At 51.7% G+C, this 57,671-nt stretch carries 44 protein-coding genes (2 of these 44 only partly in view); 20 read left to right on the forward strand and 24 right to left on the reverse strand.

The genetic code is table 11. The features are described from left to right. From FH871_RS01860 to FH871_RS01880, 5 genes are all read left to right on the forward strand, one after another. Positions 1–35: the final stretch of an ABC transporter permease gene (locus FH871_RS01860; RefSeq protein WP_138989631.1), read on the forward strand. Its footprint begins 2,374 nt before the window's first position; 35 of the gene's 2,409 nt are visible here — the last part of the coding sequence; its start codon lies beyond the left edge, outside the window; it ends in the stop codon at positions 33–35. 216 nt (positions 36–251) lie between these two features. Continuing rightward, entirely contained in the window at positions 252–1,409 is a 1,158-nt protein-coding gene (lepB, locus tag FH871_RS01865; RefSeq protein ID WP_138989632.1) for a signal peptidase I, read from the forward strand. Between the two features lie 3 nt (positions 1,410–1,412). Further along, positions 1,413–1,718: a DUF1330 domain-containing protein gene (locus FH871_RS01870; protein ID WP_138989633.1), complete on the forward strand. Its 306-nt coding sequence runs from the start codon at positions 1,413–1,415 to the stop codon at positions 1,716–1,718. A 106-nt stretch (positions 1,719–1,824) separates the two neighbouring features. Then, the gene (locus FH871_RS01875; RefSeq protein WP_138989634.1) at positions 1,825–2,085 is read left to right on the forward strand and encodes a YtxH domain-containing protein; all 261 of its coding nucleotides are present in this window, start codon (positions 1,825–1,827) and stop codon (positions 2,083–2,085) included. A 111-nt stretch (positions 2,086–2,196) separates the two neighbouring features. Further along, positions 2,197–3,024, forward strand: a complete 828-nt coding sequence (locus tag FH871_RS01880; RefSeq protein WP_138989635.1) for an NYN domain-containing protein — start codon at positions 2,197–2,199, stop codon at positions 3,022–3,024. 50 nt (positions 3,025–3,074) lie between these two features. On the opposite strand, the gene FH871_RS01885 is transcribed toward FH871_RS01880, so the two are convergent. The 3 genes from FH871_RS01885 to FH871_RS01895 form a co-directional block, all read right to left on the reverse strand. After that, positions 3,075–3,341, reverse strand: a complete 267-nt coding sequence (locus FH871_RS01885) for a hypothetical protein (protein ID WP_138989636.1) — start codon at positions 3,339–3,341, stop codon at positions 3,075–3,077. A 130-nt stretch (positions 3,342–3,471) separates the two neighbouring features. Then, positions 3,472–4,053 (reverse strand): porin family protein, encoded by a 582-nt coding sequence (locus tag FH871_RS01890; protein ID WP_171062729.1) that lies wholly within the window; start codon positions 4,051–4,053, stop codon positions 3,472–3,474. A gap of 230 nt (positions 4,054–4,283) precedes the next feature. Continuing rightward, positions 4,284–4,841, reverse strand: a complete 558-nt coding sequence (locus FH871_RS01895; protein WP_138989637.1) for a YqgE/AlgH family protein — start codon at positions 4,839–4,841, stop codon at positions 4,284–4,286. A gap of 209 nt (positions 4,842–5,050) precedes the next feature. On the opposite strand from FH871_RS01895, the gene FH871_RS01900 reads away from it, so the two are divergent. Further along, positions 5,051–6,340 (forward strand): DUF5690 family protein, encoded by a 1,290-nt coding sequence (locus tag FH871_RS01900; protein ID WP_138989638.1) that lies wholly within the window; start codon positions 5,051–5,053, stop codon positions 6,338–6,340. 120 nt (positions 6,341–6,460) lie between these two features. Here the strand turns inward: FH871_RS01900 and pyk are convergent, their stop codons facing one another. Together pyk and treF are read right to left on the reverse strand one after the other, a co-directional pair. Further along, the gene (gene pyk, locus FH871_RS01905; protein ID WP_138989639.1) at positions 6,461–7,900 is read right to left on the reverse strand and encodes a pyruvate kinase; all 1,440 of its coding nucleotides are present in this window, start codon (positions 7,898–7,900) and stop codon (positions 6,461–6,463) included. Positions 7,901–8,009: 109 nt separating this feature from the next. Beyond that, positions 8,010–9,587, reverse strand: a complete 1,578-nt coding sequence (gene treF, locus FH871_RS01910) for an alpha,alpha-trehalase TreF (RefSeq protein WP_138989640.1) — start codon at positions 9,585–9,587, stop codon at positions 8,010–8,012. Positions 9,588–9,896: 309 nt separating this feature from the next. Here treF and treS point away from each other — a divergent pair, with 309 nt between their 5' ends. The 3 genes from treS to FH871_RS01925 all read left to right on the forward strand — a co-directional run bounded on the left by treS (position 9,897) and on the right by FH871_RS01925 (position 17,090). Further along, on the forward strand, positions 9,897–13,208 hold the full coding sequence (treS, locus tag FH871_RS01915) for a maltose alpha-D-glucosyltransferase (RefSeq protein WP_138989641.1): 3,312 nt from the start codon (positions 9,897–9,899) through the stop codon (positions 13,206–13,208). A 199-nt stretch (positions 13,209–13,407) separates the two neighbouring features. Beyond that, complete coding sequence (locus FH871_RS01920; RefSeq protein WP_138989642.1) at positions 13,408–15,609, forward strand: bifunctional alpha,alpha-trehalose-phosphate synthase (UDP-forming)/trehalose-phosphatase; 2,202 nt, start codon at positions 13,408–13,410, stop codon at positions 15,607–15,609. Between the two features lie 86 nt (positions 15,610–15,695). Then, a complete protein-coding gene (locus FH871_RS01925) occupies positions 15,696–17,090 on the forward strand; it encodes a GntP family permease (protein ID WP_138989643.1) in 1,395 nt (464 codons plus the stop codon). A gap of 437 nt (positions 17,091–17,527) precedes the next feature. Here the strand turns inward: FH871_RS01925 and aqpZ are convergent, their stop codons facing one another. Then, a complete protein-coding gene (gene aqpZ / locus FH871_RS01930; RefSeq protein WP_138989644.1) occupies positions 17,528–18,229 on the reverse strand; it encodes an aquaporin Z in 702 nt (233 codons plus the stop codon). A 90-nt stretch (positions 18,230–18,319) separates the two neighbouring features. Then, positions 18,320–19,246: a LysR substrate-binding domain-containing protein gene (locus FH871_RS01935; RefSeq protein ID WP_138989645.1), complete on the reverse strand. Its 927-nt coding sequence runs from the start codon at positions 19,244–19,246 to the stop codon at positions 18,320–18,322. Between the two features lie 90 nt (positions 19,247–19,336). Here FH871_RS01935 and FH871_RS01940 point away from each other — a divergent pair, with 90 nt between their 5' ends. The 3 genes from FH871_RS01940 to FH871_RS01950 are packed head-to-tail and all read left to right on the forward strand — an operon-like array spanning position 19,337 to position 21,252. Next, entirely contained in the window at positions 19,337–20,773 is a 1,437-nt protein-coding gene (locus FH871_RS01940; protein ID WP_138989646.1) for an NADP-dependent isocitrate dehydrogenase, read from the forward strand. 24 nt (positions 20,774–20,797) lie between these two features. After that, positions 20,798–21,046, forward strand: a complete 249-nt coding sequence (locus tag FH871_RS01945) for a hypothetical protein (protein WP_138989647.1) — start codon at positions 20,798–20,800, stop codon at positions 21,044–21,046. Beyond that, positions 21,043–21,252 carry a hypothetical protein gene (locus tag FH871_RS01950; protein WP_138989648.1) on the forward strand — a complete coding sequence of 70 codons (210 nt, stop codon included), beginning with the start codon at positions 21,043–21,045 and terminating at the stop codon, positions 21,250–21,252. The genes FH871_RS01945 and FH871_RS01950 overlap by 4 nt, the downstream gene beginning before the upstream one ends. 63 nt (positions 21,253–21,315) lie before the next feature. Here the strand turns inward: FH871_RS01950 and FH871_RS01955 are convergent, their stop codons facing one another. Together FH871_RS01955 and FH871_RS01960 are read right to left on the reverse strand one after the other, a co-directional pair. Continuing rightward, on the reverse strand, positions 21,316–21,999 hold the full coding sequence (locus FH871_RS01955; RefSeq protein WP_138989649.1) for a DUF1080 domain-containing protein: 684 nt from the start codon (positions 21,997–21,999) through the stop codon (positions 21,316–21,318). Between the two features lie 157 nt (positions 22,000–22,156). Next, a complete protein-coding gene (locus tag FH871_RS01960) occupies positions 22,157–23,944 on the reverse strand; it encodes a family 43 glycosylhydrolase (protein ID WP_138989650.1) in 1,788 nt (595 codons plus the stop codon). 355 nt (positions 23,945–24,299) lie between these two features. Here FH871_RS01960 and FH871_RS01965 point away from each other — a divergent pair, with 355 nt between their 5' ends. Next, positions 24,300–25,994, forward strand: a complete 1,695-nt coding sequence (locus FH871_RS01965) for an ATP-binding protein (protein ID WP_171062730.1) — start codon at positions 24,300–24,302, stop codon at positions 25,992–25,994. Between the two features lie 5 nt (positions 25,995–25,999). Here FH871_RS01965 and FH871_RS01970 read toward each other — a convergent pair whose 3' ends face one another. The 9 genes from FH871_RS01970 to FH871_RS02010 all read right to left on the reverse strand — a co-directional run bounded on the left by FH871_RS01970 (position 26,000) and on the right by FH871_RS02010 (position 43,425). After that, positions 26,000–27,532, reverse strand: a complete 1,533-nt coding sequence (locus tag FH871_RS01970) for an arylsulfatase (protein WP_138989652.1) — start codon at positions 27,530–27,532, stop codon at positions 26,000–26,002. 114 nt (positions 27,533–27,646) lie between these two features. Next, on the reverse strand, positions 27,647–29,662 hold the full coding sequence (locus FH871_RS01975) for an NPCBM/NEW2 domain-containing protein (protein WP_138989653.1): 2,016 nt from the start codon (positions 29,660–29,662) through the stop codon (positions 27,647–27,649). Positions 29,663–29,674: 12 nt separating this feature from the next. Then, positions 29,675–31,687 carry an NPCBM/NEW2 domain-containing protein gene (locus FH871_RS01980; RefSeq protein ID WP_138989654.1) on the reverse strand — a complete coding sequence of 671 codons (2,013 nt, stop codon included), beginning with the start codon at positions 31,685–31,687 and terminating at the stop codon, positions 29,675–29,677. A 55-nt stretch (positions 31,688–31,742) separates the two neighbouring features. Continuing rightward, complete coding sequence (locus tag FH871_RS01985; RefSeq protein WP_138989655.1) at positions 31,743–34,133, reverse strand: GH92 family glycosyl hydrolase; 2,391 nt, start codon at positions 34,131–34,133, stop codon at positions 31,743–31,745. 120 nt (positions 34,134–34,253) lie between these two features. Next, a complete protein-coding gene (locus FH871_RS01990) occupies positions 34,254–36,131 on the reverse strand; it encodes a RagB/SusD family nutrient uptake outer membrane protein (RefSeq protein ID WP_138989656.1) in 1,878 nt (625 codons plus the stop codon). Positions 36,132–36,155: 24 nt separating this feature from the next. Continuing rightward, complete coding sequence (locus tag FH871_RS01995) at positions 36,156–39,497, reverse strand: TonB-dependent receptor (protein ID WP_138989657.1); 3,342 nt, start codon at positions 39,495–39,497, stop codon at positions 36,156–36,158. A gap of 75 nt (positions 39,498–39,572) precedes the next feature. Then, positions 39,573–40,655, reverse strand: a complete 1,083-nt coding sequence (locus FH871_RS02000) for a FecR family protein (RefSeq protein ID WP_138989658.1) — start codon at positions 40,653–40,655, stop codon at positions 39,573–39,575. 33 nt (positions 40,656–40,688) lie between these two features. Continuing rightward, positions 40,689–41,357 (reverse strand): RNA polymerase sigma-70 factor, encoded by a 669-nt coding sequence (locus FH871_RS02005; protein WP_138989659.1) that lies wholly within the window; start codon positions 41,355–41,357, stop codon positions 40,689–40,691. A gap of 316 nt (positions 41,358–41,673) precedes the next feature. Then, a complete protein-coding gene (locus FH871_RS02010; RefSeq protein ID WP_138989660.1) occupies positions 41,674–43,425 on the reverse strand; it encodes a PQQ-dependent sugar dehydrogenase in 1,752 nt (583 codons plus the stop codon). A 503-nt stretch (positions 43,426–43,928) separates the two neighbouring features. On the opposite strand from FH871_RS02010, the gene FH871_RS33730 reads away from it, so the two are divergent. From FH871_RS33730 to FH871_RS02030, 4 genes are all read left to right on the forward strand, one after another. Beyond that, positions 43,929–44,093: a DUF1569 domain-containing protein gene (locus tag FH871_RS33730; protein WP_229316942.1), complete on the forward strand. Its 165-nt coding sequence runs from the start codon at positions 43,929–43,931 to the stop codon at positions 44,091–44,093. Positions 44,094–44,321: 228 nt separating this feature from the next. Next, positions 44,322–45,311, forward strand: a complete 990-nt coding sequence (locus tag FH871_RS02020; protein WP_138989662.1) for an AAA family ATPase — start codon at positions 44,322–44,324, stop codon at positions 45,309–45,311. A gap of 9 nt (positions 45,312–45,320) precedes the next feature. Next, positions 45,321–47,822, forward strand: a complete 2,502-nt coding sequence (locus tag FH871_RS02025; protein WP_138989663.1) for a S8 family peptidase — start codon at positions 45,321–45,323, stop codon at positions 47,820–47,822. 4 nt (positions 47,823–47,826) lie between these two features. Continuing rightward, positions 47,827–48,684, forward strand: coding sequence for a DUF3037 domain-containing protein (locus tag FH871_RS02030; protein ID WP_138989664.1), 858 nt, complete (start codon positions 47,827–47,829; stop codon positions 48,682–48,684). A 15-nt stretch (positions 48,685–48,699) separates the two neighbouring features. Here the strand turns inward: FH871_RS02030 and FH871_RS02035 are convergent, their stop codons facing one another. Both FH871_RS02035 and FH871_RS02040 read right to left on the reverse strand, forming a co-directional pair. Beyond that, the gene (locus FH871_RS02035; protein ID WP_212768192.1) at positions 48,700–49,680 is read right to left on the reverse strand and encodes a carbohydrate-binding family 9-like protein; all 981 of its coding nucleotides are present in this window, start codon (positions 49,678–49,680) and stop codon (positions 48,700–48,702) included. A 44-nt stretch (positions 49,681–49,724) separates the two neighbouring features. Continuing rightward, on the reverse strand, positions 49,725–50,747 hold the full coding sequence (locus FH871_RS02040) for a YafY family protein (RefSeq protein WP_138989665.1): 1,023 nt from the start codon (positions 50,745–50,747) through the stop codon (positions 49,725–49,727). A 132-nt stretch (positions 50,748–50,879) separates the two neighbouring features. Between FH871_RS02040 and FH871_RS02045 the strand changes: the two genes are divergently transcribed. After that, positions 50,880–51,296, forward strand: coding sequence for a hypothetical protein (locus tag FH871_RS02045; protein ID WP_138989666.1), 417 nt, complete (start codon positions 50,880–50,882; stop codon positions 51,294–51,296). Positions 51,297–51,385: 89 nt separating this feature from the next. Beyond that, positions 51,386–51,847, forward strand: coding sequence for a hypothetical protein (locus tag FH871_RS02050; protein WP_138989667.1), 462 nt, complete (start codon positions 51,386–51,388; stop codon positions 51,845–51,847). A 184-nt stretch (positions 51,848–52,031) separates the two neighbouring features. Here FH871_RS02050 and FH871_RS02055 read toward each other — a convergent pair whose 3' ends face one another. Genes FH871_RS02055 through priA form a run of 3 tightly spaced genes read right to left on the reverse strand, consistent with a single transcriptional unit; the run spans position 52,032 to position 55,146 of the window. After that, complete coding sequence (locus FH871_RS02055) at positions 52,032–52,385, reverse strand: DUF5615 family PIN-like protein (RefSeq protein WP_138989668.1); 354 nt, start codon at positions 52,383–52,385, stop codon at positions 52,032–52,034. Then, positions 52,385–52,621 carry a DUF433 domain-containing protein gene (locus tag FH871_RS02060; RefSeq protein ID WP_138989669.1) on the reverse strand — a complete coding sequence of 79 codons (237 nt, stop codon included), beginning with the start codon at positions 52,619–52,621 and terminating at the stop codon, positions 52,385–52,387. Before FH871_RS02060 ends, FH871_RS02055 begins: the two co-directional genes overlap by 1 nt. Positions 52,622–52,641: 20 nt before the next feature. Continuing rightward, on the reverse strand, positions 52,642–55,146 hold the full coding sequence (priA, locus tag FH871_RS02065) for a primosomal protein N' (RefSeq protein WP_255516850.1): 2,505 nt from the start codon (positions 55,144–55,146) through the stop codon (positions 52,642–52,644). A 241-nt stretch (positions 55,147–55,387) separates the two neighbouring features. On the opposite strand from priA, the gene FH871_RS02070 reads away from it, so the two are divergent. After that, a complete protein-coding gene (locus FH871_RS02070) occupies positions 55,388–55,762 on the forward strand; it encodes a DoxX family protein (RefSeq protein WP_138989670.1) in 375 nt (124 codons plus the stop codon). 83 nt (positions 55,763–55,845) lie between these two features. On the opposite strand, the gene FH871_RS02075 is transcribed toward FH871_RS02070, so the two are convergent. Further along, on the reverse strand, positions 55,846–57,671 hold the 3' portion of the coding sequence (locus FH871_RS02075; RefSeq protein WP_138989671.1) for a monovalent cation:proton antiporter-2 (CPA2) family protein. The gene runs 61 nt beyond the window's last position; 1,826 of the gene's 1,887 nt are visible here — the last part of the coding sequence; its start codon lies beyond the right edge, outside the window; it ends in the stop codon at positions 55,846–55,848.

Here is a 57,671-nt window from a genome sequence, read left to right on the forward strand (position 1 = left end):
TGATGAATCCGGTGAAGAGTTTGAAATCGGAGTAGTTTTGATGTGCTGGTCAAGATTGCAACGGCGCCGACCGTCCGATCTTGACCAGCCCCACCATTCAGCAAAGCAAACAACCTCCCCTGTAAAAAATAAACCGTCCTAAACGGTTGCTTCTTACTTTGCCCGAATGATGATGGCGGTTATTCGGGTCACCCGATTGCGCCCTGATCGTATGCCCGGTAACGATACGTAACCTCAGATTCTGCCAACTCATGCGCAACGCCCAAACCATGCCAACCAAACCTAAAAAATCGTTCCTGCGGGAATGGCTCGATTCGATTTTGTTTGCCGTGATTGCCGCAACACTGATCCGGTTTCTGACCTTTGAAGCCTACGCCATTCCGACGCCGTCGATGGAGAACAGCCTGCTGGTGGGCGATTTCCTGTTTGTCAGCAAACTGCACTACGGTTCCCGAACGCCCCAGACGCCTTTGCAGGTGCCGCTGACCCACCAGAAGATTTGGGGAACAGAAATCCCTTCATACAGCGACCTGATTCAATTGCCAACGTATCGCCTGCCCGGTTTTACGACCGTAAAAAACGGCGATGTCGTGGTCTTCAATTTTCCCCCGCCCAAAGCCGGCGAACCCGATTACCCGATGGATCTGCGGACGAACCTCATCAAGCGCTGCATCGGCATTCCGGGCGACCAACTGGAAATCCGGCAGGAGCAGGTGTACGTCAATGGGAAGGCGTTTCCGACGCCGGTTCGGGCCGAAACCAGTTATTTCATGAGAACGACGGAGGTGCTGAACGAGCGGTTTTTCCGGAAATACAACATCATCAACGATTACAAATCGGCGGAAGGGCCGTTTATCAACTGGCAGCCCATCGAAGAATACAACGAAGCCACGAAGGCATCCGTTCTGGTGGGATACAGCGTTACAACCACGCCGGAGGTCATTGCCAAACTGAAAGAACTGGCGTGGGTGAAGGGAATCGAGCGAATGACGGAACCCGCCGGGCAACGCGCACCGGGCATTTACGGCGGCTCGGCGTTTGCCTGGAACCGCGACAATTTTGGTCCGTTAACTGTTCCGAAAAAGGGACAAACCGTCCCGATCAACCCGCAAACCCTCGCCGTTTACGGTACGCTGATTAGCCGCCAAGAAGGCAACGAGAAGGTGGAAATGACTGCGAACAGCCTCACAATCAACGGCCAGCCGATTACGTCCTATACGTTCAAACAGGATTATTATTTCATGATGGGCGACAACCGCCACAACTCCGACGATTCGCGCTACTGGGGTTTTGTGCCGGAGAATCACATCGTTGGCAAGGCGGTTTTCGTCTGGATGTCGATCGATCCCGATCCGGCGACGGTTTGGGCCAAAATCCGCTGGAACCGGCTGTTCCGGTTAATCGAATAAACCATGCTGTATTATACCCAAATTCTGTTTGTGAAACCGGGGCAGGAAACGGTTTTTCACGCCTTCGAAGAGCACGTTTTACCCTTGCTTCAACACTACCGGGGCGAATTGCTTTACCGGGTTCGGCCACCCCAATCGGCGGTGATTGCGACCACGCTGGGTTATCCGTACGAACTTCACCTCGTCACCTTTCCAACGAAGGCTGACTTTGAAGCGTACCGGGATGATCCGCAACGCCAGCAGTATCTGGCGTTGAAAGACCAGTCGATTGAACGGGTTCTGCTGATTGAAGGGGCAACATTGTCGTGATATTTTTCAGTTTCACGCCCGATATTGGTCAGTTTCCGCTACTTTGTATCCGTTTAGTTTTGTAAATCGAATTCAGTAATCACGACAAACCGTACCATTGTACACCATGAAAACCGAAAAAGTAATCTTGAGCGTTTTGCTGGCAGCCACCGCTGGTGTGGCCCTGGGCATCTTATTTGCACCGGAAAAAGGGGAAAAGGTCCGCAGAAAGATCCGGGAAAAGGGAGAGGATTACCTGGAAGACCTGAAAGACGAATACAACCATTCCGTCAAAAGCCTCAAGCGGAAAGTCGATGCCGCCTATGACGATATTGCCACGAAATTCAAAAGCCATTCGGAAGAGCCGAAGGAAAGCAAAACCGCCTAATTCCCACTTCACCGGGCAAGAAGCTTGTCCGGTGAGGTTGACTTCTGCGTAATTTTCGGTAAAGTTGCCGGATTATCGATTCACCATAGCCCGCTACCAACCGAAAAATCCATGGAAACCGCCATTGACCTCCGACTTGCGGTATTGATCGACGCCGACAATGTGCCTTATTCCAACGTCCGGGGTATGCTGGAAGAAATTGCCAAATACGGAACGCCGACGTTTAAACGCATCTATGCCGACTGGACCAAACCGACCGTGGCCGGTTGGAAAACCGTGCTGCTCGAAAATGCGATCACGCCCATTCAGCAATACAGCTATACCACCGGCAAAAACGCGACGGATTCCGCCATGATCATCGATGCGATGGACATTCTGTATACCGGGCGGGTCGATGGGTTTTGCATTGTTTCGAGCGACAGTGATTTTACGCGCCTGGCCACGCGCCTGCGCGAAGCCGGGATGAAAGTGTTCGGCATCGGCGAAAAGAAAACGCCAACGCCGTTTATCTCCGCCTGTAACAAATTCATTTACCTTGAAATCCTGAAAAAAAACGAGGATGTTCCTGTTCTCGTACCAGCCGCTGCCAAAACCCGTTCCCGAAAAAAAGCCACGCCGAGACCCGTTGAGGTCCCGGTAAAGCCAGCGAAAGAACCGGAACCGATTGCTGTTGTGGAACCCGAAGCGATTGGCAAGGTTAATAAAGACGTCATCAAGATGATTGCCGATAGCATCAACGACCTGGCGGACGAATCCGGTTGGGCGTTTCTGGGCGAACTCGGGAATCTCCTACCCAAGAAACAGGCCGACTTCGACCCCCGCAATTACGGGTTTAAAAAGCTGGTTCCGCTGTTAAAAAGCATCGACCAGTTCGAAATTGACGAGCGAGAAACCGGAAAGGGCAATTTTAAACTCGTGTATGTGCGGGTAAAATCCTAGCGGCTTATGAAAAAACCGGGCGTTTTCAGTGCCCGGTTTTTTTGTTTCCTCTAGTGTCCCCCTCCGTAGGAAGGCTTGTCGATTTGGGGTTTACCGTCCCGGTTGCGATTCGGGTGCGTTTCCCGGACATTAGCGGCTGTACGATCTTCATCGCCGTCCAGATACCTATCTTCGATGTCGGTCGGGGCAATGTCCTGAATTTCTTCATCCGGAAACTGGCTTCCGGGTCCACTGGTTCCGTTTGCCGACTGGTTGGCCAGTCCGGCCGGACCAATTGCCTTTTTGGCTTCGATCTCCTCTTTGCTCTTCTCTGCCATGCTACTGCTCTTTTCAGGTGAAAAAAGAAATTGATTGTCTTCAGGATAACCAATCAGAGCAGCTACTGTTTGCTTCGTTTTTGTAATTCGTGCTTGTATGCGGTCGAAATCGAACGAAGCCCGTCCTTTCTCACTTCTTTTTCTTGTAAAAATTATAGATGATTGAAACCTGAAACGTCCGGTTGCGGTATTCGACAATGGAACTGTTGGAGACGTTGTTTAGTCCGTGAATATACCGGAGGTTCAAACTGAACTTTTCGGCCATGTCCAGAAAATCGTAGTGGGCACCAATCGCAATACCGGTATCCTGCTTCTTTCCGGGGCCGTAGGGCGTGTCGATGGCGTAGCTGAACTCCGGCCCGGCCTGGAGCACAACGCCTTCGGTGGGAATCCAACCCAGCATCAGCGGAACACTCAGGTAGTTGTAATTATTCCGGATCGTTTGCGGATTGACACCCAGGCGTTTGAAGGTTCCTCCTTTGATGGAATACAATACTTCCGGCTGTGCCACGAAGCGTTTGTAGCGAAGGCGGTACACCCCGCCCAGATGAAAGGCGGTTTTGTAGCGGGAAATATACGGGGTAATGCCTTCCTGCGCGGTGATGGACGAACTGGCACCGGCTTTTATACCAAATACACCCTGAAGCTGAGCAAATGAAGCAAACGAAGCGAACAAAAACGCCACCAATATAAGTAGTCTGACTTTCAACATACGGTTTTGGAGAAATAAACAAATCCGTTCACCCCTGAGAGCGTGAACCGGCAGACAAATAACGGGAGAAATTCAGTTATCTTACGGGTAAAGCCCGAAGTTTCGGGCCATTTTCACAAAAATTAAGAGAATAGACAGGAGACAATAGACAAGAGAGTAAAGAGTAGAATCGTCGGTTTTCAGGAATTTCGTCTTTACTCTCTTGTCTCATCTCTCTTGTCTACCCCGCATCAATTCAGCCGCGGATCGACGGGGTAATGCGAGAGTACCCGGTATTGCCCGCCCATCTGGCGCAGGATGCCCCGCCAGAACTGGTCGGAGGGCGTATCGAAGATGTAGCTTGAGTCGGCCTGGGTCACAATCCAGGCATTCTGGGCCATTTCGTCGGCCAGTTGCCCCCCCGACCAGCCGGAGTATCCGACAAAAAACCGGATGTCGGATTCTTTCACGGCACCGGCGTTGATGAGTTGCCGCAACCGGTCGAAATTACCACTCCAGTAGAGGCCGTTGGGCAATTCGATGGATTCGTCCACCGTGTGGCCCAACCGATGGATGTAGTGCAGGGTGTTTTGCTGTACCGGCCCGCCGACATACAGTGAATAATCGTGGTACATTTCGTCAGTCAGCACGTCGTTCAGTTTCACCTGCGCAATCTGGTTCAGAACCAGCCCGAACGTGCCCTCCTCGTTATGGTCGCACACCAGCACGACACTTCGTTCAAAATTCGGATCGCCCAGAAACGGTTCAGCGATCAGCAGACATCCATTGGTGATCGGTTGTGCGCTCATATCGGTTGTATTCAGGTGGAGACTAACGTGAATTTAAGAATATATACGAAAGAGTACCCTACTTCGGTATACAGTTTTCTTTCTTTCCGTAACACAATCTTAATACCAGAAAAACGGATTTGCCGGAAAGCGTCCCGAATTTTGATTTTTAGGTTCCGTCGCGTCTTCTATTCATAAATCCTGTGTAATTTGTGATCAAACCTACCCGAATGCCCAACAAATCCATTTTACGCAACCCGATCCTCTTCATTGCTTTCGGCGCGGTCGCTGCGTTTTGCACCTACGCCTGCATGTATGCGTTCCGGAAAGGCATTACGGCCGTCATTTTCGAAGGCATGAGTTACGCCGGCATCAGCTATAAAATCTGGCTCATCACGGCGCAGGTGCTGGGCTATGCGGTTTCCAAACGGATTGGAGTGAAAGTGGTTTCGGAGATGAGACCGGCCCAACGCGCCTTATACATCCTCATTTTCATTGGTTTAGCCGAACTGGCGTTGCTCGGTTTTGCGTTGACCCCACCCCCCTACAACATCGTTTTTCTGTTTCTGAACGGCTTGCCACTGGGCATGGTCTACGGCATCATGCTGGGTTTTCTGGAAGGCCGGCGGCAAACCGATGCGCTCGTTGCCGGCCTCACGGCCTCGTTCATCTTTGCGTCGGGATTCGTTAAAACCGTCGCCCTGACCATCCGGAGTGTCTGGGGTGTTTCGGAGTTCTGGCTCCCGTTCGTCACGGGTCTGCTGTTTGTGGTGCCGTTGCTGATTTCGGTCTGGATGATGACGCTCCTGCCTCCGCCTTCGCCCGAAGACCGCGACCTCCGCACCGAACGGCGACCGATGAATCAGACCGAACGGCGGCATTTTCTCCAGACTTTTTCGGTGGGACTCACCACGCTGATCGTCTCCTACGTGCTGCTGTCGGCCTTCCGGGATTTTCGCGATAATTTTGCCCCCGAAATACTTTCGGCCGTCGGCATTACCAATCCGGGCGTGTTTACCAAAACGGAGACCACGGTCGCGTTCGGAATTCTGGTCGTCATGGGGGCTTTACAGCTCATCAAAAACAACTTTCTGGCATTCCGGCTCATCAACATCGTGATGCTGCTGTCGGCGGTGCTGATTGGCGTCAGTACCTGGTTTTTTCAGCAGGGCATCCTGTCGCCGGGAACCTGGTTTACGCTGGTAGGGCTGGGACTTTACGGGGCTTACGTGCCGTGTAACGGGCTGTATTTCGAGCGGTTGGTGGCGTCGTTTCGCTACGTGAGCACGGTGGGCTTCATCGTGACCCTGGCGGATTATTACGGGTACATGGGGAGTGTCGCCGTCGTGTTGTATAAAAACTTCGGCCAGCCGAACATCAGTTTTCTCGATTTTTTCATCTACTCGGCCTATGTGATTTCCGTGGTCTACGGCGTTCTGATCGTCGTTTCTTTCGGGTATTTTCAGCGGAAATACAAGGCGGTGGTTTCGCAGAGAGTAGCGGAGGGTGTCAGAGTTTAGCGGAGGGTTATTACCCAGGGTTTATCAGAGAAAAAGGAGTTAAACAGAGAAAATTTCTCCGCTTAACTCCTTTTTTTTCTGCTAATCTCCGCGAAATAACCGTATGGGCGGCCCCGTCTTTTATTCCACGACGCTCAGCTTCACGGTGTTCGTTTTCAGGTTTTCCATCAATGGCATACTGAGCGTATTGATGAAAATATCACCTGACTTCAGCACGCCCTGCTTCACCAGCAGATCTTTGATTTCGGAAACCGTCTGATCCACCGTGTTTTCCGGGTTGGGTTCATACGGCATCACCTGCACCCCCCAATAGAGCGCCAGCGCGTTCATCATGGTTTTGTTGGACGTAAAAACGTATAGACCGGCTTTCGGGCGGTGGTGCGACAACCGGAAGGCCGTATAGCCCGAGGTCGTAATACCGATAATCGCCTTGGCTTTGGTATCACGCGCCAAACGACACGCACTCATCACGACATTGTCGTTCAGGACGTTTTTACCCGGCTGTTCGTTGACGAAAGCGTGGTAGCGGTAGTAGATTTTATCGCTCAGTTCTTCAACCTTCAGAATGGTGTTGGCCATGTTTTCGACCGCCAGAATCGGGTATTTGCCCGATGCGGTTTCGGCACTGAGCATCACGGCATCGGCTCCGTCTAACACGGAGTTGGCAACGTCGTTAATCTCCGCCCGGGTTGGACGGGGCGCGTCGATCATGCTTTCGAGCATCTGCGTCGCCACGATCACCGGTTTTGCCGCCTTGTTGGATTTCTCAACGATCATTTTCTGAATCATCGGAACCTCTTCGGCGGGCAGTTCAACACCCAGGTCACCCCGGGCCACCATGACACCGTCGGTAGCGGCAATGATTTCGTCGATGTTCTGAATCGCTTCCGGTTTTTCGAGTTTGGCAATCACCCGACAGGATTTACCCCGCGCCCGGATGTACTCTTTAATTTCAAGAATTTCGGACGCCTGCCGCACGAACGACAGAGCAATCCAGTCCACTTCGTGTTCCAGACCAAAGTCCAGATCTTCGAAATCTTTCTCGGTGACCGAGGGCATCGAAACCTTCGTATTGGGCAGGTTGACCCCTTTTTTCGATTTCAGCGGTCCGCCATATACCACTTCCGTGATGACGTCGGTGCCGTCTGTTCCAATTACTTTTACCTCCAGTTTACCATCATCCAGCAGGATGCGTTCGCCGTTCCGAACGTCGCGGTACATGCCTTTGTAGGGCGTACTGACGCGTTCAGCCGTTCCAATGATTTCGTCATTGGTAAAGACCAGCTTATTTCCGGAATAAATCATCACCCCGTTTTCATCCTCGACTTTGCCGATGCGGATCTTGGGACCCTGCAAATCCTGCAGGATGGCGAGGTTCAGGCCGTATTCAGCGTTGATTTCCCGGATGCTCTTGATGCGGGCTAAATGATCTTCGTGTGTGCCGTGGGAAAAATTCAGCCGGAAAACATTCACACCGGCGCGGGCCAAAGCCAGCAGTTTTTCTTTGGTGTCGGACGCCGGGCCGACCGTGGCAACAATCTTGGTTTTTTTCAATGACATAGAATTTGACAGAAGTCAGTAGACCATACAGGTGCAAAATAAGCAACCCTTTCCGACAATCCAGCAAATTTTCTGTAAAGGTTGTATAATCAATGTTAAAAAATGCGTTTCACCCCCGCTTTTTCGGCTGGTCCGGTTTGTTAATCGGCGTGGTTTCAGCCAGCTTTTCGCCCATCAATTGCCGGTAAACGCCATTGGTCCAGCCAAAACCGTCCTGATTCGGGTAATAGCCCCCGCCTGCCGTCAGCGTATCATCTTCCACATTATATTTTTCCATCATTTTACCGGTTTCCCGAAAAACCCGGTCGTTGAGGGCCAGCCAGCGGTCGCGCCCTTCTGCGGCTGTTTCCGAAAAACCGTAGTTCATAAGTCCCTTATACACAATCCACTGCAAGGGTGCCCAGCCGTTCGGCGAATCCCATTGCTGTCCGGACCGAACCAGGGTCGTCACCCAGCCACCGGGTTTCAAAAAATCGCTCCGCAGCCGGTTATGAACACCCTCCGCCTGTTCGGGCGTGGCCAGTCCGAAAAACAACGGAAAAGCAGCCGCCAGCGTTTGGGCAGTCGTCCGCCGGTTAGTAACCAGGTCATAATCAAAATAAAAGCCCCGGTCCTGATCCCAAAACGTCTGCGCAATGGCAGTTTTTCGGCTTTCGGCCAGCTGTTCAAACCGTTCCGACGCCGACACCTCACCGGTTTGGCGGTAGGCGTCACGCAACGTCAGTTCCAGCGAATACAGGAGACAGTTCAGATCGACCGGCAACAGGGTGGCCGCGCTGGTGGTAGCCATTGTCTGGCCGTCGCTGAACCAGCGGCTACTGAAATCCCAGCCCGACTCACAGGCGGCCCGCAAATGGCCGTAAAAAACCGTAGACTCGATCCCGACTGCATTGGCAGCTTCGGTCAGTTCCACTTCCTTGCGATAAGCTTCAGCGCGGGGCCGGGGTGTCGGATCAAAATACCGGTTCAGCACCGTGCCGTTTTCCAGCCGGGCCACGCGCTGGTCAAACGGACGATCCACGTCCAATCCTTCACTACTGGTCATCCAGAACGTATATTCCTGCCGCAAACGGGGCAGGTAGCGGGTCAGACCTTCCGGGCCGTCCAGTTCGGCCAGCAACTGCACCATCAGCGCAAAAACCGGCGGTTGTGAGCGGCTGAGGAAATAGGTCCGGTTACCGTTTGGAATGAATCCGTAGGTGTCGATCAGGTACGCAAAATTATTGACCATGTTCCGAATCAGATTGATCCGCCCCGCCTGTTTGAGTCCCAGCAGCGTAAAGTAACTATCCCAGTAAAAAATCTCGCGAAACCGCCCGCCCGGCACGACATACGGATGGGGCAGCGGCAACCGCGAACTGCCTTCCACCGGCACATCCGGATCGCGTGTCAGGACATCCCAAAGCTGATCGATGTGGGCCGTGGTCGTCATCGTGGCATCGCTGACATAACCGGATGCGGGTGAATCGGGCAGCGTAAAATGCTGGTCGACAAACGCTTTCAGGTAAAAATTGGGTTTGTTTTTTTGAGCTTCATACTGCGCCAGAATAGCCTCGGGAGCCATCAGCGGGACACTGTCCACGAAGGTTTTCGAGTCGGAGAAAATACCGCTCAATTGAACATCCAGAAAAAAATCGCCAAATACGACATCCGGTGCCGGTGCCGTCTGATAGGTTGGTGGGAGCATTGTACCGTTTTTTTATGGGACTCTATTTCAGTAACCCCGAAAGCCGTTTCAAGGTTTTCCGGCCCCTACAGAGGTTACTACAACCCGGAACACCAGGTCCCAACGGGGCAACTATCAATAGCCCCGGATGCAATCCGGGGAAACGCGACACGAACCGGATTGTACACCGGGGAAACGGGATGCGAGCCGGATTGTACGCCGGGGACGCGGGATATGACCAGAATAAGCGGTTTTCCCAAACATCTCGCTCCCGTATAAGTTAGTTTTAATAGGTAGACTGATTGAAACGGGACTTTTGACGAGAGAAATATGGCGACGAACAAAGCAGGCTTAGACGATAAACTCCACTGGTACAAGGATGCCATCATTTACGAATTACACATCAAAGCCTTTCGCGACAGCAGTGGCGACGGCATAGGCGATTTCCGGGGATTGCTGGAAAAACTGGATTATTTGCAGGATCTGGGCGTTACGGCCATCTGGGTGCTGCCCTTCTACCCATCGCCCCTGCGCGACGACGGCTACGACATCGCCGACTATTACAGCATCAATCCGTCGTATGGCAACATTGAACAGTTTCAGGAATTTTTGCAGGAAGCGCACAACCGCAACCTGAAAGTGATCACAGAACTCGTCATCAACCATACTTCCGATCAACACCCGTGGTTCCAACGGGCGCGAAAAGCGCCGAAAGGTTCGCCGGAACGCGACTACTACGTCTGGACCGACGACCCCAGTCAATACAAGGATGTCCGGATTATTTTTCAGGATTTCGAAGCCTCCAACTGGACCTGGGACCCCGTGGCCCAGCAATACTACTGGCACCGGTTTTTCCACCATCAACCCGACCTAAACTACGACAATCCGCTGGTTCAGGACGAAATCATCAAAATTCTGGATTACTGGTGTAAGATGGGCGTGGACGGTTTTCGGCTCGATGCAGTTCCCTATCTTTTTGAACGGGAAGGCACCAACGGCGAAAATCTGGCGGAAACGCACGCGTACCTGAAAACACTGCGGAAACACATCGACGAGCATTTTCCGGGAACCATTTTTCTGGCCGAAGCGAACATGTGGCCGGAAGACTCGGCTTCGTATTTCGGTGACGGCGATGAGTGTCACATGAACTACCATTTTCCAGTAATGCCACGCATGTTTATGGCGGTTCAGATGGAAGACCGGTATCCAATTACCGACATTTTCGACCAGACACCCGACATTCCGGAAAACTGCCAGTGGGCGATTTTTCTCCGAAACCACGACGAGTTGACGCTCGAAATGGTGACCGACGACGAGCGGGACTACATGTATAAAATGTACGCCAAAAATCCGAAAGCGCGCATCAACCTGGGCATCCGGCACCGGCTGGCTCCGCTGATGGACAACGACCGGCGGAAAATCGAGTTGCTGAACAGTCTGCTGTTTTCGCTGGCCGGCACCCCGGTTTTGTATTACGGCGACGAAATCGGGATGGGTGACAACGTGTACCTGGGCGACCGCGACGGCGTTCGGACCCCGATGCAGTGGTCACCCGACCGGAATGCCGGTTTTTCGGTGACCAATCCGCAGAAGCTGTACCTGCCGGTGATTCTCGATCCGGCCTACCATTACGAAGCTGTGAACGTGGAAACCCAGTGGCAGAACACCTCGTCGCTGCTGTGGTTTACGAAACGGATGATCAACATGCGCAAGCGGTACAAAGCGTTTGGGCGCGGGAATCTGACGTTTCTGAACGTCGAAAATCCGAAAGTGCTGGCCTTTACCCGCAGCTACGAAGGCGAGACGCTGCTGATTGTGGTCAACCTGTCCAAACACTCGCAACCGGCGGAGATCGACCTGATCGACTACAAAGGCTACCGGCCCGTTGAACTGTTCAGTAAAAACCGGTTTCCGGTCATTCGGGAAGACAGCCCGTACCCGTTTACGCTCGCACCCTATGATTATCAGTGGTTTTCGCTGCAAAAAGCACACCCGGATATCGATCTGGAAAATGCGCTGCCATCGCTGACGCTGGCGAAATGGGAAGACCTGACGCTGACCAAAGCGCGGACGACGCTCGAAAACGAGATTTTGCCGAACTACATGGCGAAGGCCCACTGGTTTATCGGCAAAGGCCGGGAAATCGACAGTTTTGCCATCACCGATCAGGCGGTTATCCATCTGGACGACAAAACCGGCTCGCTCCTGCTGGTGGAGGTGTCGTATGAACAGGGGTTACCCGAATTGTATCAGGTTCCGGTCGTTTTCGTGCAGGGTGACCGGGCCAGCCAGATCGCCACGAGTTGCCCGCAGGCGGTTTTGGCAACCTTACAGCTTGGCGATCAGGACGGTTTGCTCTGCGATGCGTTTTTCACCGTCCGGCTGCATCAGTTGCTCTTCACCAAAATGGCCGCGAACAAGGCCATTCCGGCCAAAAATGGCAAGCTGGTTTTTACCGGAAATGACAAGCTGAAAAGCTATCCGTTGAACGCCGGAGAGATCAAATCCAAAATGCACACCGCCGACCGGGATTATACGGCCATTGCCTACGATAACCAGTTTTTCCTGAAAATGTACCGAAAAGTGGACTGGAACCTGAACCCGGACGTGGAAATCACCCGGTTTTTGAGTGATGAAGCCCATTTTGAGTACGTTCCATCGTTTATCGGTACCATCGAATGGCAGTCTGAGAAAGGCTCAATTGCGTTGGGGATGATGGAGGTGATGGTGGAAAATCACGGCGACGGCCACAGTTTTATGCTGGAACGGATTCACAATTTCATCGAGCGGATTCTGGCGCGGAACAAAGAGACACTGGCTTCGATTGTCCGCCAGGGAAATTGGAGCGAACCCTCCAGCTTTGATGATTTAACCGCCGAAAGCCGGGAATTGCTGGGTGGTACGGCTTCGGAAGAGGCCCGTCTGCTGGGCATCCGAACGGGTCAGATGCATCTGGCGCTGGCCAACACCACCAATAGGGACTTTGCCCCTGAGGAGTTCTCGTTGCACTACCAGCGGTCGCTATTTTCCGGTATGCAGTCGCTCGTTCGGGAAAGTTACCAGAGCCAGACCAAAAGCCTGAAGGATTTGCCGGACGACAGCCGCCGGGAAGTGGAGGACATTCTGGGTAAAAAGCAGGCGGTTTTGGCTGCTATGAAGCAGATTTATGACCACAAACTGGATGCGCTGAAAATTCGGATTCACGGGAATTATCACCTGGGGCAGGTGTTGCTGACGGGCCGCGATCTTGCCATTCAGGATTTTGGCGGCAATCCGCTGCGGAGTTTCAGCACCCGGCGCATCAAACGGTCGCCGTTGCGGGATGCAGCCACGATGATCCGGTCGTTTTATTACGTTGCATACGAAGGTTTTCTGGCCACCAACCAGGTTCCGAAAGAGGACATTAATAACCTGCTGCCGTTTGCCGACTGGTGGGCGTACCAGATCAGCCAAATCTTCCTGAAAGCCTACCTCGACACTGTTGAGGAAGCGAATTTCTATCCAAAAAACCGGGCCGACCTTCGGGTTATGCTGGAAGCCTATTTGCTGGAACGAGCCATGTTTGACCTCAATGATGACTTGGCCAACCGCCCGGACCGGGTGCTGGCACCGGTTCGAATCATCAAAGCAATTCTTGATTGAAAAGCCTTTCAAAACCAATCAAGCAAATCTCTGACAACCACACAATCCGTTGTGGTTCAGAAACTTAAATAACATATTTAGCATTCTGGAAATGGTTATTACCCGGATTAGAATTTTTCTAATCCGGGTGTTTCCCGAACCATTCCACGCTAAATGGTCTTATTTAATTACTCGACGTGATTAGTATAAACCATTCATTATGAAGAACAATAGACTTATCATCGTTTCGTATCGGCTCCCTTTTGCCTTTGAAACCACCTCCGGTAGTACGACGCTGAAAGCTTCCTCAGGAGGATTGGTAACGGCCATGAAGTCCCTGGATTTCACAGGAGCCAGTGAAAAACCGGTTTGGGTAGGCTGCGCCGATTTCTCCCGCCGAACCTGGGAAAAGCACAAACACCTCGTCAACGAGGACTTTGAATATGTACCGGTTTTTTTAGACCGCAAAATTCAGCAGGATTTCTACAACGGTTTTTCCAATTCAGTCATCTGGCCGCTTTTTCATTATTTCACGACCTACGTCGATTACCAGGAAAAGGATTTTGTAGCCTACCAGAAAGCCAACGAAGCGGTTAGTGAAGCCGTTTCACAACTGATGAAACCCCAGGACATCGTTTGGGTACACGACTATCATTTCATGGGGTTGCCGAGGTTGATCCGTGAAAAAAAGCCCGACGCGACCATCGGTTTTTTCCTGCACATTCCTTTTCCTTCCTACGAATTGATCCGGATTCTGCCCCAGAAATGCAAGGAATACCTGTTGACGGGCCTGCTGGGGGCCGATCTGGTCGGTTTTCATACCAACGACTACAACATCCATTTTCTGCAATCCGTCCAGATCAATCTGGGTGTTCAGCACAAAATATGGAAGATTAATTACCAGAACCGGCTTATTCAGTCAGATTCGTTTCCGGTCGGCATCAATTATTCGCTCTACCACGACGCCTACGACAACGCGGATGTGGTGGAAGAACGGGCGGCTTTGAAGAATGCTTACAAAGATAATAAGATCATTTTTTCGGTCGACCGGCTGGACTACACCAAGGGCGTCATGCAGCGTCTCGATGCACTGGAAGCCTTCTTGCGACGCTACCCCGAATGGACGGAGCGGTTGACGTTTATCCTGGTGGTGGTGCCCTCCCGCGATGAAATTCTGAAATACGGCGAACGGAAAGTAATGATCGAGCAGGCCGTCGGGCGCATCAACGGAAAATACGGAACCCTGATCTGGCGGCCCATTGTTTACCGCTATGGTTCGGTACCTTTTCCGCAGTTGCTCGCACTTTATACGGCCTGCGATGTGGCCCTGATCACGCCCATTCGCGACGGGATGAATCTGGTTGCCAAAGAGTTTGTGGCGGCCCGCAAAGACCACCAGGGCGTGTTGATTCTGAGTGAGATGACCGGAGCCGCCAACGAAATGAGCACCGCCCTGCACATCAATCCGATGGATGAAAATGAAGTTGCCGACAAAATGAAAATCGCCCTGGAAATGGAACCGGAGGAGCAGGCCCGCCGGATTGCCATCATGCAGCGACGATTGAAAGAATACGATGTCAAAAAATGGGCTGGCAGTTTTGTCGACTGTTTATTGAATCTGCAAAGCTCCCAACAGACTGAGCCCGCACCCCTCTTGAAATCACAACCAAATTTCTCCCTCCAGGAACGCTATGCGCAGGCCCGTTCGCGGCTGTTGCTGCTCGATTACGACGGCACGCTGGTGAACTACAAGACCAAACCGGAACTGGCCGCTCCACCCATCGAAGTGATCAACGTGCTGGGCAGGCTGGCGAGCCGCCGGGAAAACTACGTGGTGATCATCAGCGGACGCGACCAGCAGACGCTCGACGAGTGGCTGGGGTTTCTGCCCATCGACATGGTGGCCGAACACGGTTCTTATATCAAACAACAGGGATTGTGGCGACGGGATATTCTGGACGACGGTTCGTGGAAACAGATTGTCAGCCCGGTTCTGATCGATTTCGTAACCCGCTGCCCCGGCTCGTTTATTGAAGAAAAAAGCCATTCGCTGGCCTGGCATTACCGCTCTGCCGAATCGGAAACCGGCTTTGTGCGGTCCCGCGAGTTGATCACTACGCTCGAAAACCTGCTGCCTTACCAGTTGCGGGTGATCGATGGCAATTGCGTGGTCGAAATCAAAAGCACCGAAACCGATAAAGGCAAGGTGGCCAAGCAGTTGTCACTGGCCCGACCCTACGACTTTGTGCTGGCCATCGGCGACGACCGCACCGATGAAGATATGTTTACGGCCCTGACGCTGGAAAATCAGTATACCGTCAAGGTTGGTCCCGGCAGCACCCATGCCGCCCATCGGGTTGAAAACGTTCAGGAAGTCCTGGCGTTGCTGAAGGATTTCAGTGCTGTAAATATGCCGCTTTAATTGACAGGGATTGATGCTAAAAAAAGGCAGTAAAATACAATGACTTTCTCCTTCTGCTAGCTTAACTCTCTAAGCAAACGCATCGGATGGATGTCCTCCTGGTTTTACTGCCTTTGGCTTTCTTGATTCTTGTTGCCTACCGCGGATTCAATGTCATCTTATTCGCACCTCTTGCTGCTTTGCTGGCCGTTCTGCTAGCCAACCCGGCTTACGTCCTGCCGTTTTTTTCGGGCGTTTTTCTCGATAAACTGGCCGGTTTTATCAAGCTCTATTTTCCGGTATTTTTGTTGGGGGCGGTGTTGGGAAAGCTCATCGAAATGGCGGGGTATGCCAAATCCATTTCCACGGCGGTAATCGCTATTATTGGCAAAAACCGGGCGATGCTCGCCGTGGTGCTGGTGGGTGCCATTCTCAGCTACGGCGGGGTTTCATTGTTCGTCGTGGTGTTTGCCATTTACCCTTTTGCGGCCGAACTCTTCAAAGCCAGCGACATTCCCAAACGCCTGATTCCAGCGACCATTGGCCTCGGCTCGTTTACCTTTACGATGGACGCCCTGCCGGGAACTCCTCAGATTCAGAACATTATCCCGACTACATTCTTCAATACCGATGCCTGGGCCGCTCCCTGGCTGGGCATTTGCGGGAGTATTTTTATCTTTTCGATTGGCATGTTCTATCTGCAATGGCAACGAAACCTGGCGATCCAAACCGGCGAAGGTTACGGGAAAAACCACCTCAATGAACCCGAAAGACGGGCCGAAACGACGCTGCCTTCCGTCGGTATTGCGGTACTCCCGCTGCTCGTTGTGACGGTTTTTAACAAGGTTTTCACGAAGCTGATCCCGCAATACTACGGCAAAACGTTCGACTTCACCAGCCTGGGGATGGAGGGCATTCCACCCATTGAGATTTCAAAATTAACGGCTGTCTGGGCGGTGGAAGGGGCACTGGTTCTGGGCATCCTCACCGTTCTTGTTTTTGCCTTCCGGGCCATCAAAACCGGTTTTACGGCGGGGCTTAACCTCGCCATCGGTGGTGCCTTGCTGGCCACGCTGAATACGGCATCCGAATACGGTTTTGGGGCTGTCATCGCGGCTCTTCCGGGATTTAAAGTGGTGAGCACCGGCATCGCGTCCCTTTTCAAAGACCCGCTGGTCAACGAAGCCGTTACGACCACGACGCTGGCCGGGATTACGGGTTCCGGTTCAGGCGGTTTGAGTATTAGTCTGGCCCTTATGAGCAAAACCTACCTCGAACAGGCCACCCAACTGGGCATCGATCCGGAAGTGCTGCACCGGGTGGCGGCCATGGCCTGTGGCGGCATGGACTCCCTGCCGCACAATGGCGCGCTGATCACCCTGCTGGCCGTAACCGGACTGACGCACAAACAGGCGTACAAGGACATTTTTATCCTGACCCTCGTCAAAACCGCAGCCGTGTTCTTTGTGATTGCGCTGTATTATGGCTTCGGTATCGTTTAAAAGCCCCAAAGCCTGATACCCATGCAAAATGAACCATCCCTACGGGACTCATCCCCGGATAATCGGACGCAGTTCCTACAAAATGAGCCGTCCCGATGGGACGTGTGATGCAACCCGGTTTCCGCAGGAATCCCAAAAAATCCCAGCGGGATGATCCATTTTGTAAAAACGACCACACGAAATTCAAAACAATCCCGTAGGGATGATTCATTTTGTAGAATCGCACCACACGAAATTCAAAACAATCCCGTAGGGATGCCCCATTTTGTAAAAACGACCATACGAAATTCAAAAAAACCCCGTAGGGATGCCCCATTTTGTAAAAACGACCACACGAAATTCAAAACAATCCCGTAGGGATGATTCATTTTGTAGAATCGCACCACACGAAATTCAAAACAATCCCGTAGGGATGCCCCATTTTGTAGAATCTTTTATTATTTTCTCTTCTCTTCAAAAACACCCTTATAAAACAATGCGGCCACAATTCCGCCTACAATCGGGGCGACGATGAACAGCCACAGTTGTTTCAGAGCCAGACCGCCGGCAAAAATCGCCGGGCCAAAACTCCGCGCGGGGTTGACCGACGTCCCCGTAACCGGAATCGCCACCAGGTGAATCAGCACCAGCGTCAAACCAATCGCCAGACCGGCCATGTTGCTGTTGCCCAACCGCGACGTCGTTTTGAAAATAACCAGCAGAAACAGGAACGTCAGGACGGCTTCCGTGATGAAAGCGGAGGAGGTGCTGTAGGCTCCCAGGTAGCCGGGGCCCCAGCCGTTGGAACCGAGCGCCCATTGGCCCATCGAAAAACCGGGAGCCCCGCTCTGGATCAGATACAGGACCCCTGCCCCCAGTGTGGCTCCCATAAACTGGGCAATGATGTAGGAGATGGCATCACTGACGCTGATTTTCCCGGCCACCAGCATGGCAATCGTAATGGCCGGATTGATGTGGCAGCCCGACACCGGACCAATGGCGTAGGCCATCACCACCACCGCCAGACCAAAGGCAAACGAAATGCCCAACAGACCGATACCGGCGGGTCCGGTAGTCGAAATTCCGGAAATACTGGCGGCTCCACAGCCAAAGAGAACCAGGGAAAAGGTGCCGATCAGTTCGGCCAGTGACTTTTTCATAGACAGTTTTAAGTTTAAGAGAAAGGGTTTGTTGGCCCCTTCTTTTGACCTCAAAAACCGGATTTAGTCACAGGTAATCGAAGAAAAACGCTACTGGTAATTTTCAAACCAGTTAAAGCGCTCCTGTATGATTGCATCCTTCTGCTTTTTAACGTAGGCCAGATACAGACCGGCAACGGGCGACATTTTTTTATGGGAAAGCCAGATCAGACTCCAAACCGATTTGATGGGAAAATTCTCAACCGGGATAATCCGGAGCTGACCGTTTTCAAGCTCATTTTTAATGCCAATCAGCGGCATAACGGAATAGCCTAACCCGGCAATAACCGCCTGTTTTACGGCTTCATTGGAAGTCAGTTCCATCTTTTTCAAAACCGTTAGCCCCTGGTTTTCCAAATAGCGCTCCATCACCAGCCGGGTACCGGAGCCTGCTTCCCGGTAAATTAGCGGAATGGTCTCGAACAGGCGCATGGTATACGGTTTCGGGCCCAAGTCCGTCTCCTGGCTCCCCACCAGATACAGTTTATTCTGCATCAGTTCAATCTGGCTGATGGCCAACTGATTCGGTAAGACGGAAACCAGCGAGAAGTCAACTTCATTGTTCTCCAGACTGCTGATCACTTTCGATTTGTTCGTCACATCCAGCACCAGTTCGACGCCCGGATGCTGCTTCATAAAATCGGTCAAAAAATACGGCATTACGTATTTCCCGGTACTAACCACCGAAATTTTCAAGCGCCCCGTTAGTTGCCCTTTATAGGCCAGTGTTTTGTAATTAATGGCGTAGACTTCATTCAGAATGTTTTCGGCCGCGATGGCAATTTCTTTCCCAAAATCCGTGATGTATAACTTCTTTCCGATCACTTCCGTCAGCGGAATTTCAAATTGATTCTGAAAATTTTTCAGTTGGATTGAAACCGCCGGCTGGGTCAGATGCAGTACTTCCGCAGCTTTGGTAATGCTCTGGTTTTGAACGATTGTTGAAAAAATGCGAAGCTGATTCAGCGTATAATTCATAAATATTTTTTATGCATATCATTACAAACATAAATAAAAATATATAATCCCGGCGCTGCAATTTTGTCGCATCAATAACTGCTTATCAAAATGACACGGATTACAGTAGCAAAGGGCGACGGCATCGGTCCCGAAATCATGGATGCTACGCTCGAAATTATTCTGGCGGCAGGTGCACAACTCGAACTGGATGAGATTCAGGTGGGCGAACAGGTCTACCTGGCCGGTAATTCAGCCGGGATTGCCAAAGAATCGTGGGAGATCATCCGGCGAAACAAGGTATTTTTGAAAGCCCCGATCACCACCCCCCAGGGCGGAGGGTACAAAAGCCTGAATGTCACCACCCGCAAATTTTTAGGACTCTACGCCAATGTTCGGCCCTGCCTGAGTCTCCATCCATACGTCAAAACCAAACACCCGCACATGGATCTGGTGATTGTGCGGGAAAACGAAGAAGATCTGTATGCCGGTATTGAACACCAGCAAACCGATGAAGTGGTGCAATGCCTCAAGCTCATCAGCCGGCCGGGTTGCGAAAAAATCATCCGTTATGCGTTCGAATACGCCCGTCAGTATGAGCGCAAAAAAGTAACCTGCTTCACCAAAGACAACATTATGAAGCAAACGGATGGCTTGTTCCACCAGGTATTCGACGAGATTGCCGCCGAATACCCCGACATCGAAAATGAACACTGGATTATTGATATTGGAGCCGCCAAGATGGCCGATACGCCCGAGCTTTTCGATGTCATTGTGATGCCCAATTTATACGGTGATGTGCTTTCGGATGTAGCGGCTCAAATCGCGGGATCGGTGGGGCTGGCCGGGTCAGCAAACCTGGGCGAAGAATGCGCCATGTTTGAAGCCATTCACGGGTCGGCTCCGCGCCGGGCCGGGCAAAATCTGGCCAATCCGTCGGGGCTGCTTCAGGGTGCGGTCATGATGCTGATTCACATCGGGCAAACCGACGTGGCCGAAAAGGTACAGAATGCCTGGCTTAAAACCATCGAAGACGGTATTCACACCTATGATCTCTACAAGGAAGGCATCAGCACGCAAAAAGTGGGCACAAAAGAATTTGCGCAGGCGGTTATTGCCAATCTGGGCCAGAAGCCCTCAACCCTGAAAGCCGTTAATCTGGCCAATGGAACGCCGTTAAATCTGCCTAAATACCAGCGAAAACCGCCCGCCAGAAAAGAACTGGTCGGTGTCGATGTCTTTGTTCATTGGAATGGCACCAATCCGGACGATCTTGCCCGGTTGCTGAAACCGCTGGAATCCGAAAAAACAAAACTTTCCATGATCACCAACCGGGGCATCAAGGTATGGCCGGACGGCTTTTCGGAAACGTTTTGTACCGACCACTGGCGGTGTCGATTCAAACCCGCCAAAGGCAACACCCTGGGTAAACTGGATCTTATTTTTCTGCTGGTCAAAGCCGTCGAAAACAACATCGACACCATCAAGACGGAGAATCTGTACGATTTTAACGGAAAACCCGCCTTTTCGCTGGGGCAAGGTCAATAATTCATCAAACCCACTTAGCATACCATGGAAATGCAGCTCATTCAGGGTCAGTTTTCGGCCCAGGATTCCATTCAACTCCTTACTGAAATGGTGCATATTAAAATCAAATACCACGAAAGTAAGATCGGCAGCAACAGCAGCGAGGAAGATGTCAAAATGCGGGAAAAACGGATTAAAACCTTGCAAAAAGACCTTTTTGATCTTCGGCAAGCCATTCAATCCAGCAGTGGGCCGGTTTCGATTGCTTCAGTTCTAACGATCAGGCTGTCATGAAAAAGTTCCTGCACAACGCCCGGATGCTGAGTGCCCGGCTCGAGTCCCGCTTACCGGTTTTACCAATCATTTTCCAGTTAAGTGTGTCAGTCGCCTGTCTGGTGACGGCTTTCGTGATCCGGGACGATGTTTTGCCGAGTGAAGTCGTCAAAGTGCTGTCGATTGTGTGCAGCGCAAACCTGCTGCGAAGTCTTACGACTAACTAAACTTTTGACCGGTCTGCCGACCCGGGCAGGTCTTGCCTGGTCGGCAGCCTCTGGCCACTTTGTTTATGGCAACGCTTTGATTTTCATATTCTTGAAGTAAATCGGCGCACCGGCATGTTTGCCCTGAAAACCGACATACCCTTCGTTCGGCAGCGTAGCCCAGGGCTTGTTGAGCCAGTTCGGGATGGCTGAGCCGTCAGGGTTGTTTTTGCCGGAAGTCCACAGGCTCATATCGATCTGGTTGACAAGTTGACCGTTCAGCAAAACCGTGATGTTTTTTCCCTGGCAGGTGATCGTGTAGCGGTTCCACTCGCCCGCCGATTTGACCACCTTGGGCAGCATCGCGGGTTTGTGACCGAAAAACGCCCCACATTGCCACGACGCCGGAGCTTTGGACCACTGTTCGCTGTAGTCGTCGGCAATCTGAATCTCCACCGAGTTCGGAATAAAATTGGCGGTATCGCTGCAATACACAAAAACCCCGCTGTTGGTGCCGGGCGCGTTCTTGAATTCCAGGTCCAGCACGAAGTTTTTATACGTCTTTTTGGTCCAGATCGGAATGTCTTCCGTGGCCGTTAAAACGCCGTTCTCAACGCTCCAGATGCCTTTTGGAAAACCGGCGTCGGACAAATCGGCGGCAAAAAGCGGTTTCCAGTCGCTTCCGGAGGTATCGGGATGTTTCGGCGTAGTTTGGGCAACGGCCAGCCCGGTTAATAAACAGCAAATCAGTACTAGAATTTTGTTCATGGAATTGGTTGGTTTCAAACTCGATTAGTGACCCGAAGTTGAGGGTCTTTTTTGAAAAAGAAAAGTTTTGTCAAACCATCCGGCGTTCCAGGGTAAATTATGAACGAATCCATGGTCGAAAACAGAGACATGAACCTGAAGAATTCGTATTTCTTTTTTACCGGGGGCCAATGACCTCACTGACCGTTGATACGCCGTTTTCATTGAACGACTCAATGGCAAAATAATACGGTACGCCTACATTCAGCGCCCGCAGTTCCAGTTTATTCGGCTGGTCGTTCCAGATTTGATAGGTCTGGTACAGCTTGTCTCTGGCAATGCCCCACAGAATGTTGTAGCCCACTGCACCGGGCACTTTTTCCCACGCAATATCGGCATTTCGCTGGTCTTTCTGCCGGACAGCCGCTAGTTTTACGGGCGTCGCCGGGGCTTTTCCCAACCCATTGCCAAAGACCCGAAACCCGTTGATGGCCACGTAAGGACCCGCCGTGTAGACGTGTTCATACCGCACATACCGCCCGCGCACCGGACGGAGCAATTCCACATAGGCACAGGCGCGGTCGCGTTTGGGCTCCGACGTCAGGTCGGCAATTTTGTCCCATTTCTTTCCATCTCTCGACGCATACAACCGAAACTGGGTGTAAACCGTAGAATCACTGTCGAAAACGGTATTTTTATAATCGACGTAATTGACCTGCACCGCCCGAATGTCGTGGTCGGCACCGAGGTCGGTGGTCAGCGTCTCGCCGGCTTTGTTTTGGGTTGGCACCCAGAACGTCCGGGGATTTTCGTCTGCTGTCAGTTCGGCGCGCAGGGTATCCAGCGTTGAGGAGGCCGTGACCGGTTTCCGGTAATTCAGCAACATCCAGCCCGTAAAAAGCGCGTTGCTGTTCTCCCACTTTTTGGTGGAAAGGTGATGCGGAAAGTCTCCGAAACGGGTGTTGGCGTAAAGCTGGTCGTCTTTGTCGAAACCGGCGGGATGCATCACAATCCGTCGTTCCATACCCCAGACAATGCCCAGCCAGGTGGTGCCGGTATTCCAGTAATTGCCAAAATTATCCTGGAACGTGTTTCCGTGGCCGGTGCCGGTGGCGTAGCCCCCCGGTTTGTAGGCAATGGGGTTGTAGGGCGCGTATTCAAACGGCCCCAGCGGATCTTTGCCGACGTAGGTGCCGTTGGCGTACACGTTGTATTCGGTTCCGGGCGCTCCATATTGCAGGTAATATTTGCCGTTGTGTTTCGTCATCCAGGCCCCTTCCGTAAACGGTTTGATGGGGTCGGAATGGTTCGGGCCGAAACGCTCCCAGCCGTGTTGCCACGGGTCGAGCCAGAGCATTGGCTGGTAAGCTTTCGACGGTTCCGGGTTCATGTAGGTCAGCCGACGGCGGTGGTCTAGTTCGGCACCAAAAATCGGATAAACGTTCGAGGAACCCCAATACATGTACCACTTGTCGGTATCCGGATCGTGGAAGAGAGCCGGGTCCCAGGGACCGATGTCTTTGGGCAGGCGCGGCAACCAGCGGTTATAGAACTTGAGCTTGCCATTTTCGGGTTCGGTCGAATAAAAAATGGGGCGTTGTTCGAACGTCGACTGAAACAGGAACAGCGTATCGCGCACCGACAGGGCCGCTGGCGCACACATGTCTTCCATCGGCCATTTGTCGGGCACGACGTACTGCCAACTGACCAGATCCTTTGATTTCCACCAGCCACCGGAAATGGTGACGAACAGAAAGTATTCCCCCGGTTTGCTGCCCACCTTGTGGTTGATAATGACCGGATCAGCGCCCGAACGGTACGAAATCCGTTCGTTCAACTGCTCAAAATTATACCGGTAACTGATGTCCATCGGGTTGCAGTAGGTTCGTTGCTGAGCCAGGCCGGAGGCCCCGATGAACCAAGGAAGCGCCAACAGCAAGACCTTTTTCAGAACGTTTTTTTTCATAACTCTCCTGGTTTCGATATCCCATTCACCCGTCAACAGACGTCTTTTCTCCACTTGCAAGTACGGGACAAAAAACCGTTTCGATTTCGGGATGCTGGAAAATAGTTTTCAAAAAAACACCCTTTTCCGTTGTTGCCGGTCGGATTGTTCATCCGGATTCACTTTAAACAAAATCAGTAACTTAGCTGTTTTAACAGACATAACATGCACGCTGACCAGATCGTCTTTTTCGGAATTGTCAGCCTATTTCCCCCGACTCACAAGAGGATATTTTCACGGTAATGACCTTTTAGAAAAACTACGGTGGTTGAACCCTTTATTCGCTGGCAGCCATAAAACATACCCTGTTTCTGTTATGTACGAACTCGCTATAGTTTCGCTGGATGATGAGCAGGATCTAATTCTGGCGCATAAACGCACGTTGAAACTGGGCGAACTGGCGGGGCTTTCACGCGTGGCCCAAACGACTTTTGCAACGGCGGTTTTGGAAGTTTCCCGCGATGCCCTCCAGCATGGCAGCGATGTATCTCTAACGCTCGGGATTGTGCCCCCAAACGGCTCTAAAGCCCGGATTATGGCCAAAATCAGTGGCAGCCACAGTGCGATTACCGGACAAAAAAATGAACGGATCGAGGTGGCTAGCCGTCTGGTGGATGAGGTTCAGATTTCCAAATCCGAAAAAGGGTCAGAAGTACGGCTGAGTATTCCGGTTTTAGCCGATCAATGCGTTAACGAAACCAGCGTGGCACACTGGAAGCACCACTTCGACACCGAGCCGACCGAACTGGTAGCCGATGAAATCAAACGAAAAAATAACCAGCTACAGGAACTGGCTGAGCGGCTTCGCTCGTCGGAACGCCAGTATCAGGTGTTGAGTGATTCGTTGCCGCTCATGATTTTTACGGCCACGGCGAAAGGGAAACTCCTGTACGCCAACGAATGGTTGCGAAAATACACCGGCGAATCGGTCAGCCAGTTGAATAAATCGAAATGGGAGACGGTTCTGTATGAAGACGACGCGGCCGTATGGTGGGGAAAATGGGCCGAAACCGCTTCGGCCAACCACACCTTCCAGACCGAAATCCGAATCCGGAATGCCGAAACGGGTGCTTACGTCTGGCACCGGATGACGGCCACCGCGCTGCTGGATGAGAAGAAGGAAATTCTGTACTGGAGCGGTTTCCTGGTGGATATTCAGGCCCAGAAAATGGTGGAGCGAACCTTGCAGGACAACCGCGAGCTGACCGAAACCAAAAAGAAACTGGAACAATATCAGCACGAACTGAAACTGAACATCGGCGAACTGAACCGCAGCAACCAGGAACTGGCCGAGTTTGCCTACATAGCCTCCCATGATTTGCAGGAACCCTTACGGAAAATTCAGTCCTTCGGAAGGCTGCTCGTCGAACAGTTTGCCAATGAGCTAAACCCAAAGGCCCAGGATTTGATTCAGCGGATGCACCATGCAGCCGAACGCATGCACGTTCTGATCAAGGATATTCTGGCCTATTCGCGGCTGAATACGCACCACCAGCCCTTTCGACAGGTCGACCTCAATGCGCTGGTGAAAGAGGTGCTGGACGATTTGGAACTGAGCATTCGTGAAAAAAAGACGCAGGTTTTCGTTGACTTTTTGCCCACCATCTACGGCAATCCGCTGCAACTGCGGCAACTGTTCCAGAACCTGCTCTCGAATGCCCTGAAATTCATCGCACCCGATCGCCCTCCGCAGGTGCGGATTTCTGCCCGGGACGTCACCATTTTCGACATTCCGGTTCCGATGCGGCAACGGGAGCCGTCGTACCTGGCCATCAGTGTGGAAGACAACGGGATCGGCTTCGACGAACGGTATCACAACCGGATTTTTCAGCTTTTCCAACGGCTGCACGGCAAAGACTTGTATGCCGGCACGGGCATCGGTCTCACCATTTGCAAAAAAGTGGCCGAAATGCACGGCGGTACCATCGCGGCCCAGTCGCAACCCGGTCAGGGAGCCACATTTACGGTATTTCTGCCCCAAAGTGTGGCGGTATCGGTTCCGGCCAAATGAATTCCTCAACGCGAAACCCGCGTTTTGCTTTGCCGGATCTTGACCAATAAGTCCGTTAACTCCCGTACTTTTTCGGGATTCTGCTGATAAAGGTCAGTGGTCTCCGCGCCATCCGTGGCCAGATTGTAAAGCTGCCCTCTGCTCCCCTGCCCTGCTGGGGCTTTGATCTGTCGGGGTTCCGTAAAACCGCCCGAGCCCAGCCCTTCGATCAACTTCCAGTCGCCTTTTCGAATCGCAAAAAAACCGATGGATGAACTGTGCACCACGGCCGGTTGATCGGCAACCTGGCTGGCTTTGCCCAGCAACACCGGCAAAATGCTGTAGCTGTCTTCGGGCATGGCAGCCCGGTTTTTCAGTCCAAGCACGTCATTACAGGTCGCCATCAGGTTGGTTAAAGTCGTGGTAGCCGCACTGGTCGTTCCCGGTTTTACGTGGCCCGGCCAGCGAACAATGAACGGAATGCGGTGTCCGCCTTCAAATGCGTCGCCTTTCATGCCCCGAAATCCGCCAGCCGCTTTGTGGTTGAACTGCTTCACAAAATTTTCCCGCCAGTAGGGGCCGTTATCGCTCGCAAACAGAACGATCGTATTGTCGGCAAGCCCCGATTCGGCCAGCGTTCGCAGAACCTCCCCGACGGCGGCATCCACCTGCTGCACAAAATCGCCGTATTCCCCGGCTTTCGACTTCCCGGCGTAGGCGTTGGTCGGCACCCAGGGCGTGTGCGGAGCGGCCAGTGGAAGATAAAGAAAGAACGGTTTTTGCGTCGACTGCTTTTTCAGGAAAGCGACGGCTTTGGACACAAACGTGGGCAGTACGCCATAGAAATCGAATGAGGGAGCCTTCTTGCCTTCGCGCCAGAACGGGCCGGTATAGCCGGTTTCCAGCTTATTACCATTGGTGTAACCCGTCGGCAAGTCGGTGAGTTTCTGGTTTTCAAGGTAACAATAGGGCGGCATGTCGAGCGAGGCAGGCAGGATGTAGGAATAGTCGAAGCCGACGGTTTTCGGCCCCTGCGCCGGTTCGCGCGAAAAATCAATGTCGTCGGGATTCATTTCCGTTTTAATGCCGTACCCTTCCGCCGTCAAAACCGCTTCACGGCCCTTCTGCACTTCCCAATCCAGCCCCAAATGCCATTTACCAACAACGGCCGTTTGATACCCCTGGCTTTTCAACAACGAAGCCACCGTTGGGCGATTGGCCTCGATCAGCGTCCGGCTATACCCCCGCAACACCCCGACCGGCAGGCGGCTCCGCCAGGGATAGCGACCGGTCAGCAAACCGTAGCGCGTGGGCGTGCAAACCGATGAGGGTGAATGCGCGTCGGTAAACCGCATCCCCTCCGAAGCCAGTTTGTCGATCTGGGGCGTCTTGATCTGCCCTTCCGGATTATACACCGACACGTCGCCATACCCCAAATCATCCGCCAGAATGTAGACGATGTTGGGCGGCTGTTTTTTGTCGGGTTGTGATGGATTCATGCCGATTAAAACACCGGCAATCCCGCAAATCAATACGCCTGAACTGAAGAATCTGATCATTTTCTAACTGCTTAAGGGATGGGAATGCGGATGAAACGGATTGACACTGATTAAATCCGTTTCATCCGTTCCATCCATTTCATCCGCGTATCCAATCTTGTTATTACTCCTATTTTATCGAACCGGAAACAGCCTGAACAGAGCCACTCCATGATGCCGAATCTCTGCCCTGAATGAATCCTTCAATGCCCCCAAATCCTTTTGCCGCCACACATCGCGCAGCCGGTAGCTGCCTTTCAGTCCCGCTTTAGCCAGGTCAAATGTAAAGATTTTTGCCGTCTCGTCACCCCAGCGGAAATACGATTCGGGGGTTTTGCCATACGCTGCAACGTTGAACAGGCCGACCGCAAACGAGCCGTCTTCAAGCGGTTTGAGCCAGATTTGTACGCCATCCTCTTCCCGCACCAGCCGGGCCGATTTCCCCAGGGGGTCCTGATTGATTTCGATGACTTCGTCGTTTGTTAATAAGTTCAGGGTAAATGCGTCCAGTTGCTCGATGGGGCAACCAATCAGCAAGGGTGCTGACAGTAAACTAAACAGGCTCACGTGGCTGTATTGTTCGTCGGGGGTCAGTCGGGTCGGATGAAGTTCGGGACCCGTGGATACATTACCCACAATCATCATGTCGGGATCGTTCCAGTGACCGGGGCCGTTGTAGGGTGCCCATTTATCCAGCGTAAACGCCAGTTGGTACAGGCTCGTCCAGCTATCCCGGATGTCGGGGCCGGTGCGGTATAGATTCGATAACCGCATCCAGTCGGTCACGTTGGCAAACGGGGCCGAGTTGGACAAACTGAACACAATATCCCGGCCCGATTGCCGCAACGCCCTCGACATCCGTTCGGTCGAGTTGACATCGATTCGCCAGTCGTATTTCAGGAAATCAATGCCCCATTCGGCCATTTGCCGGGCATCTTCGGTTTCAAACCGGTAGGGGGCGATGTGGTTGAACGCGCGTCGATTCACCATAATCGACTCGTGCGATTCTCCGCCCTTTGCAAAATCGGAGGAAGCCCCGACATAACCGCCATAACTGGAAATATAGGGTGTCGAATACAGCCCCGCTTTCAAGCCCAGCGCGTGAATATAGTCCACCATGCCCTTAAAATCCGGAAATTTTTCGTTCGGCTGGAGGGCGTTTAGCGGCCCACCCCGGACGCCCTGCCAGGCATCGTCGATGTTGATGTACGTCCAGCCGTGATCGATCAGCCCCATTTTGACCATCGCGTCGGCCGAGGCAATTACCTTCTCCCGGTCAATCCGTGTTTCCCACGAATTCCAGCCGTTCCAGCCAATGGGTGGCGTCAGCGCAATCGTATCGCCAATCCGGATCATTACGTGCTGAATCGCTTCTCCCAGCGAATTTTTGGCTTTCAGCGTGGTTTTATACGTACCGCGCTGGCTAACTTTTCCCGTAATGATGCCGGTTTTTCGATCCAGTACCAACCCGGACGGCAAACCTTCTGCCGAAAAAAGAATGGGGCGTTTTCCGGTCGTCGCTATGGTGTACAGAAACGGATTTCCGGGCGTGGCTCCGACGATTTTTGCAGAGTTTATCCGGGGTTTTTCGCCCGGTTTGGGCGTCAGAATGTATTTTTCGTCCGTATTCGGAAGGTGTTCGGGACGGTTTTCGCCCTTCATGGTCAACTGCGCATTGGCCCAATTGGCATAGGTTCGTTTGTTGTTGGAACCACCGACCGGATCGGTGATCAACAGGCCCAGCCGTTCAATCCCCGTCAGGTCCACCGTCACGTTCTGGGGAGCGTCGCCCACCTTCATTTCCCGGCTTTCAAAAAGGATTTTCCGGTCGCCGATGACGTAGAATTTGACCGGTATTTCTGTATTGCCCAGATCATCGGCTCCAATCACGGCACTGAACCGCGTGGCATTTCTCTTCAGGTAAAACGCCAGCACGCTAACGCTTTGCGCCCCCACGCCCCGGCTGAAATACGTCCGGTTGATCCGCATCGAATCGTTGCTGTAATTTCGTTTCGCCGTCACCGGGCGAATGCCCTCGGAAAAGGTTTGAATCAGCAGATCATCCAGCCAAACCGTACTTGTCTTTTGCGCATAGGTAGCAGTTGCGATGAAAAGATAAAAAACCGTCAACGGCTTCGATAGTTTAGGCATATTTTTCATGGATTATTTTTTCGAAAACAACCGGAGCAAAACCACCCCGTGATGCCGAACCACGGTTTTGAATGACGTTTCAAACACACCCAGATCCTTTTGCCGCCACACATCGCGCAGCCGGTAGTTACCTTTCAGTCCAATTTTAGCCAGATCAAACGTGAACGATTTAACCTTTTCATCACCCCAGCGGAAATAGGATTCGGGGGTTTTGCCAAAGTCTCCGACGTTGAACAGGCCGACCGCAAACGAACCGTCTTCCAGCGGTTTGAGCCAGATTTGTACACCATCCTCTTCCCGCACCAGCCGGGCCGATTTCCCCAGCGGGTCCTGATTGATTTCAATCACTTCATCGTTGGTCAGCAAATTCAATGTGAACGCATCGAGCTGTTCAATCGGACAACCGATGAGCAACGGGGCCGCCAGCAGACTGAATAAACTCACGTGGCTGTATTGTTCGTCGGGCGTCAGGCGCGTGGGGTGAAGCTGCGTTCCGGTGGTGACATTGCCCACAATCATCATATCGGGATCGTTCCAGTGGCCGGGGCCGCCGTAGGGTGCCCACTTGTCGAGTGTGAAGGCCGAAACAAAGAGGCTGTTCCAGCTATCCCGGATGTCGGGACCGGTGCGGTAACTATTGGTTAACCGTACCCAGTCGTTGACGTTGGCAAACGGCGCCGAATTGGAAATGCTGTAAAAAATATCCCGGCCCGACTGTTTCAGGGCCACCGACATTCGCTCGGCAGCCGGTACGTCAATCCGCCAGTCGTATTTGAGATAATCGATGCCCCATTCGGCCAGTTGTCGGGCGTCTCCGGTTTCAAACCGGTGTTTCCCGACGTAACGGAAAGCACGTTTGTTGGCCTGTATGGAATCAGAGAAGTCGCCGTTTTCAAAGTTGGAAGAACCGCCGATGTAACCCGCGTAACTCGTAATCATCGGCGTCGAATAAACGCCCACTTTCAGCCCCAAGCCGTGAATATAGTCCACCATTTCCCGGAACTTCGGAAACTTTTCGTTGGGCTGAATGGCGTTGAATTTCCCACCCCGTTTGCCCTGCCAGGCGTCGTCGATGTTGATGTAGGTCCAACCGTGCTGACTCAATCCCATTTTCACCATCGCATCGGCCGAAGCCATTACCTTCTCCTGATCGATGTTTCGGGCCCAGGAATTCCAGCCGTTCCAGCCAATCGGGGGCGTCAGCGCAATCGTATCGCCAATCTTTATTCTTAGCATTTTCGTCGCTTCGCCATGCGTATTTTTGGCGCGGATAGTCACGGGATACGTTCCGGCTTGCAACACTTTTCCCGTGATTATTCCCGTCTGTTCGTCCAGCGAAAGCCCTGCTGGCAGCCCTTTAGTCGAAAACCGCATCGGGCGGTCGCCCGTTGCCGCGATGGTATACCGAAATGGATTACCGGGCGTGGCTCCAAAAACCGCTGCCGAATTGATTCGGGGTGATGGGGCCGGAGCCGGGGTTAAAATGTACTTTTCATCCGAATTCGGAATGTTTTCAGGACGATGACCAGCCAGCATGACCAACCGGGCGTCGGCCCAATTGGAATACAGTTTCGTCCGCCCCGCGTCATCGACCTTCACCAGAAGTCCCAGCCGTTTAACCCCGTCCAACTTTACCGTGACGTTTTTGGGCACATCGCCGAGCCGCATTTCACCGCTGTCGAACAGGATTTTCCGGTCGCCGATCACGTAAAAAGTATGGGACAGTTCTTTCACGCCTTTGTCGTCAACGCCCACCGTTGCCGTAAATTCGGTCGCTTTCCCGTCCAGAAAAAACGCCAGAATGCTGGTCGCATTCACACCAACGCCCCGCTTAAAATACGTTCCGTGCATGACGATGGAATCACCAGCCGCCGTTGTTTTGGGCAACACCGCCGGAATGCCTTCCGAAAAGGATTTGATGGGTAAATCATCCAGCCAGATTGCGCTGGTTTTCTGGGCGTTTGTGGCTGCACCAAAACTAACCCCCCAGACCACAAGCAACCAGAATCGCTTCGTCACGCTCATCGGTCCTTCGTTTTTACCACACCTTTGGCCTTCCTAACCGGCATTTTCAGCTTTTTCATTTTTCGGATTTTGACGACATCGACACCGGCGCCTGCTCCGGTTTACTGCCCCAGGCTTTATTCGGTTTTGCGCCCATTTGCAGCCGCAGGGTTCCGCCGTTGACAACGGTTTCGTGCGTCAACCACGGCTGGTCGAGGGCTTGGCCGTTCAACTGTGCCGACTGGATGTACAGGTTCTGAGCCGAGTTGTTTTTTGCTTCCACCACAAACTGCTTCCCTTTGTAATACCTGGGATTGAGGTGAATCGTGATTTTGTTGAATAGCGGGCTACTGATCTCGTAAAACGGCTCAGGCGTCGTGCCGCCGTTGGTCGAAAACAAACCGGTTTTCAGCAAAACCGACAAACTGCCCATCAGCCCCTGATCTTCGTCGCCACTGTAGCCAAAATCGGGTGAAATACCGCTGTAGACTTTCTCGATGATCTGCCGCGTCCAGTGCTGGGTTAGCCAGGGCGAACCGGCGTAATTGAACAGAAAAGGCGTCTGCATGCAGGGCTGATTGCCGTAGTTGATAAACACCCGGCGCAGTTCCTCCAGCGTCTCTTTGTCGTGCGATTTCCCCGAAACGAAATCGTGTTTTTCGGCTTTCTCAAACGAACTGTTCAGCTTGGCCGTGAAGGCTTCCCGACCACCCATCAGGTTAATCAGGCCCTGCACATCGTGCGGCACAAACCAGGTGTATTGGGCCGCATTGCCTTCTTCCCAGCCATTGTCATACCGCAAAATATCGGCGGGTTCGCCCCATTTCCCGTCCAGCGTCCGGTTCCACATCCAGCCCAGTTCGGGGTTCCAGATATTCTTGTAATTTTCAGCCCGCTTCATAAAAAGGCCGTAATCGTCGTTTTTGCCCAGTTTCTTCGCCATCTGCGCCAGCGTGTAGTCCTGATAAGCGTATTCCAGCGTCTGGGTAGAACCATCCTGATGAAAACCGTAGCGGGTTTTGCTCATTGGATGCGGCACATACCCGCGTTCCAGGTAAAACTCAAGACCGCCCCCTTTGAAGGTGTTGTGCTCATACCCCGCCTTGCTCATCATCCCGCCGGGGAAGTGGTTTTTCCGCAACCCTTCGTAGGCTTTCTGGTGGTCAAACCCCCGGATTCCTTTCAGATATGCACTGACAATGAACGGGGTAGACGAAGCTCCTGTCATCACATAGGTGTAGTTGCCGCCCGCCGGTCCGCGCGGAATCAGTCCGCCGTCGTCGTACATCAGCAGCATCGAATTCACGAACGATTCCGTCACTTCGGGGTAAACCAGGTGCCAGAGCGTGTTGAGCGACCACTGCGCTCCCCACATCGAATCGAAATTGTGGTGATTGAATTGGGGCTTCCCGTTGGCATCCAGCGGAATCTGTTTGATGCGCCGTTCGGGACCGGTCATGTCACTGTATTTCCCATTAACGTCAGAAATGATCCGCCGTCCCTGCAAGGCATGCCACAAATCGGTGTAAAACCGGCTGCGTTCGGTTTCGGTGCCGCCCTGCACCTCAATCCGGCTCAGCCAGGTGTTCCAGTCGGTGCGGCTTTCCTGCACGGTTTTTTCAAAATCCCAATGCGGCAGTTCGGTCGTCAGGTTCAGCCGGGCCTGGGCTTCGCTGACGTACGAAATCGCCACTTTCATTTTCCGGACGTCACCCGCCCCGGTTTTGAAACTGAGGTAGGCTCCCGTTCGTTCGCCCTCAATCACCTCGCCGGGCGTTTCCAGTGTGCCGTTTCGCCAGCCTTTGAAAGACTCAAACGGTTTGTCAAAAACCGCCACGAAAAATACCGTCAGCGTTTTGGGCCGACGAATGGTCGGAGCCATGATCGCGTAGCCTTCAATCTCCTGGTTGCTAACCTTTTTCACGTATCCTTTCTGCGTATCGGACGGCCCCAGAAACGTCGAGAAATCAAACAGAATATGGCTTTGAGCCGAGGCCGGAAAGGTGTATTGATGAAAACCGACCCGCGTGGTCGAGGTCAGTTCGGCGGTGATTTTGTAACGATCCAGCACAACCTTGTGATACCCCGCTTTGATGACTTCGCTGGCGTGCGAAAACGGCGAACCGTACTGGCTGGCTCCCCGGTGGCCCTTGAACTCGCCCGTTGTGGGCATCACCGGAATCCCCGACAACTGCCAGCCGTGGATGTGGCTGAAACATTTGATGCTGTCGAGGTGGTACCGGTAGCCCGCATTCCAGTCGGCGTTGACGGCATTGTCGGGGCTCAAATTGACCATACCAAACGGCCGACTGGCCGAATTGAAAAAGAACCAGCGGGAGTTGGCCGCATCCACCAGCGGATTTACCAGATCGACCGGTTTTGGGCCGTCTTTCTGCGCCCATGAAGGTGTTGTTCCGATTTCCAGAACCAGCAGAAACAGGAGACTGTAGAAGGAAAACTTAAACATATTGAGGTGAATCGGATGCGTGTAGAGCCAGTAATGTCCGATGACAAATCTACACGACTATCCTCTGGTTAGAAAGGGGAACGCAAAACCGCTCCCCCTTTTTTGGCATTGGGATATCGATTAGTAGCCTTCGTTCTGTTTCATGGCCGGAAACGACAGGTCAATCTCGCCCTGCGGAATGGGTCGCAAATAGTGAATGTCTTTGATCGTGTTGCTTTTGGCCGCCCAGGGATTGTATTTTTTCACCCGTTCAACCAGTTTGCCGGTTCGTTTCAGATCGAACCACCGGGAGTATTCGCCCATGAGTTCGCGGGCGCGTTCGTCCAGAATCAGGTCGATTGAGATGTTGGCCGCCGTGGCGCGGTACGACACCGCTTCCAGCGACTTTACATTGCCCGGCTCTTTGGCACACAGCGGATCGGTGCCTTTTTTGACCAGCGCCCGGTCCAGCACTTTGTTGTAATAGACTTCGGCACCGCCCAATTTTCCGTTTTTCGCCCCTTTCACCAGTGCTTCGGCCGCAATCAGATAGGCTTCCGCCGAGCGAAAAACCGCTTCGTTGAAGGTGCCAAATGCATCACCGTAGGCAATACCGGGTTGCCAGAATTTCCACATCATCGGCTGGTCCGACGGAAAACCGCTCACGCTGACCGTACTGCTGTTCACAAAACCGTATCCTCCGCTCAACTCATCCAGATTCACCACCGAATAATTCTTTTTACCGCCCAAATCGATGCCGCGCTCATTCAACGAGGTGGCCGGTTTGTTCCAGGGCCGGAAATACACGACGGTATCGCCCGCTTTGATGTCGACTCTCAGATTCGGATTAACGACCGGCAAGGGCTTGAAACCGGTAACCGGCAATAAGGCATAGCCTACTTCCACAAAATTATGATCGTACCGCGAATCATTTTCCGGGTCAAAGAGCCGATACATGGCCGGGTTGGTAATGTGAAAAGGCTGGTGCCGGTTGTAGTCCGACGTACGCCCTTTCGTGCCGGGATACCCTTCACCGCCACCGCCAAAAACCGAATGCAGGTTGTTGCCCCCAGCCGCATCTACGGCAAAAGCCGGGTCGGTTTTGTTGGTCAGCACATCCGAATTGTATTGGACGGCAAACACGATCTCCGGATTCTTGTCGTTCTGAGCACCGGTATATTGTTTCAGCGGATTTTCGGAATGAACCGGGAACAACTGGGTGTAGGCCGTCGCCAGCGGATAGGCTTCGATCACTTTATCGGCGTATTGCAGCGCCAGGTCAAAATCGGCGTTGCTCCCGCCCAGCGAACTCTTGAAATTCCAGCCCCTCGTCAGATACACCCGGGCCAGCAAAAACTGGGCAGCCCCTTTGGTGATCCGCCCATAGTTGGACGCGGTCACCGGCAATTTGGCTTCCGCATCGAGCAAATCGTCGATAATCTGTTTGTAAATAGTTGCCGAAGGCACCCGAATGGCTTCTTTGCTCGGACTGAGCGATTCGGTCAGCGGCATCGGTACATCGCCCCACTGCTGAACCAGATAGAAATAGGATAGCGCTCGCAGGAATTTCGCTTCCGAAACCCGCGTATCCTTCAATGCAGCCGCCATCGTCGTAATGCCCTCGGCCCGGCTAATGGCCGTGTTGGTCCGGGCAATTTCGGCATACAGGATCGTCCAGAGGCTTTGTAATTCCGCCAACGTGGCATTCAGACGCACGTCATATTGTTCCAGCGGGCCGCCCGTGACGGCTGGCGTGGCAAATTTGGGATCACCAAAACCGCTCTGCGAAAAAATGTCGGTACCATTCAGAACCAGCGTCCGGTTCTGGTGGATATTCCGCAAGAGGGAATAACAGGACCGAACCAGATCTTCGAAACCGGCTTCCGTTTTGTAGTATACGTCGGTGGTCAGGGTGGTAACCGGTTTTTCAACCAAAAATTCGTCTTTGCAGCCGGAAGCCACCAGGCCTAGGAAAGCAAGGGACAGGGCCGTATATCGGATCGAGCGGAAAGATCTCATGGGAATTACGCGTTGATTTCGGGGTTAGAAACTGATATTGACACCTACGGTATACGTCATTGACGGCACGTCATCCTGGTAAATCGCCGAGTTAAATTCAGGGTCAAATCCGGTGAATTTGGTAAACACAAACGGATTCATGACCTGCGCATACAGGCGGGCATTGGCCAGTTTCCAGGAATTCATCACGCCTTTCGGCAAGGTGTAGCCAACCGTAATGTCCGAAATCCGCAAAAAGCTGGCATCCTGGTAGTTGATGGCGTTTCGGTATGGATTGGCCGCCACTACCCCAAAATAGGTGTTCGACGGATTGTCGCTCCGCCAGTAGTCCAGCGAGGCCAGTTTATTGTAGCGGGTGCCGCTGATTTCGCCGAACGTGCCCGACAGGGTGCTGTTGTAATATTGAACGCCATCCCGGTAGTAGACAAAAAAGGACAAGTCCAGGTTTTTATATTTGAAACGGTTGGTGATGCCCAGAATCCAGTTCGGCAACTGTGTTCCCAGAACCACGCGGTCGTCGATGGCATCGGTGGAGGAAATAACGCCGTCGTTGTTTTGATCGACCACGCGTACCGAGCCGGGCACCTGCTTGTATTTGGTCGCCTGCTCCTGCTGGGCGGTTTGCCAGATGCCATCGAATTGATAATCGAAATTCGACCGGATCGGGTAGCCGACAAACAGCTTGTTGCCTTTATCGACGGTTTGGCCATCACCATACAGTTGCAGCAGTTTATTCCGGTTGCGGGTGAACGCAAAGGTGCTGTTCCAGCTAAAATCGTTGCGGGCGATGTTGACGGTATTGAGCGTCAGTTCCACCCCTTTGTTCTCGATCTGACCGACGTTGGCGATGACCTGCGAAAACCCGGTTACGGTCGGAATCTTCTGATTCAGAATCAGATCGGCGGTTTTGCGGTTATACAATTCCAGCGAAGCCGAAAGGCGGTTTTTAAAGAACCCGAAGTCCAGCCCCAGGTTGTATTCCGTACTCCGCTCCCACTTCAGATCCTTGTTGGCCAGGTTGGAAGGCGCGAAACCGTAAGCTGCCGTGCCGTCAAAGTCATACCCGGTGTTGAGCAAACCGGCCTGCGTGCTGTAGGGGCTCACCGTCGAGTTACCCACCTGCCCGTAGCTCAGGCGCAGTTTGAGGTTCGAAAACACGTTGAGGTTGCTGATGAACGGTTCGTCGCCCATGCGCCAGGCCAGGGCCACCGACGGAAAAAAGGCCCATTTGTTGCCTTCCGAAAGCTGGGAAGCACCGTCTGAACGGCCCGTTACCGTCAACAGATATTTGTCATTGTAGGAGTAGTTGACACGTCCCATAAAGGAAAGCAACGAACGCTCGACCAGCGAACTGTTGATGCCCGTCACGGTTCCCGTATTCAGAGCATACCAGTCTGAATTGTAGGGCAGGTCTTTGGCCGCAATCTGATAGGCTTCATTGCGCTGGTAAAAGGCACTTTGCAAACCCGTTACGCCAAATTTATGCCTGCCCAGGTCCAGGTTATACGTGACAATGTTGTCCAGGGTGTAGTTTCCCTGCGTCCGGTGGTCATACTGCGCCCGGGGTTTGGACCCAATCTGCGATTTGGACCACTGCCCCCGGAAATCACCAATCCGGTCGGTATTATACGAAGCCGAAAGCGACGAGCGGAAACTAAGCCCTTTGATGGGGGTAAACTCAACGTAGCCGTTGCTCATCACCGACATCGTGGTGGTCAGCAGTTTCGAGGTTTTGGGGTCGATGTCGGCCAATGGATTGGGCACCTGCTTGTCGTTGATTCCCATCCAGAACGCATAGCCATCGACATTGAAATCACCGTTCTCGGACGGGTTGGCGAGGTCGCTGAAATAGGCGGTTCCCGTCGGACGCGCCCGATACGCCCCCCGCAGCGACTCCTGCGACCCCACGTTCTGGTTACTGTAGGTCAGGTAGGAAGTAAACCCCACCTTGAAGCGGTTTCCCAGCTTGCTGTCCAGACCGGCGTTCAGGTTGTAGCGTTTGTAGCCTGTATGGAGCACATTGCCATTTTCGTTCAGATAACCGCCCGAAAACCGGTAGGTCGTTTTGTCGTTGCCACCCGCCACGCTGAGGTTGTGGCTCATTTGCAGGGCCGGGTCGGTAATCAGATCCACCCAGTCAGCGGTTTTTCCGGCCTTGATGTTCGCCATTTCGGCGGCTGTGAATGTAGCCCCCGTGGCGCCTTCCAGCACCCGGTCGGTATACGTCGCTTTGTAGAACTGCTCGCTCGACATCAGCTCAGGAATGTGGGCGGGCATTTTGACCCCCACGTAGCTGTCGTAACTAACGCGCGGTTTGCCGGAAATCCCTTTTTTCGTCGTGACGATGATGACACCGTTGGCGCCCCGCGCCCCGTAAATGGCGGTCGACGACGCATCTTTCAAAATGTCCATCGACTGGATGTCGTTGGGATTGAGGTTGTTGAGATTGCCGCCCATCAGTCCGTCAATCACCACCAGGGGTTCGGTGGAGTTGTTGATGGTGTTTTCGCCCCGAATGGTGATGTTGTAGCCCGCCCCCGGTTTATTGCTTGATTTGGTGACGGTTGCACCCGCGACCTGCCCCTGAATGGCTTTGGAAGCCATCACGGGATTGGCCCGTACAATGTCCCGCGTTTGAACGGAAGCCACCGCGCCGGTCAGATCGGTCTTCTTGATTTCACCGTAGCCAACCACTACAATTTCCTCCAGTTGCTTTAAATCCGCCTTTAAAACCACATCGAAAACCGTGCGTTTCCCAACGGCCAGTTCCTGTGATTCATACCCGATAAAACTGACAATCAATACCGCATCCTCGTTGGGAACCGACAGCGAAAACCGGCCTTCCGCGTCGGTGGTCGTGCCTTTATTCAGGCCTTTGATGATGATACTGGCCCCGACAATGGCCTCATTTTTGTCATCTTTAATCTGGCCCTTGACGGCTATATCCAGGGGCAGCATGGGCTGTAGACTGGCCTCGTTTTCCGGCATTGCTGAAGTCTTTACTTCAATCCGATTGAGAACAATCTGTTTCCCCAGAATCCGGTAGCCCAATTGCAGCGGTTCGAGGACGCTGGTCAGCACATCGCCAAGCGGCAAATTATGAATCGTCAGGTTAACCTTGTGCGCCGATTTTAACAGACTGGGATTATAAATAAACCGCACTTCTGCATTTTTCTCGATCTCAATCAACACCTTTTTGATGGATTGATTTTCAATTTTCAGGCTAATCCGTTTTTTCAGCACTTCCTGCGAATCGGCTCTGTATGCAAACAAGGGCCCCATGAAGAGAACCGAAAGAAATAGCTGGCAAACAAAAGCAGGGAGAAAGCCCATGCTTTGTTTGTAATTTCGTAGCGCTATTTTCATGAAATTAGGGGTTAAGGGTTAGGAATAAGGAGAGGAAGTAACAATTGGCAAATACCGGCACATTCTGAAACCGGTTTATTTACATCCGTTTGACTTGATCTGTATTCGACCATCGTTTTCGACGTAACTGGCTTCAAGCGCAATACAGATCAATTCGATTTTTTGCAATAAGGGTTCGTCCGACAAATGAGCCGTCAGTTTGCAGGAAGACAAGCGGGTGCTATCATAAACGATGTTCGCATGATAGGCTTTATTTAACGTTTCGATAACGGTAATAGCCGCCGTTTCATCGAAATTAAAGCTCAGGCTTTGAATGGGGAGTTTCAGGTTGGTTTTATCGACCGTCAGCGGTTGGTTTAAGGTATGCTGATTCGGGTTTGTATTGATGCGTTCATCTTCCTCTAAAACCAGCCCCTCCAATTGGTGGCTGGTCATTTTCTTATCCTTGTTTTTATCGCTATGCAGAAACACTTCGACTTTCCCGGTTTTCACCACAACTTCAGAAAATTCGGCCTGCGTTTTTACCAGAAAACTGGTGCCTAATACTTTGGTAATCAATCCTCTCGTGTATACAAAAAAGGGCGTTTCGGGATTTTTCTGCACTTCAAAAAAAGCTTCCCCAACCAGAACCACTTCGCGTTTCCGTTTATTAAACAGCTTCGGTGAATAACTGATCCGGCTTTGGGGCTGTAAAATGACGGAGCTTTTGTCGGGTAAGTTTACCAGGATAGGGCCGTTGGTCAGGTTCTCTTTTTCATAAATTTCACCGGTTCCTTCTTTTACCGTATTGATGAGCGTTCGGTAGGTAATAGCGGGGGATTCTGTGTATTTAGTCCATCCTATCCAACCCAGAACTAAAACAATGGATGCCACGGAAAGCCATCTGAACAGCGAGTTTAACCGGAATTGTTTGGCCTGAACTACACTTGCTTTTTGTCCGGTTTCCGGTGCCTGAATGGATCGGTATACCTTTTCCAATCCTGTGTCCGGATCAAAATTATACTGGGGATGTTGTGACTCCCATTCATCCAGGTATTGATGAAACAGATCAAGATTATTTTTATCCGCAAGCCACTCTTCAATCAGTTTCCGCTGAATCGTGGTACACTTATGATCAAAATAATCAAATACGATTTTCTTTAGTAATGAAGATTCCATAATGGCGGGATTTGGATCGTATCACTCACTGACTTAGAGAATAAACAGCAGAAATAAACTGAGTAAGTACTCGTGTTTCAGCTCCTCTCTGATCCGGGATAACGCTCTGCTGATCAACCGTTCTACCGCGCTAATCGTTAATTCCATTTCGGAAGCGACTTCCGCATATTTCTTGCCTTCCAGCCGGTTTAGCTGAAACGCTTTCCGGGATTGTTTGGGCAGGTGTTGAATGGCCACTTCCAGCTTTCGGCTTAGCTCATGGAAATGCAGGATTTCGTCTGGTTGCAGCACCGCAATGGCGTTAAAATAATCCGCGTCCTCATCGCGGGTATCCAGGTTTTCATTCCGGTTTAACTCCTGTTTTATGTAGTTGTAGGAGCGGTTTTTGACGGAGGTGTATAAATAGGACCGGTACGAGATAGCGACGGTTTCATACACCTTATTATTCCAGAAATTCGTGAAAACTTCCGCAACAACGTCTTCCGCTATTTCTTTCGAATACACATACCGAATCGCGTGGTTGCATAAATTGGTGTAGTACTTTCTGAAGAGCAACTCAAACCCTTTCTGGGGAGACGAAGCGAAACAGTTCTGAATAAAATACTCGTCGGAAATCACCCGGGTTTGTTCCGATTCTTTTGAAATCCGTGGCCCGGTTCGGTCGGCGTGATACGCTTCTAAAGGTTGCTCTTCAGGGTTCATCGGGTCAGAGAATACACGCTACGCACGTTGTAGAGAATGGTTGACGGTATGTCTACCAGGCCGGAAAAATATCCTAATTCAAAGACAAAGTTTTGTTATTTTACCCCACACTAAAAAAACATTTCTTTTCTACTATTTTTCAATACCCCATTCCCAGCCTGAATCCGGTGTTTCGGGTGGCTCGTCAGGTTGAAAGCGGAGAAAGGAATGGCAAGAAAATAGCCGGTATACAGCGCAGCGAAAAAGCTGTCGCGTATACCGGCTAACGTTTACTAATCAGTTTGTAAAAATAGCTCTGTACGGTTTTTCCGTCAGGTTATTTATCGGGCACGCAGTTGGCCAGTTTGTAGATCCGGCCATCGGCTTTGGTATAGATGTAGAAATCCTGATTCAGCCCCAGACCAAACCGCAAATCCGTTTTTTTACTCTGGCTCAACTCCTGAAACGTAGCGGTTTTACCGGCCACTTCCACTTTCAACTCCTTGATTTCAGCCTGTTTGCCGGGCTGTAGCTGACTGTTTTCCACGTAGTAGACTTTCCCGCTGACAATATCGCCAAAGATGTATTTCCCCGTCAGGGCCGGAATGGCGGTTCCCGAATAGACAAAACCGGCGGAGAACGCGTTGCCTTCGTCGTGGTCATATTGAACAACGGGATACGTATACTTGAAGGTCGCATCGTTGGCGGGCAGGGCGTACACCCGGTCCATGCGGCCCCGGTAATTGATGACAAAGGTGCCTTCGCGATCCGGCCAGCCGTAGTTCGCCCCGGCAACGCCCAGGTTCAGCTCTTCCGACTGCGCCTGACCGATGTCCGAAATCAGCATCTTGCCATCGGGCGTCCAGCTAATCCGGTTGGGGTTCCGGAATCCCTGGCAAAAAATCTCCTTCAGGGCCGTCGGATCCTTCGCAAACGGGTTGTGGGGCGGAATACCGTACTTCCCGTTTGTGCTGTTGGTGCCTTTCGGGTCGATGCGCAACACCTTTCCCCAGGGTCGGCTCCGGTCTTTGCAGATGAAATAAAATCCATTTTCGGTAGCTCCGCCGTCGCCGATGCCGATGTATAACATGCCGTAATCGGCGGTGCCCGGTTTCGCCATCGGGTTAAACGTAATTTCCTGAACGCCGTGAATCGGGCTTACCATGTTGAGCCGCAGCAGTTCCCGGCCCGTGCCGGCAAAGGTCGCGGCCGTTGGGTCGGGCAGTTTCCACTCCGTCAGCACCCATTGCAGCGTCACCTTGATGGAGTCGGGATAGGCAAAATCGGCCGGGGCCGTGTTGGCTTTTTCGGTATGGGTGGTGTAGAACAGGCCGTTGGTGTAAAAATCCGGGTGGAAGGCGTAGCTACCAAAACCGGTAGCCAAACCGGGCACATGAATGAAATTCGGGCGTTCTTTCGCCATCGACATAAACGGCCGCAGCGAATTGCCCTCCATTTCGTACAGTGTTCCCCGCAGATCTTCCAGAAACAGCCGGTTTTTCGTTCCGGGCAGCACCTGCATTTTGTTGATGCGGGCCAGCGGTATTTTTTCGGCACTGGCCGGGGCGGTGGTCACTTCTTCCAACTGAATCCGCAACCCGGAGGGTGGTATTTTCGTCGGAATGGGGTCCTTCAGTACTGCACCGAGGTTTTCACTGCCGACATCGACCGTCGATACCTTGCGTTTCGAGTGCAGGTAGGCCGTCAGGGCGGTGATGTCGCCCTCGCTGAGCTGCGTAAACGGCGGCATCATCTGCTTGTATTCTTCAAAAAGCTCGTGCGCCCGGGCATCGCCACTGTTGATGACCTCCGGAGCGTTGCGGATGAACTTCCGGAGCCAGTCCACCGGCACTTCCGTCGTCACGCTGGCCAGATTCGGCCCGATGCCTTTTTGCAGGAAGTTATGACAGGCCGTACAATTCTGCTGGAACAACTGCTGTCCCTTGGTCAAAACCGCCTGGTTGGTGGAATAGCCCGTTGTGGTTGTGACTGGCGGTTTGGCTGCGGTGGGCTTTTTGGTAGGCTGTTGCCCGTGCGAAAAAGTGCAGATAACCAGCAGATTGAGCAGTGTAAAGACCCAGGATGCCATAGGCCCTGAAAAGGGTTTTGTGAATCCGCATGAAGTCTTATTTACGTATTTTTGAGGGGATTTAGGGGCAAGAAGCATTCGTAAATTCATTCGGTTGTTTAATTTTCAAACGAGGTTGAAAATTAGGTCATTTCTTTGCGAAAATCAAACGCCAGCGGTTTTTCGATCCGCCAACGCCTTAAAGTTGGTATGGGCTAAACAGTCGGGAGGCTTCACGGGGCCTGAACCTAAAAAATTCAAAAAAATAATTTAACCTTGTGCCCAATTCCCACCGCATCCATCGTCATCGAAAAAGCCGAAACCTCTTTACCCCACTAAAATGACGTTATCGAACATTTTCACCACCGCCGTTTTCAGAAAAAGTAGTTCAACGCATTAACCAACTAAAACCGGATACCCAATCTCTGTGGGGTAAAAAGAAAGCTGTCACCGGTCCGGCACCCTACCAACGCAATTCGCAAACCGCCCCCGCCTTTCTCATTAAAGATTCGCGGGATTTTGATGTGGAAAAGAACCGCCTGATCGCTTACCTCTCCAAAACGCAGCAACTGGGCGAAAACCACTTTGACAACAAAGAATCACATTCTTTTGGCAATCTGAGTAAAGATGAATGGAATACGATGTTTTATAAGCATCTGGAACACCATTTGGGGCAGTTTGGGGTGTGAGGGAAATGGTCACATTTTTACATAGAGCGTGCCTTATGGTTGACTCGCTCATTGAACTTCCATAAACATCAACTTTCAATATTTCGTTGATAAATACATCTTTAGCCGGTGAATAAAGCTGATAGACAGTAAATATTTGCGTTTATTTACCTTAAATTAGAGATACTCTAAAGCATTGAGAATTCGATATCAGAACCAATTCGTAACGGAAATTTCCGTTAATCAATAATGAATCAAGATCTAATGACTCGCTTGTTTCGCTCTATTGAGGGAGACCGCGATGATGACATTGTGAAGGTGGCGTATCGAATCGTGGAGGACGAGCGCAATAAAGGTCACGACCGGCTAGCAGACCGACTAATCGACATATTAGAAAAAAACATTAAACGTCAAGGTTTTCAAGGTGAATTAAAACGACTTATGCCGCAAGGCGTAACGATTCCGACCGACACACGCAACAAATTACCATTAGCGACCCCAGTCGAACGAGAATTGTTACGGCACGAAATGGTATTGCCTACAGATATCGAAACGAAAATTCAGCGAATAGAGAAAGAGTATGTCGCGCGGGATCGATTAGCGCGATTTGGATTAAAACCGAAGAAGAAGATTTTGCTATATGGTCATCCAGGATGTGGTAAGAGCATGAGTGCTGAACGAATCGCATGGAACATCGGATTACCTTTTTTGAAGGTCCGTTTCGAAGCTATTATTTCGTCGTACTTAGGTGAATCGGCCACAAATCTGACTAAATTATTCGAATCACTCAAGTCATACCCTTGCGTGTTATTACTAGATGAGTTTGATTTCATAGCTCAGTCGCGGACAACTGCGCAAGATGTAGGCGAAATGCACCGAGTAGTAAATATTCTACTGAATCTTCTAGAGGATTACGATGCGCCGGGTTTGTTAATTGCAACTACAAATTTGGAAGGAAACATAGATAAAGCTTTATTCCGGAGATTTGACGATATAATTGAAATACCCTTGCCACAAAAGCGCGAAATTGATTCTTTACTAAAGATGACTTTGTCTGCTTTTAAACTAAGCACTCAGATAGATTGGTCAAAGCTTGTTACTTACATGGATGGTTTTTCGGCTGCTCTCGTTGTAAAAATAGCTCAGGACGCAGCAAAAATGGGCGTTATAATGGGAAAGGAACAGCTATCAGAAGAACTTATATGGCAAGCAATTAAGGAAAATAGTCAATATAAATAATAGCAATGTATGGGATTTGAGCATCTATCTCTACGTGAAAAAAAAGTAGGAAAACCCAAAACGAACGGCGGTGGTAAAGAAAGTCAAGGTACTTCCAATAGAAAGCTAAACTTTAACCAACACGGATCTACTCTACGCAATAATTATGGCGTTATTAGAAGAGAATGGGCTGATCTATTAAAAGAAAGAGAAGCCTTAAACCTTCCTCCAGTGCTCAATCCTAACCAAGTCCCTATTTTTTTACGTATCGATCCTGATTGCTTTGACATCGAATTCATTAGGAAAGCTTTCAACATAGAGATCGTATCTGAACGAGACAATGGCTACATTATTGGTGTAAGTACAGACAACTTTATTGGCCTTGAAGATAAAATTCAACGCTTTTTGACACAACGGCATGGGGGAGCCAGAATAGCCCTTTTATGGGATATTGAGTCTGGTCATCAGTGGCGTATTGATGAGATTTTATCAGAATCCCTACTTGCCAAATGGGATCTGATTGATGACAAAGTAATTTATCAAGTTGATGTCGGTATTGCATGTAACATAGTGGAAAATGATCCACCTAAACGTAGGAAAACGGAGTCAAATAATTCATACGCTGTAAGATTAGCAGAATGGCGTAATGAACGCAGCGAATTATACGACGCACGATCAATGCAGCGGCAAAATGATTTTGAGCGCTTTGTAGGTGGTATTGCAGGTCGTATTGTTGGCTCAATGATTGACCTAAACGACAGTTTTGGTTGCCGAGTAGAACTCACTGGAGCAGGCTTGAAAGATTTAGTTCTTACATACCCTTTCTTGTTTGATGTCAGTGAAGCACCTGTAATCAATATACCAGATTCCGAAAATAGTGCCTTACCTACCGTATTTGGAGCCAATATTACAGCACCCTTGCCTGATGCTCCGAGAGTGTGTGTAATTGATAGTGGTATTATGGAAGGGCATCAATTATTACACCCTGCTATAGATAGCGCAGCATCTTACTGCTTTATTGATGGACACGAAACCGACGTAGCCGATGAAGTGCGTAATGGTGGGCACGGTACGAAGGTTGCTGGCGCTATCTTATATCCTGACCAAATCCCGGTTAATGGGACGTATGAATTACCATTTTGGATACAGAACGCTAAAATCTTGGATAGTTCCAATATTTTATCTGATTCTGTGTCACCTTCCGAACTAATGATTCGAATTGTTGAGCGGTACCAACCGACAAAAATTTTCAATCTTTCGATAGCCGCACATATTCCCTGTGAGCAAATTCATATGTCAGAATGGGCGGCTACACTTGATCAATTAATTTGGAAACACGACGTAATATTCGTCACAGCAGTTGGCAATATTCGATTACCGGAAATTGTAGCAAATCTACAAAACGCAGTTCCTTATCCTGACTATTTGATCGAAAATACCAGTAGTAGGTTATCCGAACCATCACAGAGTAGTTTCTCGTTGGCTGTAGGTTCTGTTTGTCTGGACGGCTATGAAGATGAAGACCTCCAATCTTTTGGTCAGAAAGACGACCCATCCTCCTTTAGTAAGACTGGCCCGGGCATGTGGGGAACTGTCAAACCTGACGTTGTTGAATATGGTGGTGACTGGATCCGCAAAAAGCAGTTTGACAATACTCTTACAACGCACCATAGTATATGCCCAGCCTTAATCCGATCAACCTTGCACGGAGGGTATTTTGTTGGACGTGACGATAAAGGCACTTCGTTTGCCGCCCCTAAAGTCACTCATATTCTTGCTGCTTTACAACAGTTATTACCTACTACCTCAGTGATGCTTTATAGGGCCTTACTGGTGCAATCGGCCAGATTGCCCAAAGAAAAGTTTCTTAAACCGACAGGCACTGACCTACGTTTATATGGGTACGGTATTCCTTCAAAGACTCGTGCATTAGGTAACCAACCTAATCGTGCTACATTGTTTGCGTCAGACAGTCTGAGCGGAAGCAAAGCACACATCTATACTGTTGCTATCCCAGAGGAAATACGCCGACAAGGAGATGAATATTCTGTACTCCTTGAAATTACACTGGCATTCAAAGCCAAACCAAGACGAACAAGACGTAAGACCAACTCCTACTTATCAACTTGGCTTTCTTGGGAATCTACTAAAATTGGAGAAAGTTATGATGAATTTGCCCAACGGGTTGTTGAATACCTAGACGGGGAGCCTTTTGACACTGTCGAACAAAGACGTCGTAATTACGAATCGATACCTTGGAGCATTCGTACAAATGTGGCTCATGGTGATGTACGAGATTTTAGGCGTCAGGATAGTACATTACAAAAAGATTGGTGTGTTATACCTTCCAATAAGTTGATTGAAGAGTTTTCCATTGCAATAGTTGGTCACAAGGGCTGGGACAAAGACCCTGACGCCGAAGTTCCGTACTCTATTGTGGTTAGTTTCGAGTATTTAAATGCGGACATTAACGTGTATGAAAAAATCCGCATTGCTAATGAGGTAGAAATACAGATTCAACAACAGGTTTAATCGCGTGAATTCCGTCTTCTACTATAGCATCCTGCAATACCGGTACGCTCAATCGCTGGGTGAGGTACTGAACGTTGGGGTATTGCTCCTGTTTCCTGAGCAACGTCAGGCGGTTTTTATCCATCCCGAAAGATTGGGCCGCATTAAAAAGCTTTATCCTAAATTTGCCGATAAAACGATTCGGTCCTATTTCAAGGGCATTGCAGCCCGGACGAGTCAATTATCCAAACAGCCGGAAATCTTTGCCAATTATGAGCAGCATCCGCGTCAACTGATCGACCATGAAATCCTGATCCGCGATTCCAGTGCCTTGCAGTTCAGTGACGTCAAAACTGCCGTCCTCTACACCAACGATCTGGCAGCGATCAGTGATCAATTCTACCGATTGTATCTGTCCTTCTATGATCAGCCGGAAGAATACCGTATTCCCCATGATGAGAGTTATTTGGTAAAAGAATTTCAAAAACGACTTCGACAACGCTTGAACGGCGTATCGTTGCGCGAAGCTTTTGAACATCCGCTTACGATCAAACCCGAAGGAACCAACTTCAGCTACAAATTCCCTTTCGCCTGGCAGAACGGCACCTACAACCTGGTAAAACCGGTTAGTTTCGATCTGAAATCAGAAGATTCCATTCACGAGAAAGCCACCTTCAATTTCGGTCAATTCAGCTTTCTGCAACCCTATGCCAACGAACACAACGCTCGTTTCGACCTGCTGGTGGCCCGCCCGAAAGACAAGCATCTGTATAGCGCCTATGATGATGCCCTCCAACAGATTGAAAGGGTGCCAAAGGTAAAAATCGTGGAAGAAAACGAGTTGGATAGCTATTCTGAGAAAACGGCGGAAGCCTTACGGTAGCCTTTAATTCCCCCCCTACAACCCCTTCTCCGAAAACCGGATCATCGGAAAACATTCCGGCACGTGAGAATCCCAGACGCGGTGGGAGTTCCAGGCCCAGCCGCCGTGGTCGTTGGAGGGGGCGGCTTCCTTGTAGGTGTTGAAGCGCGAAAAATCAAGGCGCCAGACGTCGTTGTTCTTCGGAGGCAGCGCGCGGTGGTCGGCTTTGGCAAGGTCGCCCATGCTCTTCCAGGGGAAAGCCAGCTCCACCGTCCATTTCCGGTCCCGATCCTGGTTGTTGTTGAGGGTGCCGTCCACGAAAACCGCACTTTGCAGGCCTGGAAACCGGAAATCCCAGGAACCGTAGCGCAGCCCCCGGGGGTGGCTTTTGAACCCGACGCCGTTGAATTTCCGAACCGCCGGATTGGAAAGCGCAAAGCGGGAATCCTGCCCGAAACCGCCTTTTTCGTAGGCATCCTGCCAGATAAAAAACGCTTCGTAACGCGTACCCAACGCATTGATTTCAAATTCATAATAGGTATCCTTCCCGGCAATAAACACCTCTACATCGTTTTCCGAATAAATCGGATCGTTGTGATTCGCCAGTTTGGCATTGATGTAGGGTTCTTCCACCCAGAAGGCCACGTAGAGATTCTCCTGGTCCCAGCAGACGGCCGCCCGCGTATCGTGCAACGTCTTACCGCCCGAAACCAGATCGACAAACCGGGGTGAACGCGGGATTTTAGTCCAGATTTCCTCATCCAGTTTTCCGTCGATCATGGGCGGTTTTAAGGTCCGGTAGGCGGTATACTGTTCGATGGTGTTTTTGTCACACGGAAAGGCCCAGCCGGTCGAGTCCGCAGCGGTTTTCGCATTCCGGTCCGTTTGTCCAGGGCTATTTTCAGCCAGTTGGCTCGTGTTCTGAAATCGATTTTCCAAAACCGAACTTTGAACGAACAGGAAACTGAGGAACACAATTAGGAAGGGAGTCAAAGCAACGGGGTGGTATTTTTTCATTCGGGTATAAATTTCAGGTGTATTTCCGTAAGATCACAGGCGGTTCAATACCGCCCCAGCGTCGTCCGCAGCGACTCCGTGATGGTCTGCGCTAGACTCGCCGGTTTCAGCACTTTGACGTGTTCGCCGTAGCTGCGGAGGTGCATCAGCAGGTCGCGGTTGGGCGCCAGCCGGAGCCGGACGATGCACTCGGTTTCGTCGTCGCGCAGCACTTCCTGCGTCTGGTGAATCGGCTTGGCTTTCACGTAATACCCGAACAGGGGTGTGAACGACAGCAGAATCTCCTCCACCGGATCGGTGGTGTCCGTGATGCCGTAGATGTGATCGAACAACTCGGCGACATAGGCCAGAACCGATGGCGGCACCGCGCAGGGTTCGTCCAGAATCTCCAGTTCGGCCATGCGGTCGAGGGCATACGTTTTCTCCTTGCCGCTCAGGGCATCATAGCCAATCACATACCAGCTATCGGCCACTTCCCGCAGCAAAATCGGGTGCAGGGTTCGGGCCGATGCGGACGACTCGCTTTCGGGATCGGCGTGTTTGTGGTATTGAAACGACACCTGCCGGTTTTGATTCACGGCCCGAATCAGCACCGGAACATACTGCCGGTTTCCGCCCAGCACTTTTTCTTCCACATACACCACTTTGCGCTGCATCCCCGATTCATTTCCGTCTTCGGGTCGCACCTCCCGGACAATGTCCAGACTTTGCCGGACTTTCTGGAGGGCGTTGGTCAATTCCGCCACCACCGATGCCCCCTGCGTGGCCGCCAGCACCTCGCGGGCGTAGTCAAGGGCTTCCATGTCGTCGGGCGTGAGCATGAGCCGGAGCAGCCGGAACTGCGGATTCGTATAGTAATAGCCGTTTCTTCGTTTGTCGTAGGCAATGGGCGCGTTGTGGTCTTCACGCAGCCGCTGAATGTCTTTTTCCAGCGACGACACCGACCGAATGCCGCAACGGTCCTGAAGCAGTTCGAACAGCGCCTGTTTGGAATACCGGCGGGGATAGCGGCTGATCACCTCGTCGATCAGGCGATAGCGTTGGAAGGCGGAGCGGGTAATGGGCATGCGTTCGGTTTTTGTTGGAACAAAGAAGCGAAAAAAAATCGCAGAAAAATCAAAGGCCGTAAAAAGATTACGTTCTGGCAAAATCAATTTTGTAGGGTTCGAATCACCCAGCCGAACAGGAACAACATGACCATGAACACGCTCTTCGCACCTCCGCAACCAGCAACACACCCGGTTTTAACCGCCCGGCGGCCGGTCCAGCTTTCTGCCCGCCAGCTTCTGGATGTTGAACTGGGGCTTTTTCTGCTCTCGCAACTCTTGCCGAGTGCACCCCCCGACGCCCTGCCCGGTTTGCTGATCGACCACCATCCGACCAGCCCGGCCTGCCTAAGCTGGACCACCCGCCAGCACAAACTGCGCAACCGGGGTCTGGCGTTGCTGACCCATCTGACCCGGGAAACCTGCTGGCAGGACCTACTGGAACAGTACGTTGCCGTTCCGGTTCATCTTCAGGCCTACGACATCAGTTGTGACCGCAGCGGATTTCGATTGAAAACCGTGGGCTTTTCGCGCAATCGCCTGACGGTTTTACGAAAAGTGTTGGGGTAAAAAAAAGTTAAAAATTAATTGACAACGTAAAAAGATTACGTTCTGGTGGGTTTATTTTTGTATACAACGAACGGTAAACAACCATACTGATGAACGCATTACCCCTGTCTAACACCCCCCTTGCCCGCCAACTGAGCCCGTTTCCGTTGCACTGGCAGGAGCCGCTGGCGACACAACTCCGGTTTCAACACGAGTTGCCCGGCCAGTTGGCCAACCGGCTGTTGAATGTCGAACTGGGGCTTTTTCTACTGGCGGAACTGTTGCCGCTGGCGCCCCCCCAGGCCCTTCCCAACCTGCTGAACGGCGAGGGACTGGTCTACGGGGAACGCCCCGTCTGGAAACCCCGGCAACACCGCTATTTGAACCGCGCCCGGGCGTTGCTGGCTCCCTATCAGGACCGCAGCGTCTGGCTGATGGCGCTGGCGCGTTACGATGCGCTGCCGACCAGCCTGCGGGCTTTCTGCTCCCAAAGTCCGGGGAGTTGCGGGTCGGAAGTGAGTCGTAGTATTTTTCGCAGTCGGGAAGAATTGTTCAGAAAAGCGCTGGCTTAAAACGATGGTTTCTTTTTTTCAATCCGCACCCGCCCACCCCCTCATGGCTTTGAAAATCGCACTCTTTATCGTGTTTCAGAATAAACCGCTGATGGTTTTCAGACTGTCCTGCTATTCGGTTTTGATTCGAGTACTGGTACTCACGCATGTCCTGATTTTACCTCCGGGGTTTTATCGGCGGTAATCACAGTTTCCGCTGTCGAATTCCATCTTCGTCAATGACCGTAAAATGGTTTAGAATGTCAATCTTACGGGTCGAAAGTAAGTCAATCAAAATTTTAGCAGCATCATCAGGAGTGTTGCCTTTTCGACGAAAATAGACAACTGCCGGAGGTGATTCCAATCGATAACGGAATAAAAGCTCTCCGTAATCCCGGTCAAAAGTCAAGATGATCAGTTGCTCAGCAACGGCCTGAGCCAGAACCTGCGTATCTTTCCAGCCACCATTTGTTTCGGAGATACTAATCACGTCATAGCCTTCCGCACGCAGCCGTCGAATACTTGGACCCGGAAAATTTTCATTGGCAAGAAACCGCATCAGGCACTGGCTTTAAACGGGAAATAGAGTTCCTGACGTAAACACTCGTTCAGGTAGAAAAAAACCGCCCGAATATCTTCGCGTGTCAGTCTTGGATAGCTTTCCAATATCATTTCTTCGGTCCACCCTTTCCCGTAAAGTTCAAGCAGTAACTCCACTGAAATACGGGTGTTTTTAATGACCGGTTTGCCAAGCAGTGTTTCGGGGTCGGAATGTATATAATTTCTCCAGTTCATAATACAATGTATAGACAATTTCACAAACAATCCACATCCGCCACCACCGTTACGGCTTTCAACCCTTTGTCACTCAGCAGCTCATTGATTTTTTCCAGGATAAACACCTTCGCGGCTTTGGGACTGATGGTGCGTTCGAGCTTGATCAGAATCGTGTACAGATACTGGTTGCGAATGCGCTCGACCAGCGGCACTTCCGGCCCCAGCACCCGCGCTTCACCGAGCTTTTCGGTCAATCGGGCCACCAGCCGCTGAGCCGCGTTCTGGCTGACGCTCTGCTCGGCGTGCCGGACCGTTAGCTTGATAAGCCGCGAAAAGGGCGGATAGTTGTAATTTTCCCGCTCCACGATCTCTTCCTCAAACAGCCCCCGGTAATCATTCTCCAGAATTTTGAGCAAAACCGCCTGCTGCGGATTGCTGGTTTGAATCAGTACTTTTCCGCGCCGGTCGGCCCGACGCCCGGCGCGGCCACTAACCTGCGTAATCATCTGAAATGCCCGCTCGATGGCCCGAAATTCCGGGTAGTGAATCATCCGGTCGGAGTCGAAAATACCGACCAGACTGACGTTGCCGAAGTCCAGCCCCTTGCTGATCATCTGCGTCCCGACCAGAATATCGACGTTGCCGCCTTCAAACTCCGAGATAATCTGCTGATAGGCATTTTTGGCCCGCGTCGTGTCCAGATCCATCCGCTGAATCCGGGCTTCGGGAAACACGATCTGAAGCTGATCCTCCAGCTTTTCCGTCCCAAAACCGATCGTCCGCACCTTGAACGAACCGCAGGCCGGGCAGCTTTTCGGCACCGGATCTTTGTGGCCGCAATAGTGGCAACGCATCTCGGCATCGCGCATGTGATAGGTCAGGCTGACGTCGCAGTTGGGGCAACGCCCCGTCCACTCACAATCTTCGCATTGCAGATAGGGCGAGTAGCCGCGCCGGTTCTGAAACAGAATGCTCTGCTCTTTCCGCTCCAGATTTTGCCGCAACTGGTCGAGCAAAACTGACGAAAACTCGTTTTTCATCTTCTTCTGCTGCTTTTCCAGCCGCGTGTTCACCAGCACAATGTCGGGGAGCATGGCGTCGCCGTAGCGTTGCAGCAGTTCAACAAAACCGTAGCGGCCCTGTTGCGCGTGGTAATAACTTTCGATGGAGGGCGTGGCCGAACCGAGCAGCACCTTGGCTTTTTGCCAGTGCGCAATCATCATGGCCACGTCGCGGGCGTGGTAGCGCGGGGCCGGGTCGTGCTGTTTGTACGACGTTTCATGTTCTTCGTCCACAATAATCAGCCCCAGGTTATCGAACGGCAGGAAAACCGCCGATCGAACGCCCACCACAAACTGGTATTGCCCGTCCACGATGCCCTTCCAGACTTCCACCCGCTCGTTGTCCGAAAATTTGGAGTGGTAGATCCCCATTTTATCGCCAAACACTTTCTTCAGCCGGACCACAATCTGGGTGGTCAGCGCAATTTCGGGCAACAGATACAACACCTGCGAACCGCTCTCCAGCGCATTCTGAATGAGGTTGATGTAGACTTCCGTTTTGCCGCTTCCGGTAATGCCGTGCAGCAGAACAATGTCTTTCTCGTTGAACTGGCTGATGACGTCGTCGCAGGCTTTCTGCTGAATGTCAGTCAGTTTTACCTCCACATTTTGCATATCCTCATCGCCAAAACGCGGAACGATGATCTCGAAGGTTTCGAAAACCTGGTTTTTGATCAGCGTTTGCAGCGACGACTGCGACACCTCATCGTCCTGGTTCAGAATGGTCTTGTCGAGTCCTTTGCGGTTTAGCGTGGGATTGTTCAATACCGGCACGTAGCTCAGGTATTTCATCACCACCTCCTGCTGCTTCGGCGACTTTTCCAGTCCGTTAATCAAACTCAGCATCACCTCCCGGTTTTCGTATTTTTCCGTCAGCCGGACTTTCCGCACCATTTTCGGCACGTATTTTTCCCGCACTTCGTCGAAAACGATCACCGCCCGTTTGCCCACAAGGAGTTTGATCGTGCCCGGCACGTTGGTCTCTCCCACCAGCCGACCCAGTTCTTCGTACGACAGCGACGAATGCTTTTTGAGCTCGTCCAGCAAGCGCACTTCGTCGTCTGTCAGCAATTCGGGATAATCGAAATCCGGGTTGTACTGCACTTTCGACTGGCTCGTAATCTTCAGTCCCGACGGCAGGGCCACGTTCAGCACATCGCCGATGTTGCAAAGGTAATATTCTGCCATCCAGGCAAATAGTGCCAGTTGATAGCCGGTAATCAGCGGGTATTCGTCCAGCAATTCGAGGATGTATTTGGCTTGATAGGCATTTGGGGGCTGGTGGTGAATGTTCTTTACTACCGCCGTATAGACCCGGTTTTTGCCAAACGGCACAATCACCCGCGCGCCCACCTTCAGCCGTTCCACCATATCGCGCGGCACGCGGTACGTAAAAAGTTTCGGAATCGGAACGGGGATGATCAGGTCAGCGAAATAGGTAGTCTCTTCGTCGAAAGCAAATGTCTGGGGCAATGATTGCACAATGGGTACGGCTTTATTTCGTATAGCAAGTTAGCAATTGCCGCGGCACTTTTACATTCATCATCCATCATTTGATATTTATCATTCCTTTCTACCCCTCTTGTCCACTATCCCAAAGGATACCGGTATCCTTTGGGATAGTGCTATCTTTTGCATAGTGATCCGCTGTACTTTTACTGCCGAACAAACGACGCCTTTCGGATCATTTCGGAAGATGTTCGCATTTAACCAAAGGAAGATCATGAACGCAAAAACGAAACGAATTATCGCCATCCTTTTTACGGTTGTCGCCAGTGGTATGGTGATTCTCAGCGGTGTTATGAAACTGATGGGGAGCGCCGACGTGGTAAAAACCTTGACGAACGCGGGCGTAGGGCCTTACATTCCCATGCTGGGGATCATGGAAATTGCTTTTGCGGGCCTGTTCCTGTATCCCAAAACCATGAAGCTGGGCTTCGTGTTGCTGTGTTGTTATTTTGCCGGAGCCATGGCCGCTGAACTGTCTCACGGAGGGCCGCTGACCGGGGCGGTTATGGTGCTGGTGCTGGTCTGGATAGCCGCTTTCCTGCGCGACAAAACCGTCTTTTTTCCAACCACTATTCAGGAAAGAATTTGAAGAGTTTTTAACCATCAGCCGAAAAGCCAGACTACAGTATTCAGTCTGGCTTTTCGCTTTCAGGAGCGGGAAGAATGAACGTCTTAAAGATTCTGCTGTTTGAACTCGTTCCGCAGCGATTCCGGGTCCCAGCCGTCCTCGACATCTTTCAACCAGCGGTCTTTTTCGTCGGAACTGAGCAGGTCTTCCAGTTCGCGAATGCGCTGTCTGGCACTGCTGAAATACTGCTTCCGGTCGTGACGGACCGCGGCCAGCCCCGCCAAAGCTTTTTCGTCGTGTTTCAGAAATAACCGGGCCGCCCGCTGCGACTGGTACGCCCGAAACCCGAGCAAGGTCATGGCATCGACGCCCATCCGAAGCGAGCTATCGACGGTTTCGCGGTAGATGTAGGTCAACCCCGCATCCATCAGATCGTAGGTATCTTCCCGGTCGCTGGCCCGCACCAGGACTTTCAAATGGGGAAAGTGTTTCTTGACGGTTTCGACCAGTTCCAGCGATTTCTCCGCCGAATCCAGGGCAATGATCATCAGTTTGGCATCCTCCGCGCCGGCCGATTTCAACAGGTCATAGCGGGACGCATCGCCGTAATAGACTTTCATGCCCAGTTTCCGCAACGTATCGACACGATCCGAATCAAAATCCAGGACCGTGGTTCCGATGTTGTTAGCCCGCAAAAACCGCCCGACGATGTTGCCGTACCGCCCGAAACCCGCGACGATCACCGCGTTCTTTTCATCAATCGTATCCGGCTCTTTCTCAGCCACTTCCTTCGTACCCAGTCGCGGCAGCAACAGTTTTTCATTCGCCAGAAAAACCAGCGGAGTTAGCCCCATGCTGATGGCTACCACCGCCGTCATCAGATCCACCGTTTCCTTCGCCAGAATACCGTTTTGCGACGCAAAGGAAAACAGCACGAAGGCAAACTCACCCACCTGACAAAGCCCCAGCGAAAACAGCAGATTCTGATCGGTTTTTAATCGAAAAATCTTCCCCAGTACCGCCAGAACCAGTGCTTTTGCAACCATCACTGCCAGCACGATGCCGACCACCAGCAATGGATTTTCGGCAATCAACTCAAAATTGATGGCGGCCCCGACGGAGATAAAAAACAACCCCAACAACAGTCCCTTGAACGGATCGATGTCACTTTCCAGTTCGTGTTTATACTCGCTGTTGGCCAGCACCACCCCCGCGACGAAAGCGCCCAGGGCCGGGCTTAGTCCCACCATTTCCATCAAAACCGAAATACTCACCACCATCAACAAGGCTGTGGCAATGAAGACCTCCCGCATGCCGGTTCGGGCAATAATCCGAAAAACCGGTTGCATGACGTAGCGGCCCATCAGCACCAGCCCCACTACCGCACTCACGACCACAATAGGTCGCAGCCAGCCCGGCAGACCGTCGATGAACGCAATGTGATCGTGTTGATCAGTTCCGGCTGGAAGTGGATAGGTGGCCAGCAGCGGCATAATGGCCAGAATGGGAATGACGGCAATGTCCTGAAACAACAAAACCGCAAACGTGTTCTGCCCGGCGGCCGTTTGCATCAGCCCTTTTTCGTTCAGCGTTTGCAGCACGATGGCGGTGGACGACATCGCCAGAATCATGCCCAGCGCCAGCGATGGCTGCCACGGCAAACCGGTCGTCAGGGCCAGTCCGCTCGTCAGCAGTCCCGTCAACAGCACCTGCAAACCGCCCAGGCCCAACACCGGCATGCGCAGTTTCCAAAGCCGCTCGGGTTCGAGTTCCAGCCCCACCAGAAACAGCATGATGATAACGCCAAACTCAGCAAAATGCATGATGTCGTGTCCCTCTTCGCCCACCAGCCCCAGCACAGCGGGGCCGATCATAATACCGGCGATCAGGTAGCCCAGCACCGAGCCCAGCCCCAGCCGTTTGGCAATCG

The organism is Larkinella sp. C7 (assembly GCF_006149005.1).
Lineage (GTDB): Bacteria > Bacteroidota > Bacteroidia > Cytophagales > Spirosomataceae > Larkinella.

Bases quoted from the DNA above. Each gene is read 5' to 3' on its own strand.
- lepB (WP_138989632.1), top strand. From the start codon at position 252: ATGCGCAACGCCCAAACCATGCCAACCAAACCTAAAAAATCGTTCCTG.
- FH871_RS01870 (WP_138989633.1), top strand. From the start codon at position 1,413: ATGCTGTATTATACCCAAATTCTGTTTGTGAAACCGGGGCAGGAAACG.
- FH871_RS01875 (WP_138989634.1), top strand. From the start codon at position 1,825: ATGAAAACCGAAAAAGTAATCTTGAGCGTTTTGCTGGCAGCCACCGCT.
- FH871_RS01880 (WP_138989635.1), top strand. From the start codon at position 2,197: ATGGAAACCGCCATTGACCTCCGACTTGCGGTATTGATCGACGCCGAC.
- FH871_RS01885 (WP_138989636.1), bottom strand. From the start codon at position 3,341: ATGGCAGAGAAGAGCAAAGAGGAGATCGAAGCCAAAAAGGCAATTGGT.
- FH871_RS01890 (WP_171062729.1), bottom strand. From the start codon at position 4,053: ATGTTGAAAGTCAGACTACTTATATTGGTGGCGTTTTTGTTCGCTTCG.
- FH871_RS01895 (WP_138989637.1), bottom strand. From the start codon at position 4,841: ATGAGCGCACAACCGATCACCAATGGATGTCTGCTGATCGCTGAACCG.
- FH871_RS01900 (WP_138989638.1), top strand. From the start codon at position 5,051: ATGCCCAACAAATCCATTTTACGCAACCCGATCCTCTTCATTGCTTTC.
- pyk (WP_138989639.1), bottom strand. From the start codon at position 7,900: ATGTCATTGAAAAAAACCAAGATTGTTGCCACGGTCGGCCCGGCGTCC.
- treF (WP_138989640.1), bottom strand. From the start codon at position 9,587: ATGCTCCCACCAACCTATCAGACGGCACCGGCACCGGATGTCGTATTT.
- treS (WP_138989641.1), top strand. From the start codon at position 9,897: ATGGCGACGAACAAAGCAGGCTTAGACGATAAACTCCACTGGTACAAG.
- FH871_RS01920 (WP_138989642.1), top strand. From the start codon at position 13,408: ATGAAGAACAATAGACTTATCATCGTTTCGTATCGGCTCCCTTTTGCC.
- FH871_RS01925 (WP_138989643.1), top strand. From the start codon at position 15,696: ATGGATGTCCTCCTGGTTTTACTGCCTTTGGCTTTCTTGATTCTTGTT.
- aqpZ (WP_138989644.1), bottom strand. From the start codon at position 18,229: ATGAAAAAGTCACTGGCCGAACTGATCGGCACCTTTTCCCTGGTTCTC.
- FH871_RS01935 (WP_138989645.1), bottom strand. From the start codon at position 19,246: ATGAATTATACGCTGAATCAGCTTCGCATTTTTTCAACAATCGTTCAA.
- FH871_RS01940 (WP_138989646.1), top strand. From the start codon at position 19,337: ATGACACGGATTACAGTAGCAAAGGGCGACGGCATCGGTCCCGAAATC.
- FH871_RS01945 (WP_138989647.1), top strand. From the start codon at position 20,798: ATGGAAATGCAGCTCATTCAGGGTCAGTTTTCGGCCCAGGATTCCATT.
- FH871_RS01950 (WP_138989648.1), top strand. From the start codon at position 21,043: ATGAAAAAGTTCCTGCACAACGCCCGGATGCTGAGTGCCCGGCTCGAG.
- FH871_RS01955 (WP_138989649.1), bottom strand. From the start codon at position 21,999: ATGAACAAAATTCTAGTACTGATTTGCTGTTTATTAACCGGGCTGGCC.
- FH871_RS01960 (WP_138989650.1), bottom strand. From the start codon at position 23,944: ATGAAAAAAAACGTTCTGAAAAAGGTCTTGCTGTTGGCGCTTCCTTGG.
- FH871_RS01965 (WP_171062730.1), top strand. From the start codon at position 24,300: ATGTACGAACTCGCTATAGTTTCGCTGGATGATGAGCAGGATCTAATT.
- FH871_RS01970 (WP_138989652.1), bottom strand. From the start codon at position 27,532: ATGATCAGATTCTTCAGTTCAGGCGTATTGATTTGCGGGATTGCCGGT.
- FH871_RS01975 (WP_138989653.1), bottom strand. From the start codon at position 29,662: ATGCCTAAACTATCGAAGCCGTTGACGGTTTTTTATCTTTTCATCGCA.
- FH871_RS01980 (WP_138989654.1), bottom strand. From the start codon at position 31,687: ATGAGCGTGACGAAGCGATTCTGGTTGCTTGTGGTCTGGGGGGTTAGT.
- FH871_RS01985 (WP_138989655.1), bottom strand. From the start codon at position 34,133: ATGTTTAAGTTTTCCTTCTACAGTCTCCTGTTTCTGCTGGTTCTGGAA.
- FH871_RS01990 (WP_138989656.1), bottom strand. From the start codon at position 36,131: ATGAGATCTTTCCGCTCGATCCGATATACGGCCCTGTCCCTTGCTTTC.
- FH871_RS01995 (WP_138989657.1), bottom strand. From the start codon at position 39,497: ATGAAAATAGCGCTACGAAATTACAAACAAAGCATGGGCTTTCTCCCT.
- FH871_RS02000 (WP_138989658.1), bottom strand. From the start codon at position 40,655: ATGGAATCTTCATTACTAAAGAAAATCGTATTTGATTATTTTGATCAT.
- FH871_RS02005 (WP_138989659.1), bottom strand. From the start codon at position 41,357: ATGAACCCTGAAGAGCAACCTTTAGAAGCGTATCACGCCGACCGAACC.
- FH871_RS02010 (WP_138989660.1), bottom strand. From the start codon at position 43,425: ATGGCATCCTGGGTCTTTACACTGCTCAATCTGCTGGTTATCTGCACT.
- FH871_RS02020 (WP_138989662.1), top strand. From the start codon at position 44,322: ATGAATCAAGATCTAATGACTCGCTTGTTTCGCTCTATTGAGGGAGAC.
- FH871_RS02025 (WP_138989663.1), top strand. From the start codon at position 45,321: ATGGGATTTGAGCATCTATCTCTACGTGAAAAAAAAGTAGGAAAACCC.
- FH871_RS02035 (WP_212768192.1), bottom strand. From the start codon at position 49,680: ATGAAAAAATACCACCCCGTTGCTTTGACTCCCTTCCTAATTGTGTTC.
- FH871_RS02040 (WP_138989665.1), bottom strand. From the start codon at position 50,747: ATGCCCATTACCCGCTCCGCCTTCCAACGCTATCGCCTGATCGACGAG.
- FH871_RS02045 (WP_138989666.1), top strand. From the start codon at position 50,880: ATGAACACGCTCTTCGCACCTCCGCAACCAGCAACACACCCGGTTTTA.
- FH871_RS02050 (WP_138989667.1), top strand. From the start codon at position 51,386: ATGAACGCATTACCCCTGTCTAACACCCCCCTTGCCCGCCAACTGAGC.
- FH871_RS02055 (WP_138989668.1), bottom strand. From the start codon at position 52,385: ATGCGGTTTCTTGCCAATGAAAATTTTCCGGGTCCAAGTATTCGACGG.
- FH871_RS02060 (WP_138989669.1), bottom strand. From the start codon at position 52,621: ATGAACTGGAGAAATTATATACATTCCGACCCCGAAACACTGCTTGGC.
- FH871_RS02070 (WP_138989670.1), top strand. From the start codon at position 55,388: ATGAACGCAAAAACGAAACGAATTATCGCCATCCTTTTTACGGTTGTC.